Below are 49,473 nucleotides of genomic sequence, written 5' to 3'. Positions count from 1 at the left end.
CCCCCCCCCCCCCCCCCCCCCCCCCCACAGGGGGTTTATGCAAATCCGGTTACTTACGCATCCGCATCAATTCCGGCAGCCCGATCTTCAGCAACCGCGCCGTACGACTCTTCGCCAGTTCCTCAACCCCCTCATGCTCGGTCAGACGGGCCATTTGCGCTGCCATGTTCATCACCAGCGCCTCCCGGGAGTAAACCCCGCCACCGAGCTGATAGACCGACGCAATCAACTCCCGCAGCTCCAGCGGCAGGCGCCAGCGCGTGCGCAGCGCCGAACCGTAGGCCGCGCCGAATTCCGCCAGCGCGTCGCCGACTTCCTCCAGTTCATCCAGTGCGCCACCAGCCTGCTGCCACTCCTGCAAACAGCGCAGCAACGCCAGGTCGCCGAGACGATGCAACATACCGGCGCAGTAGCAGCGCTCCTGATCCAGATCGAGCAGGCGCGCCAGTGTGCGCGCGTATTCCGCAGTGTGCAGCGACAGCCCCCAGTAGCGCTCGGCGTAGTCCGCCAGGCACGGGTCACTGAGCTTGGCGCTGCGTTTGAGCGCCAGGCCGAGGATCAGGTTCATGCTCTGCCCGGTGCCGAGCCGATGCAGCGCCTGCCCGAGGGTCTGCACCGCGGCGCCATGATGCTGCGCCGCGCTGTTGGCGGCGGCGATCAGCACGGCGGTGATCTGCGGATCAGTGCGGATCTCTTCTTCCAGCAGCTTCAGGTCGAGGCCATTGGGATTGAGGCTGCGTTTGACCGCCACCTGCACATCGGTCATCAACGGCGCGCCATCGGCCTGCTCGCGGCGTCGCTCGAGGAACACCGACAAGGTCATGCCCGGCGCCAGCGTCGGCACTTCGCAGAACACCTCTTCACCCGCGTTCAGCAGCAAACCCTGCAGCCGCTCGGTCAGGCTTTCCATGTTCAACGGTTTGGTCAGGTAGGCCGTCGGGGCCAAGGGTATGGCTTCGCGCACGCTGGCGCTGTCGTTGCGACTGCTCATCAGAATGAACGGCAGCGGCGGATTGCGTTTGCGCTGGCGCACGCTGCGCAGCACGCTCAGACCGTCGATGCCCGGCAACTCCCAATCGACGATGGCCAGGTCATACGGCACTTCGCTAAGCAACGACAGCGCTTGCTGGCCGTCGGCACACAGATCCAGTCGCGCATCGCAGCGCACATTGAGCAGCACTTGTTTGAGCAGGTCACGAGACCATGGGTCAGCCTCGGCAATCAGCACCCGGGGTACGGCGGGTAAATCAACGGCAGTCATGCGCGCTCTCCCTTGCAATGCCTGAACCTTAGCCAATGCTGGCCTTTCGATACAGCGCAAAAGCGCCTGATGTGTTTCAAGGGGCGTAAAAAAACCCGCCGAAGCGGGTTTTTTGTCGAGCCGATCACACAGTGCCGGGCTTACAGCTCCGAGAAGCACTCTTCGATGATCGCCAGACCTTTGTCCAGTTGCTCATCCGGCGAGGTCAGCGGTACGAGTACGCGCAGCACGTTGCCGTAGGTGCCGCAGGACAGCAGGATCAGGCCCTTGTCACGCGCCTTGGCCACGACTGCCGCAACGGCGGTCGGGTTTGGCTTGTGGCTGTCGCCGTTTTCGAACAGCTCGACCGCAATCATCGCGCCCAGGGCACGCACTTCGCCGATCACCGGGTACTTCGCCTGAATGGCCTTCAGGCCAGTCACCAGACGCTCGCCGACAGCCTTGCAGCGGTCCAGCAGTTGTTCTTCTTCGAACACTTCCATCACGGCCAAGGCCGCAGCGCAAGCGATCGGGCTACCGGCGTAGGTGCCGCCGAGGCCGCCTGGAGCGATGGCGTCCATGTATTCGGCCTTGCCGCAGACACCGGCCAGCGGGAAGCCGCCAGCGATGGATTTGGCGAAGGTGGTCAGATCGGCAGCAACGCCCATCTGTTCCATGGCGAAGAAGGTGCCGGTACGGCCAGCGCCGGTCTGCACTTCGTCAGCGATCAACAAGATGCCGTGCTGGTCGCACAGGGCACGCAGACGCTTCATGAATTCTTTAGGCGCGACGTAGAAACCACCTTCACCCTGCACAGGCTCGATGATGATCGCGGCGATGTCTTTCGGCTCGGCGTCGTTCTTGAAGATGCGTTCGATGGACGCGATCGAATCGTCGATGCTCACACCGTGCAGTTCGTTCGGGTACAGCGCGCGGAAGATGCCGCCTGGCATCAGGCCCATGCCGGCCGAGTAAGGCACGACTTTACCGGTCAGGCCCAGGGTCATCATGGTGCGACCGTGGTAAGCGCCGGTGAAGGCGATCACACCGGCACGGCCAGTGGCGGCACGGGCGATTTTCACGGCGTTTTCCACGGCTTCGGAACCGGTGGTCACCAGCAGGGTTTTCTTGGCGAAATCACCTGGCACCTTGGCGTTGATCTTTTCGCACAGCTCAACGTACGGCTCGTAGGCCAGTACCTGGAAGCAGGTGTGGGTCAGTTTGTTCAGCTGTTCGGTCACGGCCGCGATGATTTTCGGGTGCACGTGGCCGGTGTTCAGCACAGCGATACCGCCGGCGAAGTCGATGAATTCACGACCTTCAACGTCAGTCACGGTAGCGTTCTTTGCCGATTCAGCGAAGATCGGGTGAATCTGGCCAACACCACGTGGAACAGCTGCGGTACGGCGGGCCATCAGTTCAGCGTTAGTCTTGCTCATTACAGTCCTCATTCACCGCTCATCGGGCGGCGTGGTTCAAGGATTAAGCGGGAGGAATCGGCGGTGGCAGCATGCGATGATCGACTGCCACGGCGTTCCCGGCCGCAGAGAAAATTCCGGTTTGAAACGACGCAAAGGGACAGCGCTCTCGTGCCCTTTGCGTTTGCAGCGATCCCTTTCCCGGCTTAGATGCCCAGGCAGAGGTATTTGATTTCCAGGTAATCCTCGATGCCGTACTTGGAGCCTTCACGGCCCAGGCCCGACGCCTTGATGCCGCCGAACGGCGCGACTTCGTTGGAGATCAACCCGGTGTTGACGCCGACCATGCCATATTCCAGGGCTTCAGCCACACGGAACACCCGGCCCAGGTCGCGAGCGTAGAAGTAGGAAGCCAGACCGAACTCGGTGTCGTTGGACATCGCGATCACTTCGGCCTCGTCTTTGAAGCGGAACAGCGGTGCCAGCGGGCCGAAGGTTTCTTCCTTGGCGACAGCGGCATCTTTCGGCACGTTGGTCAGGATGGTCGGCTCGAAGAAGTTGCCTTCCATCGGCTTGCCACCGGCCAGCACGGTGGCGCCTTTGGCCACGGCGTCAGCGATGTGCTCTTGCACCTTGGCCACGGCTTTCTCGTCGATCAGCGGGCCAGTGGTGGTGCCTTCTTCCAGACCGTTGCCGATCTTCAGCTTGGCCACCGCGACTTTCAGCTTCTCGGCGAACGCGTCGTAGACCGAATCCTGAATGTACAGACGGTTGGCGCAGACGCAGGTCTGGCCGTTGTTGCGGTACTTGGAGATGATCGCGCCTTCGACGGCCTTATCCAGGTCTGCGTCGTCGAACACGATGAACGGCGCGTTGCCGCCCAGTTCCAGCGAGACTTTCTTGATGTCCTTGGCGCATTCCGCCATCAGTTGACGACCGATTTCGGTCGAGCCGGTGAAGGACAGCTTGCGCACGATCGGGTTGCTGGTCAGCTCGCTGCCGATGTCGCCGGCGCTGCCGGAGACCACGCTGAACACGCCTTTAGGGATGCCGGCGCGCTGCGCCAGTTCGGCCAGGGCGAAAGCGGAGAATGGCGTTTGCGACGCCGGCTTGAGCACCATGGTGCAACCGGCGGCCAGCGCCGGACCGGCTTTACGGGTGATCATCGCCGCCGGGAAGTTCCACGGGGTGATCGCGGCGGTCACGCCGATCGGCTGCTTGATCACGATCAGGCGCTTGTCTGGCTGGTGGCCCGGGATCACGTCGCCGTAGATGCGCTTGGCTTCTTCGGCGAACCACTCGATGAACGAAGCGGCGTAAACGATTTCGCCCTTGGCTTCGGCCAGCGGCTTGCCCTGCTCGAGGGTCATCAGGCGCGCGAGGTCGTCCTGGTTCTCGATCATCAGTTCGAACCAGCGACGCAGCTTGCCTGCACGCTCCTTGGCGGTCAGTGCACGCCAGGCCGGCAGCGCTTTGTCAGCGGCTTCGATGGCACGGCGGGTTTCGGCGGCGCCCATTTTCGGCACGGTGCCGAGGATTTCGCCGGTGGCCGGGTTGTTGACCTTGATCGTCTGACCGTTGTCCGCATCGACCCAAGCGCCATCAATGAAGGCTTGCTGGCGGAACAACTGGGTATCTTTAAGCTGCATGTCGGCTTTCCTTAACAGCACCGCGGCCTGCGCGGAGCAAAATTATGATTGTAGAAAGGCGCCTCGCAAGGCTGCCGTCAGGGAAATCATGGACCGGGCTGAAACCTCTAAAAAGCGCACGGTTGCAAACACGTGCGGCTCAACACCCGATCAAAGAGCGTTTGAAATCTCAAACGGATCGTAGGAGCAAAGGGGTTAAAGGACAATAGGCCGTTCGAAAAAAAGAACAAAAACCCAGCGTTTGCTGGTTTTTTCAGATCAACGAGCAAAAACCCCCGGCCGCAGCCAAACCATAGATCAGCCGGGAAAAAGCGCCAAGCGAGGGTTTTGCAGGACGTTACAGCTTTAAGGAATGCAGCGCCCGCGCACCGACACGCGCACTGACAAAACCCGCCCAAACCCGGCATGGACGCCCCGAGCCGACCTAGGTATGATGTCGCCCGCTGCACCAGTAGCTCAGCTGGATAGAGTACTGCCCTCCGAAGGCAGGGGTCGTGGGTTCGAATCCCGCCTGGTGCGCCATGAATTGAAACGAGAAAGCCCCGGACTGTGATGGTCCGGGGCTTTTTTGTGGGCGCAACGCAGTCCTCTGGCGGCGGTCACTCCGTCGTCCAGTCAAACTCGTCGTAATCGTCGTCTTCCTGATCTTCCCCAACCTCCTCAAAAACCTCGTCCTCTTCCACGACGTCTTCTTCCGACTGGTTCAGCAGAAACTCCTTGCGAGCCTCGGTAATCGCTCGCCGCATCTCCTCGCCCTTCTGCGGGCAGTTGAGGAGTTGGGCGATGCGGTCGATTTTTGGTGCCACTTTGTTCTCCAGCGCTTCAGCCATGGCCCGATAGTGCGCGTTTTTGCCGGGCAATGCCAAATGGCTGGAGATTCATCCGCTCGCTAGCAGCGGATTTGTTCGCGGCACAGGCGTCGCGGTAAAGGCAGGCAACGAAACACGGGGCTGCCCGCCTCAGTGGATGAACGTGATCCTTCATCCACTGAGGCAGCCAGCCCTTTCAGATCGGGTTAAACGCCGCTGAAAATTTTTTCAGCGGTGATAACGCCGTACCACGCTGCTGTTACGCAGTACGTGGCCTTTGATTTTGTCCATCAGTTCGGCGCGGGTCAGGCCGGCGGGCAAGGCGTCCGGGGCCAGATCGAGGGCGTAGATCTGAATGATGTAGTGGTGGGCGCTGTCGCCGACCGGTGGGCACGGCCCGATGTAATGGGTGGTGCCTTTACTGTTGGTGCCGCCCACGCCTTCAAGACTGGATTTGGCGCCGACGCCGGCCGGGATCTGCCGGGTGGTGGCCTTGATGCCGTAGTGAATCCAGTGATCGACGCCCAGGCCTTTCTGGCCGTCCGGGTCGTGCATGACGATCGCGTAGCTCAGGGTACCGGCAGGGCCCGCATTCCAGGCCAGCGCTGGCGACTGGTTCTTGCCGCCACAGCCTGCCGCATCGCTCGCGGCAGCCGAGGTGAACAGGCGGTTGTCCGAGACACCGGGGATGTCGAGGGTAAAGCGCTCGGCCGCCTGCGCCGGAAACTGCACGCAAAGGGCGACGGCGACGGCCGCCAGCCAAGGGTTTAGAGAGGTCAATCGGGTCATTCCGGGAGCACCTTGTGCAGTTGGGCCTTCGTCGGCCTGCAAACTATAGCCGTACCGTTCGTGCCGTGGCAGTAGCAATTGGCTGAACCTCGCACTGCGCCGCAAACTCGTAAGAGAAATGCCTGCCAGGAGCACGAACATGAGCCTGCACCGTGTCGCCCGTTTCGCCGATGTCCCTGAAGACCGTGGCCTGCCGGTGCAGATCGGCGACTGCAAGCTGGTTTTGTTGCGTGTCGCCGGCCAATTACGTGCATTTCAGGGCGAATGCCCACACGCCGGCGCGCCATTGGCTGACGGAGCGCTGTGCCATGGTCGTCTGATCTGCCCGTGGCACAAAGCCGCGTTCCGCGCCGAGGACGGTGCACTGTGCGAACCGCCGGCGCTGGACAGCCTCAAGCGTTATCCGCTGGAAATGCGTGGTGATGAAGTCTGGGTGGATGATCAGCCGATATTCGATCCGCATGTTCCACCGGCCGATGATGCGCGCACCTTTGTGATCGTCGGTGCCGGAGCGGCAGGCACGGCGTGTGCGGCGGCGCTGCGGGAAAAGGGGTTTGGTGGCCGCGTCGTGATGATCGACCATGAACCCGAGGCCGGTTATGACCGTACGGTGCTGAGCAAATTCGTCCTCGCCGCAGAGATGCAAGTCAGCGAAACCCCGCCGCTGCGTGATGACGATTTTTACCGCGAACAACGCCTCGAACGGCTTCAGGACGAAGTCCGGTCAATCGATGTCGACGGCAAAATCCTGCACCTGCGCGAGGGCCAATCCCTGCGTTACGACGCGGCCGTGCTGGCCACCGGTGCTGTGCCCAATTCACTGGAGCTGCCCGGCGCCGATCTGCCGCAAGTCTTTGTCCTGCGCTCGAAGGCGCAAGCCGGGCAGATCATGAGCGCAGCCAAGGCGGAGCAACGCGCGGTAATCATCGGCGACAGCTTTATCGCCCTCGAATGTGCTTCGGCGTTGCGCCAGCACGGCCTCGAAGTGACCGTGCTGGCGCGGCACCAGGTACCGTTCGCCGCGCAGTTCGGCGAAGCCGTGGGCAAAGCGATCCGTGCACTTCACGAAAAAAACGGGGTGAAGTTCATCGCTGAGCATCAAGCGCGGGAAATCGTTGGCGAAGGCAAGGTGGAGGCAGTGCTGCTGGATAATGGCCTGCGGGTGAAGGCGGATCTGGTGCTGGCAGGGATCGGCGTGCATCCGGCCACCGAGGCCTTCGCCTCGTTGCCCAGGGAAAAGGATCAGTCATTGCGGGTCGATGCCGGCATGCGCGTCGCTGAAGGCCTGTGGGCGATTGGCGACATCGCGACCTTTCCCTTGAACGGCCAGCCACAACGCATCGAACACTGGCGCCTGGCCCAGCAACACGCGCGCATCGCCGCCGCCAACATGCTCGGCGCTGACGAACATTATCTGGACGTACCGTTTTTCTGGACCTGGCACTTCGGCAAGAACTACGACTACTTGGGCCACGCCGAACATTGGGATGAAGTGGAGTTCATCGGCGAGCCGGAACAGCCACCGTTCCTCGGCCTGTTCGGCAAAAACGGCGTCGTCGTGGCGGCCGTGGCGTGCGAGAAAGAGCGGGAGATGGCCATGCTCGCCGAACGCATGAAGCAACCGCTGGAAATGGAAGAAGCGTGGGAGCTGATTCGCGGGTGAATACAGCTCCTGCCGAGGTTGCGTGAGCCGTTCAGTGAGCCGTCGGCCCGCGATTGTCATCGTCTTCCGAGTGCAGGAAGATCACCCGTGGATGCTCCAGCGGCGCCAGCGGCGGTGGCAGTTCCGTGGCCTCGACTGGCCTGAAGTTCAGCACGACACGGCTGACATCGCCCTCCTGGTCGTTATGAATGGTGATCACCCCGGGGGTGCGCAGCTGCTGCAAGCGGTCATCGCAGATCTTGAAGCTCTTGCTCAGGCCTTCGTCATCGACAACCGGTGCCGGTAGTCGACGCTGCGCGAAGCTTCGGCTTTTGCGCTGCTGATAACGCGCCCAGCCAATCAGAATGACCGCATTGACCAGCGCCACCCACAGGTAAATCTCCAACGTACCCAGGGCCTCGAACGCCGAACTGTCGATCCGCGGTCCGCCGGCGTGCGTCTCGATCAATGGCCACAACCCGCGAATCAGCAGGTACAGCAGGCCAACCCAGGCCAGCACGGTGAGGATCACATCGACGACCACCAGAAATGGCCGCTGGCGGGTCCGGATGATTTTCATTTGATGACCTCCTCTTCGTCGTCTCCGGCCGGTTTGATACCCCGGTCAGGACTGACCCAACGCGCACGCTTCTGATGTTGGCCGAACAGCACTTTGGGAAAACTGACGAGCGTGGTCAGCAGGCTGATGAACCAGAACACCAGCGGATACCACACCACCCAGAACATGGTTCGGCCCAGCCCCGGTTCGTAGCGCCGGTCGATAATGATACTGACCGCGAACTGCACCAGACAGACGAACGCCAGCAACAGTCCGGTGAACGCCGGCGGCATCAGGTGGTGTACGGCGATGGCGTCGGGCATGACCACGAACTTGCCGATCGCCCAGAAAATCACCGACAGCAGGAAGGTGAACGCCCAACCGGTCGACAGGCAGTATTCGAACAGCAGTGGCCACAGATAACGATGGCGGTACTGCCAGATGCCGCGGATGTTCTTGAACAGCACTTCGGCACCACCCTGCGCCCAGCGCAGGCGCTGCTTCCACAGGCCGCGCAGGGTCTCCGGCATGAGGATCCAGCACAGCGCACGCGGTTCGTAGAAGATGCTCCAGTGATCGAGTTGCAGCTTCCAGCTGATGTCGATGTCTTCGGTGATCATGTCCGGGCTCCAGTAGCCGACCCGGTTCAACGCGGTACGGCGGAACGCGACGATCACGCCGGACACGGTGAAGATCCGCCCGAACACCCGTTGCGTGCGCTTGATCAGCCCGATGATCGATGAGAACTCGCCAACCTGCACTCGCCCGACCAGCGTCGACCGTGTGCGGATTCGCGGGTTGCCGGTCACCGCGCCCAACCGCGCGTTGTCGAGCATCGGCGCCACCAGATAAGCCGCGGTGTTCGGCGCCAGCAACGCGTCACCGTCGATGCACACCAGATATTCGCTGCGCGCAGCAATGGCGCCCATGCGCAAGGCCACAGCCTTGCCCTGGTTTTCCGCCAGATGCAGCACCCGCAGGCGTGGGTCTTCCTTGGCCAGCCGGTCGAGCACTTCGGCGGTGTTGTCCTTGGAGCCGTCGTTGATCGCAATGACTTCGATGTTCGGGTAATGCTGGGCCAGCGCCGCGTGAATGGTGTCGGCGGCGTTTTCACCTTCGTTGTAGCAAGGGATCAGGATCGAGATCAGCGGCTCGCCTTCCAGTGGCGGCGGCAGGGTGTCGTCCTTCCATGGCCAGTGGCGCTCCCAGTGCAGCCAGAAATACAGGCCGCCGGCAATCCACAGCCCGGACATGAACAACGGGTAGAAGAACACGAAGTCCATCAGGAACTGCCCGGTGACCAGGAAGATCAACCCCAGCGGCACGCCGAGGACGAGCGCCAGAACAAGCAGGGCTAACAGTCTATCCAGCATGTCATGGGTTCCATTTGTTGGAGAGCGCAGGCCTTACGGTTTTCAGGTCCGGCAGGTTGTCGAGGAAGTTGTCCGGGTAGTAACCGAAGCTGGTCGCACCCTGACGCTTGAGCCGGCCCATCCAGTCGGCCAGTTGCGCACCGTCGATGTCGGCCTGATCCTTTTTCGTCCAGTCGCGGGCCTGCAGTTCGAACACCGTGCGATCCAGTGCACCGGGGCGCTGCTTGATCTTTGCCACCAGTTCTTCGAGCCACGGGCCGGATTGCGCCTGGGTCTGTTTTTCCATCAACGGCATGGCCATCGGCGCCGTCCAGTCGTAGGTCACGAGGAAGTCGTCAAGGTTCTGCGCAAACCAGGCTTCGCTCTCAGGATTGAGCACTGGCTCGGCGAAGATGTTGCGTGCGGTCAGCACTTGCGGGCCACGGATAGCCCGGACTTTGGCGGTCAGCTCGTTGGTGAAGTCGATCAGGTATTGGCTCTTGAAGCGCGTCCAGCGCTGCATCGCCGCCGGATCGGCGCGCAGCGCGGCAATCGAACCCGGCAAACCGTGTGCTGCATAAGCTTTCAGCGCTTGCGGACTGGCATCTTCGAAGTCCGAGAGCACCGCGTCGTCGTGATAAAGAATGCCGTCGACCGAGGTCAGGCGCGCCACGTCTTCGTAGATTTCACCGATGATCCGCCGTACTTGCGGATCGAATGGCGACAGGCGTTGATACTGGCCCGGATCGACCGAAGTGGTGCCGGTCTTCGGATCCCAGCGCGTGACACGCGGCAGCTTCGCATCGAGGCCGAAACTCAGGACCGGCATCCACGCGAACACTTTCACGTGCGCCCGAGTGCGCAGTTGCCAGGCAACGCGGTCGAAGATGTCGGCACGTACCGGCAGGTGACGGTTGGGGAAGTACAGCGAGTGCACCAGCCCGTCGCCCTTCGGATCGGCGAAGGCCTGCAGGAACACGGTGTTCGCGCCCATGTCGGCCATGCGCTGGATCAGTTTGCCGAGGTTGATTTCCTGCTGCGCCGGATCCGGATCGTAGACGTTATCCAGATCGACATGCACCACGCGCATGGCGAAGTCCGATTGCACGCCGACGATGCTGTTGGCGAAATGCTCGCCGTCAGGATCGGAGGCCACCAGGAAGCGCGGGCTGCTCATCAGGTTGTCGAGGGCATCGAGACCGTCGTCCAGGGTCAGGGCCATCTCGTAGCCCTGCTCGCCGACCACGGTCAGCGAAGTGCCGTCCGCCGTGCCGTACGGCCAGACCCAGATGCGCGGCTTCTTGCCGGTGACTTTGCGGATCTTTTCCGAAATGGTCGCAACGTCATTGCGGATCCGGGCGCGGAAATCCTCTTCGGACTCATAGCGTTTGGTGACTGGATCGTAGCGGCGGGTTGCCGCCGCCGGCTGCATGTTGCCTTGCGGGTTGGCGAGGATGCCTTTGTGGCTGGCGTCGGTGTGCGCGGCGATTTCCACCAGCCCCGATTGCGAGATTTCCCGCACCTGATCCCAGGTCAGGAAGTCGGAGCGTGCGCGGGGTGCACCAGCAAAATCCACCGGTTGATTGAGCGGAGTGTCGATCCATACGCCGACCGGCGCCAGCAAGGCGTGCCAGTTGTAGGCGCGCAGCACCGGCAGCACGCGGGTATAGAAGCTTGAATAACCGTCGTCGAAACTGAGCAGAATCGCTTTGGCCGGCAGTTCCGGGCCGCCCTTGCGCGCCGCCATGATCTGATCGACGGTTACCGGCTTGTAGCCGTTCTCGCGCAGCCAGGCCAACTGTTCGATCATGCGCTCGGTGCGCACGGCTACCACTGCCTGATCGGGGTCGCGGTCTTCGATATCGTGATAGGCGATACCCAGCACGTGGTTTTTCGGCCACGGTTTTTCATTGGCCGCCACCGGACGTTGCGAGGGCGGCGCGAAAGCCGGGGCTTGCTGGGCACAGGCGCTGACCAGCAGCACTCCCAGCAGAAGGATGAAACGCGAAATCAAAGGCATCTTCAAACTCTTCTAGAAGCGGAAAGTGAGGTCGACGAGCAGACGCAGATCGGTTTCCCGATCGCCGTCGTAGGGCCGGTTGATCACACTGAACAAGCCGCCCACCTCGAAAACGTCGTTCCAGGCATAACGTTGGCCATAACCGAGCATCGCCATGCCGCCAGTACCGTAATCACGCTGGCTGTAGGTGCCCGCACCGGCCTGGAACTGCTGGCTCCAGGAGGTTTCGTAGCGGTGGTACAGCACGTGATTGACGTTGACCGTGGGCATCACACTGAAGTCCGCCTTCGGGTTGAAGTACGGCACGTCTTCGGAGTTGGAGTTGTGGCTGGTGCCGACCTCCAGACCGGCGTCGACCTGCACGTGCGGCGTGCTGTAGACGCCCTCGCGCCCGGTGAGCAAGGCTTCGACGCGGTTGTTGCCGTCGCTGAAGTGCGATGGGCTGACGGAGAGTTTCCACTCGCGGCTTTCGTTGGCGCGCCAGCGGATGAACGCGTTGCCGCCGTTGGCCTTGATATCGCTGTTCAACGCACGCAACGGCGTCTCGGCCGACAGATAGGAGAAGCTGCCGCCGTACTGCCAGTTGTCGTTGATGTCGCGGGCAATCGCCACGCGCGCGCCTTGCTTGTCGCCATAGCCGTAGTCGTGGTTGGAAACTTCGGCTTCCAGGGTCATGTCGCGGGTACGCCGCTCCAGACCCACGCGCTGGAAGCGGTCGGTGCCGGTGCCTTCGGCAAAATCACCAGTGGCATAACCGGCGCCGACGAATACCCGCCAGTCTTCATCGATCGGCGGGCTGTACAGCGTGCTCTGGATGCCGAAATCACGGCTGCCGCTGACCGCCCCGGCGCCGCTGCTGCCGCCGCCATTGGCCTTGCCGCCGTAGGCTTCGACGCGCAGTTCGGACATGTCATGCACTTCACGCTCACGCTCGGCGCGCTGCACCTGGCGATTGTCAGGGAAACGCTCGACGAGGTCGTCGGTCAGCGCATCCATTTGCCGCCATTCCTGCAGGGTCATCGCGGTGCGCGCCTGAGCGAGTTCCAGGCTCATGTCGCGCGGCACCATGCTCTCGACTTCCTTGAGCTGACTCTCGGCGCGGCGCGGCCAGTCACGGGCCAGATACAGATCCGCCTGGGCCACGCGCAAGCCGACGTTGCCCGGCGCCTGGTCGACCAGGGTCTGCAGGCCTTCCTCGCCGTGAGGCAGGTCGGCGCCGTACGTCCCGGCCTGCGCGGCCAGTTGCTGAGCATCCATCCACTCGTCGTTGGGGTTGCCGATCGGCAGGCCCTTGAGTTCGACCCGTGGCTTCTCTGACTTGGCCAGGTCATCCGAAACCTTGCGGGCCTCCTCGGGGTGATCACTTTCCAGCAGCGAGTAATACAGGGCGGTGGTGTCTTCCAGACGATCCCCCGGATCGGCGTCAGGTGCCGCCAGCACCTGACGGTACAGATCGGTGGAGATTTCCGGCTGGCGCTGATCCAGATACGACGCCGCGACCCAACGCAAGGCGTAGGTCGGGACCTTCACGCCTTCGGCTTGCAGCTTCTGGTATTCAGTGATGACTTCAGCGGTTCGCGTCCGTGCCTTGAGGGCGCCCATGCGGTCGATGCGCCAGCGAACCACGTCGTCGTGGGCACTGGCGTCGGGGGTCCAGGTGGCGAGCAGCTTGTCGTAGTCGGCCAGCGCGCGGTCGGCGATGACATAGCGCTCTTTTTCGCTGCGGGTGGCGAACTCGGCGAGGCGCACACGCTCGGCGGCCAGGTCGCCTTCGAGGCGGCGCAGGGTTACCGGGTCGATCAGGCCCGGACGCTGGTTGGCCAGACGCAGTGCCGGCTCCGGCAGACGCGCCTTTTGCAGGGCGACCACATACTCACGGGCAACGTCCGGTTTGCTGCCGGCGCGGATGAACGCCTGATCATATTCAAACAGGGCATCGTATTGCTTGCCGGCGCGGGTCAGGGCATAGCCCAGTGCGAGGCGACGAGTCGGATCATCGGGTTTGGCGGCGACCAGCGCTTTGGCGCGGGCGACGGCTTCGTCGGGTTTGCCCGAGTCGGCCTGGGTCAGCGCCAGCCCCAGTTGCAGATCAGCGTTGCTCGGCTCCAGCGCCAGGGCTTTGTTGTAGACCTGGATTGCCTGATCCCAACGCTTGAGGTTGCGATAGGCACGGGCCGTGGCGGTCAGTGCCTGCACCGGCAGCGCACGGTCGCGACCCTGGGTCTCATAGACCTGCACCACTTCGGCATCGAGACCGGCCCAACTGGCGATCTGCAAGTGATCGCTGATCTGGCCGGTGGTCGATTGCCCGGGCGGCACCTGACGCAGCACATTCAGCGCAGGCGTTGTCTGCCCGGCACGGGCATCACGCACCATCTGATCATAGGGCGTATCGGCAAACGCCAGTGCCGGCCAGAGCAACTGGCTGCACAGCGCGACACGAAACAACGGGCGTAAACCACGATGTAGAACAGGCACATCAATACGCGGCATTCGTCAGCATCCTTACATGGCCAGCCGGGTCGCAATGCCCCCCTTGCCCATTAGTAACGGCGGCCAAGTCGAAAGCACTCGGCCAAGCTTAGTCAGGCAGTCTTGCATGCAAGCGTAGACCAATATTCAGAACACAATAATTGTTCAGATTCGTGACGCAGCGTCTGCCCCCAACCTGAGCAAAGCCTGATGCCAGACAGCAAAACGCCCGGCGTCTGCATTGCGCAGAGGCCGGGCGTCGCTTTTGGAACGCGCGGGTGTTACTGGATCTGAACCCCGGCGAATTTGCTCATCAGGAAGCCGACGAACTGCTCGACGGTCATCTTCTGGCCGTTGAATTCCACCTGATTGGCGGCGTAGTGCAGTTTGGAAACCACATTGGTGCCGTCGAGAGTCGCCAACTGCGAACCGACTGCCATGCCGGCAAACATGTCGGCGCCGGCGCTGGCCTGATCGACGATGGCTTTGGCATCGGTCTGGCCATCGACTTGCGCCTGCACGCTGAGCAGATCGACCAGCATCGGCTTGGACACCTGCACATTGAGGTCGAGCAGTGCGATCAACTGTTTGACCAGTTGGTCCGGCGGCATATCCATCGAGGCCGGTTTGGTCAGGTCGATCACCAGATTGGCGCGGCTTTCACCATTGGCGGTTTTCAGCGACAGGTTTTCCAGCGCCAGTTGCGGGCCGGCGGCCAGCAGTTTTTGCAGATCGGATTTGACTTGCGCGTTTTCCGCCTCGGTCAGATTCAGCTCCGGAGCTGGCAGGCCAGCGGCAGCGGCATCAGCAGCAGCCTTCTCGTACGGCTGCAGTTTGGTCTGATAGATCTGCATCAACGACAGGGTCGACGGGATGTCGAGGTTCTTCAGGCTCATGGCCAGTTGCGCCGAACCGATCTTTTTGTCGTTCAGCGACACTTCACCGATCTGGTAATCCGCACGGCCAGAGGCATTGCTGCCGTTCTCTTCGGTGAGGTTCTTCATTTCGAAGTTCTTCACGCCCAGCACCGACTGTTTGGCACCGAAAGTGGTTTTGCTGCTGGTCAGCTCCAGGGTGTTTTCCCCGGTGTAGTAGCCGTAGCTGCTCTTGGTCAGGTTGCTGGCCAGGGTCAGGCCGTTGAGCTCGATCTGCACCGGCGCCTGATCTTGCGAGACAGTGACCAGTTTCAGGTTGTCCATGTAACCGTCAGCCTTGACCTTCTGCGCCTTGGCACTGGCGGAGATGTTCATGGTCAGGCCGGAGAATTTCAGGCTCGATTGCTCGTCCAGCGCGGTTTCCAGTGGCAGCAACTCGAGGCTGCTGGTAGTGGATTCGTCATAGCCGATGTTGGTCACGCCCTTGAGCGGCGCGGCGCCTTTGGTAGCGGCAAACCATTTTTCGGTGGCCGGGCTCTTTTCCAGCTCGTAATTGCTGGTGGCCATGACCGGCAGCCACTTCAGCGATACCAGACGCGAGAACGGCAGCGGGCCGTGTTCGATATGGTCGACGAACAGCAGCTCGACCGGCTTGTCACCGAACATCTCGCCCTCGCCCTTGAGGCGGTAGTGCGCGGTGCTGGTGAAGGTGTGACGCTCCAGCGACACCAGCTCCAGCGATGCGGTGCCATTGGAGCCGGCCATCGCGGTCTGCAGCTCTTTGTTGGCGTTGGTGACGGCGTTGTTCAGCACGCCTTCGATCTTGGTTCCGGTGTACCAGGCCCCGCCGGCGCTGATGGCACCGATGGCTACAACAATCCCGAGAAGCACGCCTGCTGATTTATTCATGAATGACCTGATCAATGTCCGTGGCTGAAAGTGTGGTCGTCTTCCCTGAACCCGTGACCGGGTCGCGGCTCGACTCCGCTGAAATTAGCGGTGGAGATTAGCACTGGCAGCGCGAGGCGGCCCAATGTTTAAAGGTTAAAGAGTGTCTATGGGGAGTGTGGACAGCTGACAGGCGGGGAGAGTTGCAGTGTTTTTGAGGACGCTATCGCGAGCAGGCTCACTCCTACAATTGAAATGCGTTCCCCTGTAGGAGTGAGCCTGCTCGCGATAGGGCCACCGGATTCGCAAAAAATCAGGAATACTGGACCTCGATCTCATCGAGTTGATGATCAAAGCTCTTCAATCGCGCCGTCCACGTATACACCAGCACTTCGAAATCCCGATCGATCACCGCCCCGCCCGGTCCCTCGGCGCGCGGGTCGCAGAAATCCAGTTGATAACGCTCCCGGGCCATGGCCGTGGCGACATCCGACAGTTCGCGGGCATTGTTGAGCCAGTGCCAGCCTTCATCGGCAATCTGCTTGTCGAGTTCCAGGCACTGTTTTTTCAAGGCTTCGAGGCTTTTTTCCAGCGGCGTACCGGTGAGTTCGCCCATGACTTCGGCGAAGGTGCGTCCGGGTTGCCAGTAACTGCCCCAGAAGTAGCGGTCGAACACGGTTTCGACCCGGCGCAGAGCGACTTTGGTGTCCCAGATCAGCACCAGGGTCTTGCCTTGTTCAAGTTGGCGTTTCTTGACCCGCTGCACCTGGATCGACGCCCAGGCCACCACCACGATTGCCATCACCGCGATCAACGCCGTGGCGCTGTCGAGGAAGACCATGGCCTTGTCGATCTGATGGGCCAGCATGATGCCGTAGAAATAGGTGGCCGACAGCAGCACCAGCGCTACCAGGGCGCACCAGAAGCCGAGAGCGTAAGGGTTTTTCATTATTGGTTTCCCCTAGACCAGCGCTAGCAATGTGCGCTGAAAGGGCGCCGTGCTCAGGGCACCCTTCCAACACTTCAAAGCATAGCAACGGCTTCAGGGTTTGCTGGTGCTTGAGGCTTGCGTTCGTCCGCTTTCCCAACCGCCGCCCAGCGCGAGGAACAAATCGATCTGGCTCATGGCAACCTGGGTGTTGGCGGCGGCCAGTTGCGCGGTGACGTCGGTGTAGGTGCGGGTCGCCTGCAGGTCGGCGAGGAACGACTCACGCCCGGCCTGGAAGAAGCGGTGCGTCTGATCGGCGGCGAGTTTCGCCGACTGTTCCGCATCGGCCAGCGCATCGCGGCGTTGCAGCAGCGCGGTGTACTGCGCCAGGCCGGTCTGGGTTTCGCGGATGGCGTTGAGCACCACGCCATCGAAGTGCGCCAGCGCACCCTGGGTATTGGCTTCCGCCTCGCGAATACGGGCGCGGGCGCCGTTGGTCGGGACCTTCCAGCTCAACGACGGGCCGAAGCCCCAGCGGTTGGTCGACGGATCGCCAAGATCGGAAATAATACCGACAGTGCCGATGGTCGCACCGATGCTGATGTCCGGGTACAGCTCGCCAGTGGCGATGCCGATCCCGGCGGTCGCGGCGGCGAGGCGACGTTCGGCCTGACGCACATCAGGCCGACGCTTGAGCAGCGCCGCACCGTCGCCGACCGGCACCAGTTGGGCGATTTTCGGCAGTTCGGCGCAGGTGGCGGTGCCGGCCGGCAACTGATCGACCGGTTTCGCCAGCAACATCGACAGGCGGAACAGCCCGGCCTGACGCGCCGCTTCATAGCGCGGCATGTCGGCGCGCAACGACTTGAATTGGGTTTGCGAACGGGTGACCTGGGTTTCATCGCCACGCCCGGCATCGCGCAGGCGCTGGATCAGGGTCGTGCCTTGCGATTGCAGGTCGAGGGAATGCTGGGCGATTTCCCGCTCTTCATTGGCGGCACACACCTGGGTGTAGGCGCGAACCACGTCCGCTACCAGAGTGATGCGCGCGGTGTCGGCGGCGGCCTGGGTCGCATCGGCGTTGGCCTTGGCGGCTTCGATCCCGCGTTGCAGCGTGCCCCACAGATCGAACTGGTAAGAGGCGCTGATGCCGATATCGCCGACGTTGGCCACCGGCACCTTTTCCGTCAGCAGGTAGGCCTGACCGGACTCCTGCAAGCGCTGCGCGCCCATCTTCACCCCGGCACTCCAGCCGCCCGCCGCTTCAGCCTCATCGACCTGGGCCCGCGCCCGCGACAGGTTCGCCGCCGCCACGCGCAAGTCGGTATTCGACGCCATGGCCTGCTGCACCAGTTGGTCCAGACGCGGATCGCGATACAGCCGCCACCAGTCGGCGGGCACCGGCGCTGACACCACCGGTTTGCCCTCCACCGCCAGTTCGCCCTGAAAATCCTTGCGCTGCACCGCCGCGTCAGCGGGCAGGTGATAGTCCGGCCCGACCATCTGACAGGCCGAGAGCATCACGCCCAACCCGGCGATCATCAGGGCCCTGTTCATTGCGCGGGCTCCTGTTTGTGGTCGTCGCGTGGCTGATCGTCGATGATCGACACGGTAGCGGTCCGCCCGGCGATCATGCGGAAATCTTCCGGCACTTCGTCAAAGGCGATGCGCACCGGAATCCGCTGCGCCAGCCGCACCCAACTGAACGCCGGGTTGACGTTGGGCAGCAGGTTGTTGCCGCTGGTACGGTCGCGGTCTTCGATACCGGCGACGATGCTTTCGACATGCCCGCGCAGCCTGGCCTTGTCACCGATCACACGGATGTCCACCGACTGCCCGACATGAATGCCGTCGAGTTTGGTTTCCTCGAAATAGCCGTCGATATGGAACGAGTTACTGTCGACCACCGACAACACCGGACGCCCGGCGGTGACGAACTCCTGCACACGCGGCGCGCGGTCGTTGACGTAGCCGTCCACCGGACTGCGGATCACCGAACGGTCGAGGTTGAGCTGCGCGCTGTCCACCGTCACTAGCGCTTCGGCCAGCGCCGATTGCGCACGGGCAACTTTCGACAGGCTTTCTTCCAGCTGTTCGGCCGGCACCAGATTACCCAGCCCACGGTTACGCTTGGCTTCACGCTGCGCCTGGGCCAGGGTTTCTTCGCGATCGGCGACCGCCGCCTTGGCCTGACGCAGGGCCAGTTTGAAACGGTCCTGATCGATGCTGAACAGCACCTGGCCGCGTTTGATCAACTGGTTGTCCTTGACCTCGACCTGCTGGATCAGCCCGGATACATCCGGGGCGATCTGGATGATGTCGGCGCGGATGTGGCCGTCGCGGGTCCACGGCGCAAACATGTAATACATCACCATGCGCCAGACGAGGACGACGGCAAAAGTCACGATCAGCAGGGTCAGGACCACGCGACCGATAGTCAGAAACGGTTTTTTCATGTCATCAGGTATCGACTGAGTGAGTCCACGCCGTACAGCATCACGGCGTAGAGGGCCACGTTGAACAATGCCCGGTGCCAGACCAGACGGTAAAAGTGCAGGCGCGTGAGCACGCCATGCACCAGCAGAAACAACACATAGGTGATGCCCATCAACACCAGCAGGGTCGGCAGGAAAATCCCGCTGATATCCAGATCACCGATCATAGGGGCGCTCCATCGGGCAGCGGTTCTTCGGCATCGCTCGTGCTGACGAATTCCACGCCGGGCAGCAGCGCCAGGCGCAAACCGCTCAGGGCATGCAACAGGTTTAGTCGGGTTTCTTCGTCGCCGTGGCCTTTGAGGGCGCGACGCGCACGGTCCATGGTCATCAGTAGCGGGCTCGGTGCCGGCAGGCGTTCGCCGGCCTTCAGACACGCGCGGAAATAATCGCCGACCTCGGCCACCACTTGCCGCAGCAATGCCTGCGGTGCACCTTCCACACGCGGCGTGTAGGCCAGCAGGTCGAGCAGGTTCAGCCCAACGCGCACTTCACGCATGGCGATCCCGGTGTCCTGACCGGTCATGGCCAGACGCGGCAGGTGCTGCATCAAACGGTCGAGCAACTGCACGCCCAGTTGCCGGTGCTCGGCGAGGTTCGCCGGCTCGGTCATGCGCACGATGTCCTTCCAGCTGAAACGGGTCAGACGTTTGGCCGCCAGTTCGACACCGAACGGGCGGGTGACCAACGTCCAGATGAACGCGAACAACAGGCCCATCGGCCCGGCCAGATTGGAATTCACGAAGGCAAAAAAGTCCGCGTCGTACGCGCCCTGAATGCTGATGAAAGAAGAGGTGTTGACCAGTGTCAGGAGCATGCCGAGATAGAACCGTGGCTGCACCGTCAGGGTGCCGACACAGATGAACGGAATCGCAAAGGCCAGCACCAGCATCGGGAAATCGTGCAGGTTCGGCAGAATCAGAAACAGATAGAGACTGGCAAACAGCACCGACATCCCGGTCCAGAAAAAGAACCGGTAGATCTGCGGCGCCGGGTCGTCCATCGAGGCAAAGAAACTGCACGCTACCGCCGCCAGAATCACCGCGCTGCCACCGTCCGGCCAGCCGAGCAGAATCCACAGCACCGAAGCGACGATGATCGCCAGAATGGTCGAGGCCACCGAATACAGCATCATCCCGCGGTCAAGAAACGGCGTCAGCCGCCCGAGGCGCCAGTGCCGGTACACCGCACGCCAGCTGTCCTGGCGCTCGCAGAGAATCGCGTCCTGCAGACTGCGGCAGTCCTGCCACAGATCGATGAATTCGCCGAGGCGATAAATCGCGTTGGAGAACAGCAATTGCTTGCGATCTTCCAGCGCCTCGCAGCTCGGCTGCAGCGCCTGAAGCTGATCCTTGAGCGCCTGCCAGCGGTCCAGATCGGCGTCTTTGTGACCGAGCCACTCCTGGGTCGCGGTCAGCAGCGGGGCAAACTTTTCCACCAGTTCCGGCGTGCGTCGCTCAAGGGCATACAGCGAGTCTTCCAGAGCGTCGATCACCGGCAACAGGTGGATCATCCGCCCGCGCAGTTCCTTGGTGTTGCGCACGGTTTGCGGCCGGGCGCCTTCGTGGGGTAACTGGCCGATCATTAATTCGAGGCTGTTGAAATTGGCGACCATGGCCATGCGCAGCGCGGTGATCTGTTCAGGCTGCACGTCGCGGCTGAGAAACTTCAGGCTGTAGGTGGTGGCGTCGGCGAACCACTTGCCCACCGCGTCGTTGAATACCGGCGCCAGACGGCGCGGCCAGAACATCGCGCCGACCACCGCCGCCACGGCGATGCCGAGAAAAATCTCTTCGGTCCGCGCCTCGGCCACATCCCACACCGCCAACGGGTTATCCACGGTCGGCAAGGCAATCAGCGGCAGGGTGTAACCGGCGAGCATCAATGCGTAGTTATTGGCCGTGCGCAGGTGCAGCGACAGGAACAACAGGATCCCCGTCCACAGCGCGATGACCACCACCAACACGTACGGACTCTGCACGAACATCGGCACGAACAGCACCGCCGCCGCCGCCCCGAGAAAGGTGCCGATGGCGCGGTACAGCGCCTTGGAACTGGTCGGGCCGAGAAACGGGCTGGAGACGATATACACCGTGGCCATCGCCCAATACGGACGCGGCATTTGCATGAGCAAGGCGATGTACAGCGCAATCATCGACGCTGCAAAGGTGCGGACCCCGTAGAACCAGTCCCGGGCCGGAGGAATGCCGGAGAAAAAACCGTTCAAGAATTGATCACCACAGGCGGATGGGCCGCCTCAAAAGCTCGCAGTACCCGAAGCGTAGCCTCCAGATCACTCTGGTCGATGCCTTCGAGCACCTCATGACGCAGACGTACCAGTTCACTTTCCACCGCTTGCACCAGTTCACGGCCGGTGTCGGTCAGGCTCAGGCACTTGGCCCGACGATCCTGCGCATCTTCGGTGCGGCAGACATAGCCGGCGTGGCACAACTGATCGAGCAGGCGCACCAGCGACGGACTCTCCATCCCGGCCGCCTGCGCCACCTGCACCTGACGCACGCCCTCGCCCAACCGCCCGATCATCAGCAACGGCACGGCGCAGGCTTCGGAGATGCCATAGTTGACCAGCGTGGTCTGGCAGATCTTCCGCCAATGCCTGGCGGCCACCACCATGGCACTGCTGATGTTCATCTGGAGAGCGTCGAGGGAATTCGGCACGGGAAAATGCACACTGTTAGTTTGCTAACTATCAATATCGCATTGGCGGGGAATTTCAGTCAAGTTTTGAAACAAATCTTCTCGGCAGAGAATTTCTATAGTTCATCCAGCTCGATGGCTACCCCTACTTCGTTCCTGCGCGAATGTGTGATTGACACCAAATCGAAATCATCCAGCTTATTCAGGATCGCTTCATAAGTTTCTGGCGAAATCAGCACAGCCACTGTTGTGTCGTGCTCCCGAAACTCGACAGGCCCGTTGGAGATGCTTTCGATCACTGCCTCAATACAGTCCCCAAGCGCGTCAACATCAATTGTTCTGACTGGCAAAAATGATTGCATCGACGGCTCCGGATTGTTGAATTGGCAAGCTACTCCAACATCGATAGGGATCCTGCGGACATTCTGTAATAAGGTTTTACTTCAGTCCTACAAAACCCGCCCCTTGCGCAACAACACATTCAACTGATCCACCACCTCCGCCCAATCCGCATCATCAAGAATCTCATCCCGCAAAAAATCCGCCTGGCTCTTGCTCCAGAAAAACGCGTCTGCGAGGTGCAACTCGGGTTTGAGTGGTGAATGGGTGGCGATGAATTGCTCGATGCTGGTCGGGTCGCTGCTCAGGCCGAGTTGGTCGAACAGGGATGGGAGGCTGTGGGTGGGCTGTTCCATGGAGGACTCCTTCAAGAATGCGGTGGATGGGCGATTACTCGCGAGCAAGCCCGCTCCCACAGGGGATTGCGTTCAACCTGTGGGAGCGGGCTTGCTCGCGAAGGCGTCAGTGGCCGCACCACAAAACCTAATGACTCAACTCCCGCACCTGCGCATGCGGCACCATTTTCAGGAACTCGGGCATGCTCATGTGCAGCAGGTAGTTGTGGTTGCCGGCTTCCAGGTAGATGTCTTTCTGCCGAGTCAGCAGCGGGTCGATGACCATGTCCAGGCCATAGGAATCACCCAATGGCGGCACCGCGCCGCGTTCGCAGTCATCGAAGATATGCGCCAGATTGCTCTCGCGGGTGATCTGCCATTCACCGCTGCTGCGCACTTTGCTCAAATCCAGGTGCCGGCTGGCGGGCAGCACGGCCATCAGGTAATGCCCGTGGTGGTCGTCGAGGATCACCGATTTGGCCACGCGTTCGGCGGGCACCCCGGAGACCCGCGCGGTTTCCAGGCTGCTGGCCGAGTGTCGATGGGCCACGACGTCATATTCGCAATGCGCCCGATTCAGGCTGCTCTGCACTTTTTTTGCCATACGCATGATGCACCTCGGTGTCACGCTGAACGTTGTACCTGTTCTGCTGAGTCTAGTTCGGCAAGCCACTGGCGAAGGGAAATCCGCTCACTGGACACATCTGTTCATTGATCAGAATTCATCCAGCGCCAGGCTCATCTAGACTCAAGGAACCAACCCATGACTCTCCCGGAGGGTCACGTGACCAGTCGATGTTGTACGTTTTTCCTGATGCTGCTGCTCAGCGGCTCGGCCCTCGCGGCCGACGTCCCGCTGACGGCGGTCAATCCGGTCGGCCTGTGGCTGATCACCCTCGGGGTTGCCTTTCTGATTGCCGAAGCCGCGCTGCCCAACTACGGGGTAATCGGCCTGGGCGGGATCATCATGTTCGTCATCGGCGCGCTGATTCTGAGCAATGCCGATTTGCCGGTACCGATGATTATCGGCCTCGGCCTGCTCAGCGCTCTGCTGCTGATCGCACTGATCATCCGCGCCTTGAAAACCCGCCCGCGTCACGCCGTCAGCGGCGATGCCGGGCTGGTCGGCAGCGTGACGGCGGTGACCACCGTGCAAGCGGAAAACACGCACAACGGCTGGGTGCAATTGCAGGGTGAGCATTGGCAAGTGCAAAGCACAACACCGCTGCACACCGGGCAATCGGTGCGTGTGGTCGGGCGTAAGGGCTTATTGCTGAAAGTCGCCGCGACTGACGCGGCAGGACACGGAGAGTGATCATGGGTCTGCAAATCGGTTTCGTTGCACTGTTGCTGCTGGTCATTGCCCTCGCCGGGTCGACCTTTCGCATCCTGCGTGAGTACGAGCGCGGCGTGGTGTTCCAGCTCGGACGCTTCTGGCAGGTCAAGGGTCCGGGGCTGATCCTGCTGATTCCAGTGGTGCAGCAAATGGTCCGGGTCGACCTGCGCACCGTGGTGCTCGACGTGCCACCACAGGATGTGATCACCCGCGACAACGTCTCGGTGAAGGTTAACGCGGTGCTGTACTTCCGCGTGCTCGACCCGCAGAAGGCGATCATTCAGGTCGAAGACTTTCTTTCGGCCACCAGCCAACTGGCGCAGACCACCCTGCGCGCGGTGCTCGGCAAACATGAGCTGGATGAACTGCTGGCCGAACGCGAGCAGTTGAACATCGACATCCAGCAGGTGCTCGACGCCCAGACTGACGCATGGGGCATCAAGGTTGCCAACGTCGAGATCAAACACGTTGATCTGAATGAGTCGATGGTGCGTGCGATTGCCAAACAAGCCGAAGCCGAACGCGAACGCCGGGCCAAGGTGATTCACGCCGAAGGCGAACTGCAAGCCTCGGAAAAACTCATGCAGGCCGCCGAAATGCTTGGTCGTCAGCCCGGCGCCATGCAGCTGCGTTACATGCAGACCTTGAGTTCGATTGCCGGCGACAAGAGTTCGACCATTGTTTTTCCGCTGCCGATCGAGCTGCTCAAAGGGATGGCGGATCTGTCAGGCAAGTCCTGAGCATGCGCACACCAGCGATTATCCCCCCGGTTTATCGGCGCTTGGCGCCATCACGTACAAGCGTGCAAAAGCGCCGCCCGCATGCACATCGCTTTGCCGCTGCCAGCCTTCGGGCAACGCCGCAAAGTCAGTGGGTTCGTCCAGGGTGCCGATCAACCATACCCGAGCGCCAACCTTGGACAAATCGCCGAGTTGGTCGAGATAAACATCCTCGCTGACCAGCGTGCCGAACCCGTAGGCATTGGGCCGCGTGGAGCGTCCGTCCGCCGCCGGTGGCGTGTACAGGCGAACCTGCGCATAGGTGCGGTTGTAATAGATGTAACTGAGGTACCACATCATGTCGCTGGTAACGATCCGGTCACCCTCAACGAAGTGCCGGTTGACGTAGTCGACCACCACGCTGAACTGATCGTTGCTGTCGACCGTGGCGTTGTTCTTCACACCCACCAGTTCGACCCCAACGAACAACACCAGAATCGCCAGCGCCAGCACGCGAGAACCTGTGTACAGCCGATCGACCGCCAGCGCCACCAGCATCGGCAGCCCCAGCGCATAGGCCGTCACATAACGTTCGATGAACACCGGTGAGATGAACGACACGCCAAACACCAGCAGAATCGGCAACACGCTGTAGAACAGCAGCAGCAAGCTGCCGCGAAATACGCTGCGATCACGTAGCAGGGCAACCCCGATCACTGCCACCAGCGCCGATGGCAAGAGCAAAAACAGCCAACCCGGCAGGGTCATGCCATCGTCTTGAATCAGCAGCGACCAGACCATCGACGGCAGTGAGCTGAGGGTAACCGGATCTTCCCAGCCAATGTCATTACTGGCCTTGAGTTCCGGGATGTGTTGCAGCAGATCCAGCAGATTGGGCACCCACGGCAGGTACAGCAACGCAATGACCAGATTCGCCAGCCACCACGCCGGTCGCTGGATATGCCGCAGCCGATACCCCGGCTGCACGCGCACTGCCGCCAGGTACAGCCAGTGGCTGATCACGCAGAGCACGGTGAAGTAATGGGTATAAAACGCCGCCGTCATCAGCAGCGCGTACGCCACCAGGTAGCGATGCCGCCGAGGCTGCCGAACCCAATAGACCAACGCAATGGTCGCCGCGATCAGCCACATGCCGAGCAGCGAATACATGCGCACTTCCTGGCTGTAGCGCACGGCCGTGGGCAACAGCGCCAGCAGCAGTCCGGCCAGCAGCGCGGCGCGGCGGGTGGCGAGCAGATCCACCAGCCACACACCGAGACCGACAGTAATGATCCCCGGCAGCGCACTCATCATGCGAATCGACAGGATGCCGTCGCCGAACAGCCCGATCCAGCCGTGCAGCAACAGGAAATACAACGGCGGGTGCACGTCGTGAGCTGCACGCCCCCAGATTTCAGTCAGCGAAAACTGGCTCAGCAGGACGCTGGAGCCCTCATCGAACCAGATCGCTGCCGCCGTCAGGTCGTAAAAACGCACCACCGCCGCCAGCAGCATGATCGGTAACAGCCAGTGTTCTCTGGCCCAACGAATCAAGCGCAAGGCAACCAGCCATGCCCCCGGGACCGCACGCGGATCCTGCGTGTCGCCAACCGGCGTTTCTCTGTGTGCCGCCATTGCATCCTCTTGCTGTGCCGGAATATCGCGAACGGAAGGCTCCGAACCTGACCGTCACTTTAGGTCAGCCACGGGAGGGCCGTCGATGGCGGTGTGCGGTTTCACGACATCCGGCACCCCGGCCGATCCCAAACAGCCCTCGGCATTTTCAGTTCACGCCATCAGCGTTGCGCCATCTCCCCCGGCGGATACACCGACTCCCAGCCCCCACCCAACGCCCGGTACAACCCGACCATCGCCAGCGAAACGCCGGTCGAACTCTCCACCCACTGCTCCTGCGTCGCCAGCAACGCACTTTGCACGGTGAGGACGTTGACGAAATCCACCGCGCCCTCGACGTATTGCTGCTGCGCGGTGCGCAGGGCGATCTGGTTCTGGCGTACAGCTTCGGCGAGGCTGTCGCGGCGACGCTGGCTGGCGTTGTAGGCGGTCAATTGATCGTCGATTTCATGCCAGGCGCGCAGCACGGTCTGCTGATAGGCGATGCCCGCTTCCTGTTGCTGGGCTTCGCGCAGTTGCAGCATGCCGCGCAGGCGTCCGCCGTCGAACAACGGCAGGCTGAATTGCGGGCCGATGCCGAATGCACGTGAACCCCAGGAGCCGAAGTCGCTCAGTTGCATCGCTTGCGATCCGAGGTTGCCGGACAGGGTGATGCGCGGATAGAAGTCGCCCTTGGCCACGCCGATGTTGGCGGTGGCGGCGTGCAGGCGCGCTTCGGCCTGACGGATATCCGGACGGCGTTCGGCCAGTTGCGATGGCAGGCCGATGGCGACTTGCAACGGTGACTGCGGCACCGCGCCGTCTGTGGATAACTCCTTGGCCAGGGCTTGCGGCGGCTCGCCCATCAGCAAGCTGATCGCGTTGATCAGTTGCGACTGTCGCTGTTCGAGCGCCGGCAGGCGCGATTCGATGGCGGAGACCTGCGCGGCGGCTTCGGCGACGTCGAGATCGGTCGCCACACCGTCGTTGAGGCGCAGCTGCGACAGTTTGAGGCTGTGCCGGGCGACGTCGAGGTTCTGCTCGGTGACCGCGCGAGTGTTCTGCACGCCACGCAGCTGGATGTAGTTCTGCGCGGTGTCGGCGAGCACTGCCAGAAGCACGCCGCGCCGATCGTTTTCAGCGACTTCGAGGTTGGCATCGGCGGCCTCGGTTTCGCGGCGCACACGGCCCCAGAAATCCAGTTCCCAGGAAGCGGAGAAACCGGCGTCCCACAGGTTGAAGGCGGAATCGCCGTTGTGCCCGGACGGGTCGCTCAAGCCTTTGCCGCTGTTGCGTTCGCGTGCGTAGCTGCCGGTGGCTGCCGTCGACGGATAACGATCAGCGGTGATCACCTGGCGCGCGGCACGGCTTTGTTGCAGACGGCTGCTGGCGAGTTGCAGGTCGAGGTTGCTCTTGATCGCCCGCTGGGTGAGTGCCGAGAGCTGCGGGTCGTGGAAAACCTCCCACCAGCGTTCGTTCAGGGGTTCGCTGACGGCTTGGCTGGGGGCGGACTTGGCGGGTTTGGCCCAGTCGGTGATCTGTGCGGCTTCGGGCTTGTGGAAGTCGGGGCCGACGGTGCAGGCGCTGAGGCCAATAGCGAGCAATGCACCGAGGGTGAGTTGCTGCCACTGGCCTCTTCGCGAGCAAGCCCGCTCCCACATTGGGTAATGCGTTCCCCCGGTGGGAGCGGGCTTGCTCGCGAAGGCGTCAGTTCTATCAAAACTGTTCATCGCTGAGTCACCTCACGTTCCGCCGACGCCGAACGGCGAGTATCGATACTCGCCTCCACCGACATGCCCACACGCAAACGCTCGGCCAACGGCTGACCCGGTTCAAGCACGATCTTCACCGGAATCCGCTGCACGACCTTGGTGAAGTTACCTGTGGCGTTGTCCGGTTTCACCGCGGCGAATGTCACGCCAGTCGCCGGGGCGATGCTTTCGACGCGACCGCTCAAGGCCTCGCCACCAAGGCTGTCGACGCGCACCTGCACGTGCTGGCCCGGCTGCACGTCCGTGAGTTGGGTTTCTTGAAAATTGGCGACCACATACGCCTGCTTCAACGGCACCACCGCCAGCAGCTTGCTGCCCGGCGTGACATAAGCGCCGACGCGCACAGCACGCTCGCCGATCATGCCGTCCTGCGGCGCGGTGATGCGCGTATACGACAGCTCGAAACTGGCGATTTCCAGCGCCGCTTGCGCGTGCTTCAGATTGCCTTCGGCGGCATCGCGCTGCGCCGTGAGAATCTCGACCTGCTTGCGTTCAGCCGCGAGCTTCGCGCTGGCGGTATCGAGCCGAGCGCTCGCCTGATCTATACGCGTGCGGGCCTGTTGCGCGTTCTGCACCGTGCCGGCACCCACGCCAGCGAGGTGGTTGTAACGATTGAGCTCCTGCTGGGCGAACGCCATTTCTGCCTTGGCCGAGACCACCGAGGCCTGCGCCTGAGCAATCACCGACGTCTGCCGCTCCAGCGTGGCCTTGGCGTTTTGCAGCTGAGCGCGGGCGACCAGGGTTTGCGCATCGGCCGCTTCAGCGGCGGCGCGCAAATCGCGATCATCGATCAGCGCCAGCAGTTGCCCGGCCTTGACCTGCTGGTTGTCTTCCACCAGCACTTCCTTGATGAATCCGGCCACACGCGGCACCACCAGGGTGAAGTCGGCGGAAACGAACGCATCGTTAGTGTTTTGCTGGGTGCGCTTGCCGAACAGTCCCGGCACCGCCAGGTACAGCAACACGCCGACAGCCAGTGCGGCCGCCACGGCCACCGCGAGTTTTTGCTTTGCTTGAGTCGTCATAAAAACCTTCGGTATCAGTGAAGCAATCAGGTCGGCGCACGGGGCGGAAAGATCCGCGTCGGCAGCCAGAAAATCAGCAGGATCAGCGCCACCGCGACGCCGGCCATGCACACATAGAGATCAGAGGAAGTCAGCACCACGGCCTGTTCGTGCAGGCGATGGGCGAGGCCCGGATCGCTGCGATCGGCCAACGGTGAATTGCCGAGGCTGTCGATCAACATGGTCGAGTGGAAATGCAGGCGCGCGGTGGTCAGCGCCTCAATGACTCCGGTGGCGATCACCGCCGCCAGGCCTTTCACCGTGTTGAACCACGCCGAGGCAAACGGCCCGTCCTGCGGCTGGATGCTGCCGGTCGACAACATCAACAGCGGCAGTACCGACATCGGCTGACCGAAGATCTGCAGCCATTGCAGGACGTAGAAATTGTCGCGGATCCACTCCGAGGTCAGCAGCGAGCCGCCCAGGCAGGACAGGGTCAACATGCTCAAACCAATGCCAAGCACCCAACGGCAATCGACCCAGCGCAGGTTGCACAGCGCCGCCACCAGCGGCAGCGCGATCAGTTGCGGCAACGCGGCGATCAGCATGATCGGCGCGGTCTGCACCGGGCGATAACCCTGGACCTGCGCCAGATAGCTCGACGGAATCAGCACCACCGCCTGCAACACCACCAGCACCCCGGCCAGGGTCATCAGGGCGAACGCCAGGTTGCGGATGCCGAGCATCTGCAACTTGAAGAACGGAATCGGCTGCGACCACTCATTGATCAGAAACGCCACCAGCAACAGCGAGCCGGCGCCGAGCAAACCGCAGATCAGGCTCGACTCGAACCAGTCCAGCCGATTGCCTTGCAGCAAGCCGATCACCAGCATGCAGATCGCCGGAAAGCCCAGCAGCAGGCCTTTCCAGTTGAATGTCTTGAGACGTTCCAGGCGCAGCGGATCCTGCGGAATCCCCCAAGCGACCATCGCCATGGCGATCAGGCACGGCACAATGATTTGCCAGAACGTCCACTGCCAGCCGACGTACTCGCTCCACAGCCCGGCCAGCGGCGTGCCGAGGCCCGGGCCGAACGTCGCCGTCAACGCATAACCGGCCAAACCATAGAGCTTGAAGTTGGCCGGCAGAAAACGCAGGGCGACGGTCATCAGCATCGGCGGCAACGCGCCGCCAGCCAGACCTTGAAGGGTGCGCATCAGCAGCAGGCTTTCGTAATTCGGGGCGAATGGGCACAGCACGCCGAGCAGGGTAAAGACGCTGATCATGCATAGGGTGAAACGGCGCAGCGAAAAGGTCACCGAGCACCAAGGGGCGAATGCCATCGCGGCGACCGAGGTCGCGGTGTAGCAGGCAACCAGCCACGTGCCTTCGTCGTAACCGATATGCAGCGCGCCACGGATGTCGGCCAGCGCGACCTTGGTCACCATCTCGTTGAGGCCCGAGACCAGCACCGCCAGCAGCACGCCGACCAGGCCCGTGATGATCCGCGCCCCGAATACCGGTGGCGCGGCCGCCGTCGCCGGACTGGCCGCAGCGAGGGGCGCCGGGACCGACAGGGATGTCATGGATTCAAACTCCGGAGGAAAAATACCGGAGCATTTTAGTAAGGCTTACTGCTGACGAAAATTGACTTATTGGCAGGTTATAAGTGCGCTCAGTGCAGCAATGAATATCCAATGTGGGAGCGGGCTTGCTCGCGAAAGCGGTGGGTCATTCAACCTATGCATTGCCTGACACGACGCCTTCGGGAGCAAGCCCCCTCCTACATTGATTCGGTGTCAGGGCTGTGCGGCCAGCCAGGTTTCGTCACAACACGCCTTGAGCGTTTCACGCAGCCAGCGGTGCGCCGGGTCCTTGTCGAAGCGCGGATGCCAGGCCTGGGTCAGCATCAGCGTCGGCAACGGAATCGGCAGATTGAACGAGCGCAGCTTCAGGCCCAATCGGCGCACGCTGAGCAATGCTTCCTTGGGCACCGGCAAGATCAGGTCGGAATCCGGCAAGGCAAACATCGCCGCGTGGAAACTCGGCGCGATCACCGCCACCCGCCGCTCCAGGCCCAGTGCATTCAGCGCGGTGTCGATGGGGCCGCGAGCAATGCCACGGCGCGACATGCTGATATGCGAGTAACCGGCATAACGCTCGGCGGTGATCTCGCCGTCGAGCAACGGATGATCTTCCCGCACCAGACCGACGAAATGCGTGGAAAACAGGTTCTGCACTTTGACCTCCGGGGACACCGGACGGGTGTTGCTGACACTCAGATCAATCCGTCCTTCGCGCAGCGCTTCGTCGTCACCATCGCCCTCGGGGACGAAGCGCAACTCGCAGTGCGGCGCCTGCTGGTCGAGGGTATCGAACAGCTTGCCGCCATACACGCCGATGAAAAAGTCGTTGGCGCGGATGCTGAAGCGCCGGCGCAACGTGCCCAGATCCACGCTGTCGGCGGAGCGAAACAGCAGCGCCGCCTGCTCGACCACATCGCGCACTTGCTCACGCAGCTCCAGCGCCTTGGGAGTTGGCACCAGGCCGCGACCGGCGCGCACCAGGATCGGATCGCCGATCGCCTCGCGGATTCGCGTCAGGGTGCGGCTCATGGCAGCGGGACTGAGGTTCATCCGCCGCGCGGCGCCAACCACACTGCCCTCGTCGAGCAAGGCGTCGAGGGCGACCAGAAGGTTCATGTCCGGGAGTTGCATGCAGAGCACTCGTGGCTGATCTGGATTGATCTGGGTGCAATGCTAGCAAACATCCTTGAAACCGGTGGCGCATGAACCGACGCCTTCGCGAGCAAGCCCGCTCCAACAGGAGAAACGCATTCCAAAATGTGGGAGCGGGCTTGCTCGCGAAGGGGCCAGGGGGAACACCACAAATTACCGCTGCATACCCCAGCGCTTGACTGTCACCCGCTCCAGCGTATCGAACACCAGATTCTCCACCAGCAACCCGATCAGGATCACCACCGCCAACCCGGCGAACACCTTGTCGGTGTACAGCTCGTTGCGGTTCTGGAAGATGTACCAGCCCAACCCGCCCTTGCCGCTGGTGGCGCCGAACACCAGTTCGGCGGCGATCAGCGTGCGCCAGGCAAACGCCCAGCCGATTTTCAGCCCGGCGAGGATCGACGGCAGCGCTGCCGGAATCAGAATGAACAGCACAAAACGCATGCCCTTCAGCCCGTAATTGCGCCCGGCCATGCGCAAGGTTTCCGAAACGCCGAGAAAGCCTGCGTAAGTGTTCAGCGCCAGCGCCCACAACACCGAATGCACCAGCACGAAAATCAGGCTGTTCTGCCCCAGCCCGAACCAGAGCAAGGCCAGCGGCAGCAAGGCAATCGCCGGCAGCGGGTTGAACATCGAGGTCAGGGTGCTCAGCAGGTCGCGACCAAACTGCGTCGACACCGCCAGCGTGGTCAGGGCGAATGCCAGCACGATGCCGATCAGGTAACCCTTGATCAGCACCACCAACGATATCCACACCTTGCCCAGCAACTCGCCGCTGAGCAGGCCGTCATACAGCGCATGACTGGTCTGCAGAAAGCTCGGCAGCAGCAGGTCGTTGTTCTGCACCCGGGCGATGACTTCCCAGAGAACCGCCAGCAGAATCAGGATCACACTCTTACGCAACCAGCCCTGTTGCCACAGGCGTTGGCCTACAGGCAATTCGCGCTCGAGCGGTACGCTGGTCAATGGTTCAAGGACGGTTTCAAACTCTTGTCGTACAGACGATGGTTGGCTCATCGGGCAATCCTCCAGAACGCTCAATAAGCGATACGAATGTCGTTGAAGTCATGGTCGCGCTCGGTTTCCGGCGACTGGCCTTCATCGAACAGCAAACGGTGAATGCGCCGCGCCGACTCCTGAAACGCCACGCCGCCGAGGCTTTGCAGATCGTATTGATGGCTGTGCACTTCAGCGCGCACCCGCCCCGGATGTGGCGACAGCAGCAGGATGCGATTGCCGACCACCAGCGCCTCTTCGATCGAGTGGGTGACGAACAGCAAAGTGAAGCGCACCTCCTCCCAGAGCAGCAGCAATTCTTCCTGCATCTTGCGCCGGGTCAACGCGTCCAGCGCGGCGAACGGCTCGTCCATCAAGAGGATTTTCGGCTGCATCGCCAGCGCCCGGGCAATCGCCACCCGCGCCTTCATGCCGCCGGACAGGGTGTGCGGATAGGCATCGGCAAACGCCGCCAGACCGACTTTTTCCAGATAGTGCAGCGCGCGTTCTTCGGCCTCCTTTTTCTTCAGCGTGCGCGAGGCCAGCAGCGGAAACATTACGTTCTGTTTCACGGTTTTCCACGGCGGCAATTGATCGAATTCCTGAAACACCACGATCCGGTCCGGCCCCGGCGCATCGACGCGCTGGCCTTGCAGGCGGATCTCGCCTTCGCACGGCGCAATGAATCCGGCGACCGCTTTGAGCAAGGTGGATTTGCCGCAGCCGGACGGGCCGAGCAGGACGAAGCGGTCCGCCGGATCGATTTCGAAACTGACCTGATGGGTGGCGCGTACCACCCGTTGCGGGGTGCGGTATTCAAGGCTGACTTGGTCAACCGCCAACAGCGCCTGGCTGCTGGCGATCGGGTTGCTGGCCGCGTGGCCTTGCAAGGGGGCGTTCATCTCGATCAGCTCCCTTGCAGCGGTTTGGCGTCCTGGAAGAAGTAGTCCTTCCACGATTCCGGTTTGTTCTTGATCGCACCGACGCGGTAGAGGAATTCGGCCAGTGGATAAGTATTTTTCGGCGTGACGCTGAATTCGAATTGCGGGTTGTCGATGATTTTCAGCAACTCGGCGCGGTCGATCTTGGCCTTGGTCACGCGGATGTAAGTGTCCGCCGCCGCGCCCTTATCGTTCTGCGCAAATTGTGCGGCTTCGGTCAGCGCCTCGACGAAGGCTTTGTAGGTTTTCGGATTGTCGTTGCGGAATTTCTCGGTGGCGAACAGCACCGTCGGCGAGTTCGGGCCGAGGATGTCGTAGGAGTTGAGCACCACGTGCACATTCGGGTTCTGCAGCGCCTGATCCTGGAACGGTGGGTTGGAGAAGTGCCCGGTCAGTTCGGTGCCGCCGGCGATCAACGCAGCGGTCGCATCCGGGTGCGGGACGGCGATGGTGTACTTGTCGAGGCGATTGAATTCCTTGTCCCCCCACTGCTTGGCCGCCGCGTATTGGAGGAAGCGCGACTGCACCGAAACACCCACCGCCGGCACCGCAATGCGGTCTTTCTCGGTGAAATCGGCAATGGTTTTGACCTTGGGATTGTTGCTGACCAAGTAGTACGGGAAGTTGCCGAGCGAGGCCACGGCCTTGACGTTCTGCTTGCCGTGGGTGCGATCCCAGATGGTCAGCAGCGGGCCGACGCCGGCACCGGCAATGTCGATGGAACCGGACAACAGCGCATCGTTGACCGCGGCGCCGCCCGAGAGCTGCGTCCAGTCGACCTTGATGTCGAGGCCTTCCTGCTTGCCGTACTTCTCGATCAGGCCCTGATCGCGCACCACGTTGAGCAATAAATAGACAATCCCGAACTGTTCGGCGATGCGGATTTCACCTTCGGCGTGGGCCACGGTCGGCGCCACCAGGCTGCCGGCGATGAGGCTGAAACCGAGGCCAATGGCCGCCGCCAGCGGTGCAAATGGAAGACGTTTGGACATGATCGAATCTCCGGCAAATCAGAAAGGTGCGTCGCCCTGAATGGTCGTGCGATACAGCTTGCGGCGCAGGTGCGCGGGGCAGCCGGCGGCGAGGTGGATCAGCGAACGGTTGTCCCAGAACACCATGTCGTGGGGCTGCCACTGATGGCGGTAGATGTTTTGCGGCAGCACGCTGTGGGCGTAGAGCTCGGCCAGCAATTGCTGGCTCTCGTCCTCGGGCAGACCGACGATGCGAGTGGTGAAGCCTTCGCTGACGAACAACGCCTTGCGGCCGTTTTCCGGATGGGTGCGAACGATCGGGTGCACCACTTCGGCGACCTGCGCCAGTTGCTCCGGGGTCAGGGTCGGGCGCCAGTTGCCTTCGAATTTGGTCTCGCTGTAGCGCGCCGTATAGGAGTGCGCTGCCGAGCGCCCTTCCACGGCTTTGCGCAGCGCTTGCGGCAGGTTGTCCCAGGCTTTGTGCATGTCGGCGAACAGCGTGTCGCCGCCCTCGGAGGGCAGCTCCTGCGCGTGCAGCATCGAGCCGAGGCTCGGCAGTTCTTTATAGGACAGGTCGGAGTGCCAGAACTTGCCGGCGTCGCCCAGACCGATGTTCTGGCCGTTCTCGACGATGTTGGAAACGATGAGAATTTCCGGGTGATTGGCCAGCAGGAACTGCTTGAGCACGTGAATCTGCAACACGCCGAAACGACGGCTGAAATCGATCTGTTGTTGCGGGGTGATGCGCTGGTCGCGGAACACCACAACGTGGTGATCCAGGTGCGCACGGTGAATGCGCGCGAAGTCCTGATCGTTGACCGGCCGGGTCAGGTCCAGGCCGATGATCTCGGCACCGACGGCACCGCTGAACGGACGAATTTCAAAGCTTTGCGGCGCGGCAGTCGCGGCGCTTGGGGTGGCAGTAGCTGCGGACATCTTTCAATCTCCCACGCACGGCGCGCTCACAGGCGCGCACGTCGATCAGAAACTCACGCTGGATTGCGTGTTGGTTCAGGTCGTGCGGCGCGCCGATTGGTCGGCAGGTACGCAGGTGGCTGACTTTAAAGCTATAAGAACGGGAAATTAAATACCGTTAATGAATAACGATATGGCGGATGGTGAGGAATGGACTGGATGGTGAATGACGATTTGTGTCACTTACTGACAGGGATGTGGTGATTTTGCTGGCCCCTTCGCGAGCAAGCCCGCTCCCACAGTGGATCTCGGTCGAACACAGAACTGGTGTCCACTGAAGATCAAATGTGGGAGCGGGCTTGCTCGCGAAGGGGCCATGTGCCGCGCTGAAGACCTACCGCTCGTGCAACGCCTCGGCCCGCGCACGGATGATCGGCTTGAGCAAATAACTCAGCACCGACTTCTTGCCGGTGATGATATCCACCGACGCCACCATCCCCGGAATGATCAGCAACGGCTTTTCATCAGTGCCCAGGTGGCTGCGCTCGGTGCGGACCTTGATGATGTAGTAGGTGGTTTTCTTGTCTTCGTCGGTGATGGTGTCGGCACCGATCTGCTCCAGTTTGGCTTTCAGCCCGCCATAAATGGTGTAGTCGTACGCGGTGAATTTGACGATCGCTTCCTGCCCCGGATGCAGGAATGCAATGTCCTGCGGACGGATCTTGGCTTCGACCAGCAAGGTGTCATCCAGCGGCACGATTTCCACCATGTCGCTGCCCGGCTGGATCACGCCGCCGATGGTGTTGACCAGCAACTTGTTGACGATCCCGCGTACCGGCGAGGTGACCAGCGTCCGGCTGACCCGGTCTTCCAGGGCCTTGCCGGTGGCCTGGGCCTTGTTCAGATCGGTGCGGGCTTCGTTGAGCTGGGTCAGCGCATCGCTGCGGAATTTGCCGCGCGTCTCGTCGATCTTGCGTTGTACTTCCTTGATGGCCGATTCGGCGCGCGGAATCGCCAGCGTGGTGGCGTCGAGCTGACCGCGGGTCTCGACTTCGGCACGCTTGAGTCGCAGCACTTCTACCGGCGACACCGCGCCCTGCGCCACCAGCGGCTCGGACATGTTGATTTCCTGGCGTTGCAGGCCCAGTTGCTGGCGATATTGCGCCTGCTTGGAGGTAAATTCGCGCAGCTCTTGCTGACGCTGAATCAGCTGTTCCTGCAAACCGCCAATCTCGTCGTGCAATTGCTGGCGACGGCTGATGTACAACGATTCTTCGCTTTTCGCCTGACCCGGTACGGCTTTGAGCACGTCGTCCGGGAAATTCAGCGGACGGTCATCGACCTCGGCGCTCAGGCGTTCGACGCGCAGCAGCATCGACAGGCGATCAGCCTCGGTTTCGCCGACGTTGGAAGCAAACCGCGTGTCGTCGAGGCGAATCAGTGGCGCACCGGCCTCGACGATCTGACCTTCCTTGACGAACATTTCCGAGACAATCCCGCCCTCAAGGTTCTGGATTTTCTGGATCTTCGACGATGGAATCGCTTTGCCGTCGCCCTTGGTCACTTCGTCGATCACGGCGAAGTTGGCCCACAGCAGCAGGAACAGGAAGAAGCCGATGATTGCCCAGATAGTCAGGCGCACGACGCGCGGGGCGTCCTCGATCAGCGCCTTGTTGACCTCGGGCAGCGGCTGGCCCTGCAGCGAGGCAGAACCCTTGAAGTAGCGACGGATCGACTCTTTGACACCCGACTTAAGCAACACTGATCTGCCCCTTCTTCAACGCTTCCATCACGGCGGCTTTCGGGCCATCGGCGAGAATCTGTCCACGGTCGACCACCAGCAGGCGGTCGACCAGCGACAGCAGCGAGGCCCGGTGCGTCACCAGCACCACGGTCTTGTTTTCAACCACGGCAGCCAGACGTTGCTTGAGGCGTTCTTCGCCGGTGTTGTCCATGGCGCTGGTCGGTTCGTCGAGCAGCAGGATCGGCGGGTTGAGCAGCAGCGCCCGGGCCAGTGCAACGTTCTGCCTCTGGCCGCCGGACAGGTTCTGCCCGCGCTCGCCGACTTGCAGCTCGTAGCCTTGCGGATGCAGACGGGCGAATTCGTGGACGCCGGCCAGTTCAGCGGCTTGCAGCACCAGTTCGTCCTCTACATAGCGCGCGCCGGAGACCAGGTTGTCACGCAGGGTGCCGGCCAGCAGCTGGATGTCCTGCGGCACGTAGCCGATGTTGTAGCGCAACTCGCTGACGTCGATCTGGCGGATGTCGACGCCGTCCACCAGCAACGCGCCGTCGTCCGGCTGATACAGTCCCACCAGCAGTTTCGCCAGCGAACTCTTGCCTGAACCGCTGCGGCCGATGATGCCGATCTTCTCGCCGGGACGAATCACCAGGTTGATGTTCTTCAGCGCCGGGTTCTGTTGTTCCGGATAGGTGAAGTTCAGCTGACGGCACTCGATCGCGCCCTGCAGCACCTTGCGGCTCAGCGGACGTTCTTCGAAATTGCGCTCCTGCGGCAGCTCCATCATCTGGTCGACGGAAGTCATGGTCACCCGCGCCTGCTGGTAGCGGGTCAACAGACCGGACAGCGACGCCAGCGGGCTGAGCGCGCGGCCGCTGAGCATGTAGCAGGCAATCAGACCGCCCATGCTCAGGTTGCCGGCAATGATCTGGTACACGCCGAAGACGATCATGATCACCCCGGCCAGTTGCTGGATCAGCAGGGTGATATTCATCGCCAGACCGGAGAGCATTTTCACCCGCAGTTCGAGGCGGCTGAGGGTGCCGATGGTCTGTTCCCACTGGTACTGACGTTCGCTTTCGGCGTTGTTGACCTTGACCGCATCGAGGCCGGCGAGGGTTTCGATCAGACTCGACTGACGCTCGGCGCCGAGGGCCATGGTGCGTTCCATGGTCGCGACCAGCGGCTTCTGCAACGCGTAGCCGATCAACAGGGCAATCGGGAACGCCAGCACCGGAATCCACACCAGATGCCCGCCGAGAATGGCGATGACGATGAAGATCAGAATGGTGAACGGCAGATCGATCAGACTGGTCAGCGTCAGCGAGGCGAGGAAGTCGCGCAGGCTCTGAAATTCATGGATGTTCTGGGCGAAGCTGCCGACCCGTGCCGGGCGGTACTTCATGGCCATGCCGACGATACGCTCGAACAGCGTCGCGGAGATGATCAGGTCGGTTTTCTTGCCGGCCAGATCCAGGCACAGGCTGCGCAGGCTTTTGAGGATCAGGTCGAAAATGTAGGCACCAGTGATGCCCAGCGCCAGCACCCAGAGGGTCGCTTCGGCCTGGTTCGGCACCACTCGGTCGTAGACGTTCATCACGAACAGCGGCGCGGCCATGGCGATGATGTTGATCAGGAAACTCGCGGCGATCGCATCCGCATACAACCAGCGCGAACGCTTGAGGGTGTCGCGAAACCACGAGCGCGCACGCGGGATCAGCGTGCCGTGGTTGACGTCGAATTTGTGCTGCGGCTGGGCGAAAAACACTTTGCCGGTGTAGTCGTCGGCCAGCAGTTCGCGGCTGACCACTGATTCGCCGCCATCACTTTCGCTGAGCAGCACCCGTGCTTCATTTTCACCTTGCCAGCCGAGCAGGACAGCACTGCGGCCATCCTTGAGCAGCAACAACGCCGGCATGGCAATCGCCGGAATCTCTTCCAGCTTGCGTTGCAGCACCCGGCCCTGCAGCCCGGCGCGAGCCGCCGCACGCGGCAGCAGCTCGACACTCAGGCGTTGTTTGGGCAACGGCAGGCCGGTGGTCAGCATCGCCGCGCTGGCGGGCTTCTGGTGCAGCATGCAAAGGGCGAGCAGACCATCCAGCAACGGATCGTCGTGCAACGCGCGTGGATCATGACTGAGATGAACTCGACTGACTTCTGATTCCACGCTCGACACTCTTTAACAGTTGAAAAGGGATAACTCAGTTCATCCCGGGCAGCTGAACCTTGGGCTTCACGTCGTTCTGCACAACGGATGCCAATGGTGCGACCACTCCCTGGCTTTTGAGCAATTCGCCCATGGTCGCCTTGATTCGGTATTGAGTAAATAACTGAATGTTTTTGATTTCAGCCAGACGCCGCGAAGCGGTGAACAACTCGTTTTCGCTGTCGAGCAAATCGAGCAGGGTCCGCTCACCGAGGCTGAACTGACGCTGGTAGGCGGTGCGCACGGCGGTGCTGTGATCAACGTACTGCTGAGCAATCGGCACCTGGGCATTGGCGTTGTTCAGGGCGTTCCAGGCCAGGCCCAGTTCTTCGTTCAACTGACGCAGGGCGTTGTTGCGGATGTCCAGCGCCTGGTTCGACAGGTACGACTTGGATTCCAGATCGGCCTTGTTGCTGCCACCGGAGTACAGGTTGAAGCGCATGCGCAGCATGGCCTGCCACTCGTTGTTGTGGCCGTTCTGACCGTCGAGATCGTTGTCGGCAGTGCGACCCAGCTCGGCGTCGAAACGAGGGTAGAAGGTCGACTTGGCGGTTTCGTACTGCTTCTCGGCAGCGGCGATATCGGACTCGGCCGAACGCAGGATCGGGCTGTTTTCCAGCATTTGCTGGCGCGCTTCATTGAGGTTGACCGGCATCATCGCCATGAACGGCGCCGGACGCTCCAGCTGGTCAGGCATCTGGCCGACAGCGCTGAGGAAGTTGGTCTCGGAGTCGGCGAGGTTGGTCTGTTCGGTGATCAGGTTGTTGCGCGCCTGGGCCATCCGCGCTTCGGCTTGATCAAGGTCGGCGCCGCTGCCAACGCCGCGCTGGGTACGCAACTGGATCTGGTCGTAGATACGCTGGTGGCTCTTGAGGTTTTCCTCGGCCAGACGCACGAATTCGCGGCGGGTCAGCACGTCCAGGTACACCTGGGCGACGGTCAGCGCGGTGCGCTCGGAAGTGCCCAGCAGGGAGTAGGCGCGGGAGTTGACGGTGGCTTGTTGACGCCCGACTTCGCTGGACGTTGCAAAACCGTCAAAAACCATTTGCGAGAGACGTAAACTTGACTCGCCGCGGTTCAGGGTTTCCCAGTGATTGCCACCACCGTTGGCCCGCGTGGTCACGCTGTCGGTGCCCTCACGGCCATACCCGCCCAGCAGATCAACTTTGGGCAGGTATCCACCTTTTGCAGCCTTTAATTGATAATCCGCGGCCAAACGACTGTTGACCCCTGCCTGGATTTCCGGATGGACATCCAGTGCCTGTTGCATGGCTTCCGGTAAGGATTGTGCCTGGACGAAAGAGGCGGCGAGAGCGAACGGTAGAGCCTTGAACAAGTGCAAACGCATGGTAAAGATTTCCCAGGACTTCTTGTCTTGAATCACAGCAAAACGTACTGCTGCGTCGAATAATTGGCAACCGGAATGACCGTATGTCGGAAAGTTCAAAATAGGAACTGGATCACACGCTGAGGGACAGGTCGCCGCGGAAATATCAATGTGACATTAGTGGGGCGATTGTTTAGGATGGCACCCAGAAGGTCAATAGTTTGGCATAAAGTTAATAGCGAAAGAATCTAGCCAAATTTTTGACACAGAACAGCGTCAAACTTGATTAGCAAATTTTAAAAGTACGTCCAGACTGATTCGGCGCCGAAGCCATCAGGCTATGGAAGTCAACTGAACGTGACACCCCGGAGAGTCTTCAATGAGCAGTGTTGTTGCCATCGTCAAAAGCATTGTCGGTCAGGTATTCGTGGTCTCCCCCGAGGGTGTACGCCGCGTGCTCGTTGAAGGCGATCGCCTGTTCGTCGGCGACCAGATCGATACCGGCCTCTCCGGCGCCGTGTCACTGGAACTGGCCGATGGCCGCACCCTGGACCTGGGCCGCGAGACTCAGTGGAGCGCCAACGCGCCCGACTCCAGCACTGACCTGGCCGAGGCCACCGCGCAGGCCGCGCCGTCTGTAGCCGAGCTGCAGCAAGCCATCGCTGCCGGTGCCGACCCGACCACCGCCCTAGAAGCCACCGCTGCCGGCGCCACCGCCGCAGGCACTGGCGGCGCGGCAGGCGGCGGCCACAGCTTCGTGATGCTCGATGCCACCGCTGGCCGCGTCGACCCGACCATCGGCTTCCCGACTGCGGGCATCAACTCCGGCGCGCAAGCCGCGCAGAACATCACCGGTGGCCAGACCACCGACAGCACCGCCAACGCTCTGCGTGAGTCGACCCTGAGCCTCAGCGCCACGCCGACCATCACCGAAGCCGGCGGCGTGCTGGTGTACACCGCGACCCTGACCCAGGCGCCGCTGACCGACCTGACCATCACCCTGTCCAACGGCTCGGTGATCGTGATTCCGGCAGGTTCCACCAGCGGTACCGTCAACGTGCCGCTGGCACCGAACGACACCGTCTACAACGACCCGACCCAGATCAACGTGACCGTCACCGGCACCACCGGTGGCAACGGCATTACCGTCACCGTGCCGACTACTCCGGCCGTGACCCAGGTCACCGACACCATCGACACCACCACCGTTACTCTGACGGCGGGCAACAGCGTCACCGAAGGTGGCCAGATCACCTACACCGCGACCCTGACCAATCCGGCGCAGACGCCGGTTACCGTGACGCTGTCCAACGGTTCGACCATCACCATCGAAGCCGGCAAGACCACGGGCACCGTCAACGTGCCGACACCGCCGAACGACGTCTATAACAATGGCAGCACCGTCACCACCACCATCACCGGTGCTACCGGCGGCAACTTCGAAAACCTGGTGCCGAACACGACGCCGGCGGTGACCACCATCACCGACTCGATCGACACCACCAACCTGACCCTGACAGCCACCGGCAGCGTGGTTGAAGGCGGCCAGATCACCTACACCGCGACCCTGACCAACCCGGCGCAGACACCGGTTACCGTGACGCTGTCCAACGGTTCGACCATCACCATCGAAGCCGGCAAGACCACGGGCACCGTCAACGTGCCGACACCGCCGAACGACGTCTACAACAACGGCGGCACCATCAGCACCACCATCACCGGTGCTACCGGCGGCAACTTCGAAAACCTGGTGCCGAGCACGACGCCAGCGACCACAACCGTTACCGATTCCATCGACACCACCAATCTGTCGCTGAGTGCCACTGGCACCGTCGCTGAAGGCGGCTCGATCGTTTACACCGCAACCCTGACCAACCCGGCCGGCACCCCGGTGACCGTGACGTTGAGCAACGGCTCTGTCATCACCATCGAGGCCGGCAAAACCACCGGCACCGTGACCGTTCCGGCGCCAGCCGATGACGTCTATAAAGACGCCGGCAAGGTTGAAGTCAGCATCACTGGCACCACAGGTGGCAACTTTGAGAACCTGGTGCCGAGCACCGTTCCGGCCGTGACCGAAGTCACCGATACCATCGACACCTCGACCGTGAAACTGACTGCCGATACCTCGGTCGCTGAGGGCGGCACCGTCACTTACACCGCCACCGTAGGCGCGCCTGTTACCGGTTCGCCAGTGACCGTGACCCTGACCAACGGTCAGACCATCACCATCGAAGTGGGCAAAACCACCGGCACCGTGACCACCACTGCGCCGAACGATGCGCTGACTGGCAACCCACCGTTGACCAACGCCATCACCAATGTCAGTGGCGGTAACTACGAGAACCTCGTCGCCGACAAAACTCCGGTTTCGACCACCGTTACCGATACCGTCGACACCACCAACCTGTCGCTGAGCGCGACCGGTACCGTGGCTGAGGGCGGTTCGATCGTTTACACCGCGACGTTGACCAATGCTGCCGGCTCCCCGGTCACCGTGACTTTGAGCAACGGCGCCGTGATCACCATCGAAGCCGGCAAAACGACCGGTACCGTGACGGTCCCAGCGCCTGCCGATGACGTCTACAAAGATGCCGGCAAAGTCGAAGTCACCATCAACGGTGCAACCGGCGGCAACTTCGAAAATCTGGTACCAAGCACTGTCCCTGCAGTCACCGAAGTGACCGACACCATCGACACCTCGACGGTCAAACTGTCCGCTGACACCTCGGTCGCCGAGGGCGGCACCGTCACTTACACCGCCACCGTCGGTGCGCCCGTGACCGGTTCGCCAGTTGTCGTGACCCTGGCCAACGGCCAGTCCATCACCATCGAAGTGGGCAAAACCACCGGCACCGTGACCACCACCGCGCCGAACGATGCTCTGAATGGTCAGGCACCGCTGAGCAACTCGATCACCGGCGTGAGCGGTGGCAACTACGAAAACCTCGTAGCGGACAAAACCCCGGTCAGCACCACCGTAACCGACACTGTTGACACCACCAACCTGACGTTGAGCGCCACTGGCTCCGTCGCTGAAGGCGGTTCGATCGTTTACACCGCCACCCTGACCAACCCTGCCGGCACCCCGGTAACCGTGACGTTGAGCAATGGCTCCGTCATCACCATCGAGGCTGGCAAAACCACCGGCACTGTGACCGTTCCGGCGCCTGCCGATGACGTCTATAAAGACGCCGGCAAAGTCGAAGTCAGCATTACCGGTACAACCGGCGGTAACTTCGAGAATCTCGTTCCGAGCACTGTTCCGGCTGTCACCGAAGTGACCGATACCATCGACACTTCGACCGTCAAACTGACCGCTGATAACTCGGTGGCCGAAGGCGGCACCGTCACTTACACCGCTACGGTTGGTGCGCCTGTGACTGGTTCGCCGGTTGTTGTGACCCTGGCGAACGGTCAGACCATCACCATCGAAGTCGGCAAAACCACCGGCACTGTGACCACCACCGCGCCGAACGATGCGTTGAATGGTCACGAGCCGCTGACCAACGCGATCACGGATGTGAGCGGCGGCAATTACGAAAATCTGGTTGCGGACAAAACACCGGTTTCGACCAACGTCACCGACACCGTCGACACCACTAACCTGTCGCTGACTGCGACCGGCACCGTGGCTGAAGGCGGTTCGATCGTTTACACCGCGACCTTGACCAACCCGGCGGGTACGCCGGTGACCGTGACCTTGAGCAACGGCTCGGTGATCACCATTGAAGCCGGCAAAACTACTGGCACCGTAACGGTTCCAGCACCTGCCGATGACGTCTATAAAGACGCCGGCAAAGTCGAAGTCAGCATCACCGGTACCACCGGCGGTAACTTCGAAAACCTCGTTCCGAGCACTGTTCCGGCTGTCACCGAAGTAACTGACACCATCGATACTTCGACCGTCAAATTGACCGCCGATACCTCGGTGGCCGAAGGCGGCACCGTCACTTACACCGCTACGGTTGGTGCGCCTGTGACTGGTTCGCCGGTTGTTGTGACCCTGGCCAACGGCCAGACCATCACTATCGAAGTGGGCAAAACCACTGGCACCGTGACCACCACCGCGCCGAACGATGCCTTGAACGGTCATGAACCACTGACCAACGCGATCACCGACGTGAGCGGCGGCAACTACGAAAACCTCGTCGCCGACAAAACCCCGGTCAGCACCACCGTGACCGACACCGTCGACACCACCAACCTGTCGCTGACTGCGACCGGCACCGTGGCCGAAGGCGGTTCGATCGTCTACACCGCGACCCTGACCAATCCGGCTGGCACTCCGGTGACCGTGACCTTGAGCAACGGCTCGGTGATCACCATTGAAGCCGGCAAAACCACTGGCACCGTGACCGTTCCAGCTCCGGCCGATGACGTCTACAAAGATGCCGGCAAGGTTGAAGTGACCATCAAGGATGCGTCCGGCGGCAACTTCGAGAACCTCGTTCCGAGCACCGTTCCGGCGGTGACTGAAGTTACTGACACCATCGATACGTCAACCGTGAAGCTGAGCGCCGATACCTCGGTCGCTGAAGGCGGCACTGTCACTTACACCGCTACAGTTGGCGCGCCGGTCACCGGCTCGCCTGTGGTCGTGACTCTGGCGAACGGCCAGACCATCACCATCGAAGTCGGCAAAACCACCGGCACCGTCACCACCACCGCGCCGAACGATGCGTTGAACGGTCATGAACCGCTCACCAACGCGATCACCGACGTGAGCGGTGGCAACTACGAAAACCTCGTCGCCGACAAGACCCCGGTTTCGACCACCGTCACCGACACCATCGACACCACTAACCTGACGTTGAGCGCAACAGGTTCCGTCGCTGAAGGCGGTTCGATCGTTTATACCGCAACCCTGACCAATCCGGCGGGCACTCCGGTAACCGTGACCCTGAGCAACGGCTCCGTCATCACCATCGAAGCCGGCAAAACCATCGGCACCGTGACCGTTCCAGCGCCAGCCGATGACGTCTACAAGGACGCCGGCAAGGTTGAAGTGACCATCAAGGATGCTGCGGGCGGCAATTTCGAGAATCTGGTGCCAAGCACCGTTCCGGCCGTAACCGAAGTCACCGACACTATCGATACCACCTCGGTCAAACTGACCGCGACCGAGTCCGCTGCTGAAGGTGACACCGTCACCTACACCGCTACCGTTGGCGCTCCAGTGACCGGTTCGCCAGTCGTGGTGACCCTGGCCAATGGTCAGAACATCACCATCGAAGTGGGTAAAACCACTGGCACCGTGACCACCACCGCGCCGAACGACGCGCTGACCGGTCACGAACCGCTGACCAACTCGATCACCGGCGTAACCGGCGGCAACTACGAAAACCTGGTGGCCGACAAAACGCCGGTCAGCACCACCGTCACCGACACCGTCGACACGACCAATCTGTCCCTGAGCGCCACCAACTCGGTCGCCGAGGGCGGTTCGATCACCTACACCGCGACCCTGACCAATGCGGCCGGCACCCCGGTGACCGTGACCCTGTCCAACGGTTCGGTGATCACCATCGAAGCGGGCAAGACCACTGGCACCGTAACCGTTCCAGCGCCTGCCGATGACGTCTACAAAGACGCCGGCAAAGTCGAAGTCACAATCAAGGATGCTGCGGGCGGCAATTTCGAGAATCTGGTGCCAAGCACCGTACCGGCCGTAACCGAAGTCACCGACACAATCGACACCACGTCGGTGAAACTGACCGCGACCGAGTCCGCTGCTGAAGGCGGCACGGTCACCTACACCGCTACCGTTGGTGCACCAGTGACCGGTTCGCCAGTCGTGGTGACCCTGGCCAATGGTCAGAACATCACCATCGAAGTCGGCAAGACCACCGGCACCGTGACCACCACCGCGCCGAACGACGCGCTGACCGGTCACGAACCGCTGACCAACTCGATCACCGGCGTAACCGGCGGCAACTACGAAAACCTCGTGGCCGACAAAACCCCGGTCAGCACCACCGTCACCGACACCGTCGACACGACCAATCTGTCCCTGAGCGCCACCAACTCGGTCGCCGAGGGTGGTTCGATCACCTACACCGCGACCCTGACCAATGCGGCCGGCTCGCCAGTGACCGTGACCCTGTCCAACGGCTCCGTCATTACCATCGAAGCCGGTAAAACCACCGGCACTGTGACCGTTCCAGCGCCTGCCGATGACGTCTACAAGGACGCGGGCAAAGTTGAAGTGACCATCAAGGATGCGTCCGGTGGCAACTTCGAAAACCTCGTCCCGAGCACTGTTCCGGCGGTGACTGAAGTCACTGACACCATCGATACGTCGACCGTCAAACTGACCGCGACCGAGTCGGCCGCTGAAGGTGGCACCGTCACCTACACCGCTACCGTTGGCGCGCCGGTCACCGGTTCGCCAGTCGTGGTGACCCTGGCCAATGGTCAGAACATCACCATCGAAGTCGGCAAGACCACCGGCACCGTGACCACCACCGCACCGAACGACGCGCTGAACGGTCATGCACCGCTGACCAACTCGATCACCGGCGTAACCGGCGGCAATTACGAGAATCTGGTCGCCGATAAAACCCCGGTTTCGACCACCGTCACCGACACCATCGACACCACCAACCTGTCGCTGACTGCGACCGGCACCGTGGCTGAGGGCGGTTCGATCGTCTACACCGCAACCCTGACCAACCCGGCCGGTACTCCGGTGACCGTGACCCTGAGCAACGGCTCCGTCATCACCATCGAAGCCGGCAAAACCATCGGCACCGTGACCGTTCCAGCCCCTGCCGATGACGTCTACAAAGACGCCGGCAAAGTCGAAGTCACGATCAAGGATGCTGCGGGCGGCAACTTCGAGAACCTGGTGCCAAGCACCGTTCCGGCCGTGACCGAGGTCACCGACACCATCGATACTTCTACCGTCAAACTGACGGCCGATACGTCGGTCGCAGAGGGCGGCACGGTTACCTACACCGCCACGGTCGGTGCGCCAGTGACCGGCTCACCTGTGGTCGTGACCCTGGCGAACGGCCAGAGCATCACCATCGAAGTCGGCAAAACCACCGGCACCGTCACCACCACCGCGCCGAACGATGCGTTGAACGGTCACGAGCCGCTAAACAACTCGATCACCAACGTCAGCGGCGGCAACTACGAAAACCTCGTAGCGGACAAAACGCCGGTCAGCACCACCGTCACCGACACCGTCGACACCACCAACCTGTCGCTGAGCGCGACCCCGGCGGTGAACGAAGGCGGCCAGATCACCTACACCGCCACCCTGACCAACGCCGCCGGCACCCCGGTGACCGTGACGTTGAGCAATGGCGCGGTCATCACCATCGAGGCCGGCAAAACTTCCGGCACCGTGACCGTCGATGCACCAAAGGATGACGTCTACAAGGACGCCGGTACCGTTGAAGCGACCATCAAGGGCGCGACCGGTGGCGACTTCGAAAATCTGGTGACCAGCAACACTCCGGCGGTGACCACCGTCAACGACACCATCGACACCTCCACCGTGTCGCTGACTGCCACCGCCAACGTCGCCGAAGGCGAAACCGTGGTTTACACCGCGAGCGTGACCGCACCAGTAACCGGCTCGCCAGTCGTGGTCACCCTGTCCAACGGCCAGACCATCACCATCGCCGTCGGTGAGACCACCGGCAGCGTGAATTTCGTTGCGCCGAACAGCCCATTGGCGGGCGGCAGCTCGCTGAGCGTCGCCATCGACAAGGTTGCCGGCGGCAACTATGAAAACCTGGTGGCCGACAAGACACCGGCTAACACCGCAGTTTCTGACACTGTCGACACCACCAACCTGAACCTGACCGCCAGCGACTCGGTGGCTGAAGGTGGTTCAATTGTTTACACCGCGACACTGACCAACCCGGCTGGAACCCCGGTGACCGTGACGCTGAGCAACGGCGCTGTCATCACCATCGAGGCCGGCAAAACCACCGGCACCGTGACTGTTCCGGCTCCGGCTGACGACGTGTACAAAGACGCGGGTAAAGTCGAAGCGACCATTTCCACCGCTACCGGTGGCAACTTCGAAAACCTGGTGCCGAGCACTGTTCCTGCAGTCACCAACGTTACCGATACCATCGACACCACTACGGTCAAACTGACCGCGACCGAATCGGCTGCGGAAGGTGGCACCGTCACTTACACCGCGACTGTCGGCGCGCCAGTGACTGGCTCGCCGGTCGTGGTGACCTTGGCCAATGGTCAGAACATCACCATTGAGGTGGGTAAAACCACTGGCACCGTGACTACCACTGCGCCGAACGATGCGTTGACCGGCCACGCGCCGCTGACCAACGCCATCACCGACGTCAGCGGCGGTAACTACGAAAACCTCGTGGCGGATAAAACGCCGGTGTCGACCAATGTCACCGACACCGTCGACACCACCAATCTGTCGCTCAGTGCCACTGGCACCGTGGCTGAAGGTGGTTCGATCGTTTACACCGCAACCCTGACCAACGCGGCTGGCTCGCCAGTCACCGTGACCTTGTCAAACGGCGCTGTGATCACTATCGAGGCTGGTAAAACTTCTGGCACCGTGACCGTTCCTGCTCCGGCGGATGACGTTTACAAAGACGCGGGCAAAGTCGAAGCGACCATTTCCAACGCTACCGGTGGCAACTTCGAGAACCTGGTGCCAAGCACCGTTCCTGCGGTCACCAACGTTACCGATACCATCGACACCACCACGGTCAAACTCACCGCA

35 protein-coding genes and 1 tRNA gene are annotated in these 49,473 nt (G+C 61.8%); 5 read left to right on the top strand and 31 right to left on the bottom strand.

Features of this window, described 5'->3' with window-relative positions; genetic code table 11:
* Positions 1-49: 49 nt before the first annotated feature.
* The 3 genes from NTD85_RS10475 to gabD form a co-directional block, all read right to left on the bottom strand.
* The gene (locus tag NTD85_RS10475; RefSeq protein ID WP_262142090.1) at positions 50-1,261 is read right to left on the bottom strand and encodes a response regulator; all 1,212 of its coding nucleotides are present in this window, start codon (positions 1,259-1,261) and stop codon (positions 50-52) included.
* A 140-nt stretch (positions 1,262-1,401) separates the two neighbouring features.
* Positions 1,402-2,679: a 4-aminobutyrate--2-oxoglutarate transaminase gene (gene gabT, locus NTD85_RS10470; protein WP_003220503.1), complete on the bottom strand. Its 1,278-nt coding sequence runs from the start codon at positions 2,677-2,679 to the stop codon at positions 1,402-1,404.
* A gap of 185 nt (positions 2,680-2,864) precedes the next feature.
* Positions 2,865-4,307, bottom strand: coding sequence for an NADP-dependent succinate-semialdehyde dehydrogenase (gabD, locus tag NTD85_RS10465; RefSeq protein WP_003220501.1), 1,443 nt, complete (start codon positions 4,305-4,307; stop codon positions 2,865-2,867).
* Between the two features lie 445 nt (positions 4,308-4,752).
* Here gabD and NTD85_RS10460 point away from each other — a divergent pair.
* A tRNA-Arg gene (locus NTD85_RS10460) sits at positions 4,753-4,829 on the top strand.
* A gap of 77 nt (positions 4,830-4,906) precedes the next feature.
* Here the strand turns inward: NTD85_RS10460 and NTD85_RS10455 are convergent.
* Both NTD85_RS10455 and NTD85_RS10450 read right to left on the bottom strand, forming a co-directional pair.
* Positions 4,907-5,137, bottom strand: a complete 231-nt coding sequence (locus NTD85_RS10455; protein ID WP_262142089.1) for a hypothetical protein — start codon at positions 5,135-5,137, stop codon at positions 4,907-4,909.
* Between the two features lie 207 nt (positions 5,138-5,344).
* A complete protein-coding gene (locus NTD85_RS10450; protein ID WP_262142088.1) occupies positions 5,345-5,905 on the bottom strand; it encodes a YbhB/YbcL family Raf kinase inhibitor-like protein in 561 nt (186 codons plus the stop codon).
* A 139-nt stretch (positions 5,906-6,044) separates the two neighbouring features.
* Between NTD85_RS10450 and NTD85_RS10445 the strand changes: the two genes are divergently transcribed.
* Positions 6,045-7,568 (top strand): FAD-dependent oxidoreductase, encoded by a 1,524-nt coding sequence (locus tag NTD85_RS10445; protein WP_262142087.1) that lies wholly within the window; start codon positions 6,045-6,047, stop codon positions 7,566-7,568.
* A gap of 31 nt (positions 7,569-7,599) precedes the next feature.
* Here the strand turns inward: NTD85_RS10445 and pgaD are convergent, their stop codons facing one another.
* From pgaD to NTD85_RS10375, 14 genes are all read right to left on the bottom strand, one after another.
* Positions 7,600-8,127, bottom strand: a complete 528-nt coding sequence (pgaD, locus tag NTD85_RS10440) for a poly-beta-1,6-N-acetyl-D-glucosamine biosynthesis protein PgaD (protein WP_003220491.1) — start codon at positions 8,125-8,127, stop codon at positions 7,600-7,602.
* On the bottom strand, positions 8,124-9,479 hold the full coding sequence (gene pgaC, locus NTD85_RS10435) for a poly-beta-1,6-N-acetyl-D-glucosamine synthase (RefSeq protein ID WP_262142086.1): 1,356 nt from the start codon (positions 9,477-9,479) through the stop codon (positions 8,124-8,126). The genes pgaD and pgaC overlap by 4 nt, the downstream gene beginning before the upstream one ends.
* Position 9,480: 1 nt before the next feature.
* Positions 9,481-11,478, bottom strand: a complete 1,998-nt coding sequence (gene pgaB / locus NTD85_RS10430; protein ID WP_262142085.1) for a poly-beta-1,6-N-acetyl-D-glucosamine N-deacetylase PgaB — start codon at positions 11,476-11,478, stop codon at positions 9,481-9,483.
* 12 nt (positions 11,479-11,490) lie between these two features.
* Positions 11,491-13,971, bottom strand: a complete 2,481-nt coding sequence (pgaA, locus tag NTD85_RS10425; protein ID WP_262142084.1) for a poly-beta-1,6 N-acetyl-D-glucosamine export porin PgaA — start codon at positions 13,969-13,971, stop codon at positions 11,491-11,493.
* Between the two features lie 260 nt (positions 13,972-14,231).
* The gene (locus NTD85_RS10420; protein ID WP_262142083.1) at positions 14,232-15,734 is read right to left on the bottom strand and encodes a YdgA family protein; all 1,503 of its coding nucleotides are present in this window, start codon (positions 15,732-15,734) and stop codon (positions 14,232-14,234) included.
* Positions 15,735-16,026: 292 nt separating this feature from the next.
* Positions 16,027-16,662, bottom strand: a complete 636-nt coding sequence (locus tag NTD85_RS10415) for an NADH:ubiquinone oxidoreductase subunit N (protein WP_262142082.1) — start codon at positions 16,660-16,662, stop codon at positions 16,027-16,029.
* A gap of 93 nt (positions 16,663-16,755) precedes the next feature.
* On the bottom strand, positions 16,756-18,198 hold the full coding sequence (locus tag NTD85_RS10410; protein WP_262142081.1) for an efflux transporter outer membrane subunit: 1,443 nt from the start codon (positions 18,196-18,198) through the stop codon (positions 16,756-16,758).
* Entirely contained in the window at positions 18,195-19,097 is a 903-nt protein-coding gene (locus NTD85_RS10405; RefSeq protein ID WP_262142080.1) for an HlyD family secretion protein, read from the bottom strand. The genes NTD85_RS10410 and NTD85_RS10405 overlap by 4 nt, the downstream gene beginning before the upstream one ends.
* Entirely contained in the window at positions 19,094-19,303 is a 210-nt protein-coding gene (locus NTD85_RS10400) for a DUF1656 domain-containing protein (protein WP_098966584.1), read from the bottom strand. Before NTD85_RS10400 ends, NTD85_RS10405 begins: the two co-directional genes overlap by 4 nt.
* On the bottom strand, positions 19,300-21,363 hold the full coding sequence (locus NTD85_RS10395) for an FUSC family protein (RefSeq protein WP_262142079.1): 2,064 nt from the start codon (positions 21,361-21,363) through the stop codon (positions 19,300-19,302). Before NTD85_RS10395 ends, NTD85_RS10400 begins: the two co-directional genes overlap by 4 nt.
* Positions 21,360-21,788 carry a MarR family winged helix-turn-helix transcriptional regulator gene (locus tag NTD85_RS10390; protein ID WP_045122246.1) on the bottom strand — a complete coding sequence of 143 codons (429 nt, stop codon included), beginning with the start codon at positions 21,786-21,788 and terminating at the stop codon, positions 21,360-21,362. The genes NTD85_RS10395 and NTD85_RS10390 overlap by 4 nt, the downstream gene beginning before the upstream one ends.
* A 122-nt stretch (positions 21,789-21,910) precedes the next feature.
* On the bottom strand, positions 21,911-22,156 hold the full coding sequence (locus NTD85_RS10385; protein WP_103486194.1) for a hypothetical protein: 246 nt from the start codon (positions 22,154-22,156) through the stop codon (positions 21,911-21,913).
* Positions 22,157-22,243: 87 nt separating this feature from the next.
* Positions 22,244-22,489 carry a DUF2789 domain-containing protein gene (locus NTD85_RS10380; RefSeq protein WP_262142078.1) on the bottom strand — a complete coding sequence of 82 codons (246 nt, stop codon included), beginning with the start codon at positions 22,487-22,489 and terminating at the stop codon, positions 22,244-22,246.
* Positions 22,490-22,616: 127 nt separating this feature from the next.
* Complete coding sequence (locus tag NTD85_RS10375) at positions 22,617-23,078, bottom strand: aminoacyl-tRNA deacylase (RefSeq protein WP_262142077.1); 462 nt, start codon at positions 23,076-23,078, stop codon at positions 22,617-22,619.
* Between the two features lie 153 nt (positions 23,079-23,231).
* On the opposite strand from NTD85_RS10375, the gene NTD85_RS10370 reads away from it, so the two are divergent.
* The gene (locus tag NTD85_RS10370; RefSeq protein ID WP_262142076.1) at positions 23,232-23,783 is read left to right on the top strand and encodes an NfeD family protein; all 552 of its coding nucleotides are present in this window, start codon (positions 23,232-23,234) and stop codon (positions 23,781-23,783) included.
* Between the two features lie 2 nt (positions 23,784-23,785).
* Complete coding sequence (locus NTD85_RS10365) at positions 23,786-24,544, top strand: slipin family protein (protein WP_003220464.1); 759 nt, start codon at positions 23,786-23,788, stop codon at positions 24,542-24,544.
* 18 nt (positions 24,545-24,562) lie between these two features.
* On the opposite strand, the gene NTD85_RS10360 is transcribed toward NTD85_RS10365, so the two are convergent.
* From NTD85_RS10360 to NTD85_RS10305, 12 genes are all read right to left on the bottom strand, one after another.
* Complete coding sequence (locus tag NTD85_RS10360; protein WP_262142075.1) at positions 24,563-26,158, bottom strand: glycosyltransferase family 39 protein; 1,596 nt, start codon at positions 26,156-26,158, stop codon at positions 24,563-24,565.
* A gap of 161 nt (positions 26,159-26,319) precedes the next feature.
* The gene (locus tag NTD85_RS10355; protein WP_400506166.1) at positions 26,320-27,798 is read right to left on the bottom strand and encodes an efflux transporter outer membrane subunit; all 1,479 of its coding nucleotides are present in this window, start codon (positions 27,796-27,798) and stop codon (positions 26,320-26,322) included.
* A gap of 65 nt (positions 27,799-27,863) precedes the next feature.
* Positions 27,864-28,934, bottom strand: coding sequence for an HlyD family secretion protein (locus NTD85_RS10350; protein WP_103521716.1), 1,071 nt, complete (start codon positions 28,932-28,934; stop codon positions 27,864-27,866).
* A 26-nt stretch (positions 28,935-28,960) separates the two neighbouring features.
* Complete coding sequence (locus tag NTD85_RS10345) at positions 28,961-30,499, bottom strand: MFS transporter (RefSeq protein ID WP_003220460.1); 1,539 nt, start codon at positions 30,497-30,499, stop codon at positions 28,961-28,963.
* Between the two features lie 213 nt (positions 30,500-30,712).
* Positions 30,713-31,630, bottom strand: a complete 918-nt coding sequence (locus NTD85_RS10340) for a LysR family transcriptional regulator (RefSeq protein ID WP_103486188.1) — start codon at positions 31,628-31,630, stop codon at positions 30,713-30,715.
* A 174-nt stretch (positions 31,631-31,804) separates the two neighbouring features.
* Entirely contained in the window at positions 31,805-32,671 is an 867-nt protein-coding gene (locus tag NTD85_RS10335; protein WP_226499739.1) for an ABC transporter permease, read from the bottom strand.
* A 20-nt stretch (positions 32,672-32,691) separates the two neighbouring features.
* Positions 32,692-33,552 (bottom strand): ABC transporter ATP-binding protein, encoded by an 861-nt coding sequence (locus NTD85_RS10330; RefSeq protein WP_262142074.1) that lies wholly within the window; start codon positions 33,550-33,552, stop codon positions 32,692-32,694.
* A 5-nt stretch (positions 33,553-33,557) separates the two neighbouring features.
* Positions 33,558-34,583, bottom strand: coding sequence for an ABC transporter substrate-binding protein (locus NTD85_RS10325; protein WP_098966545.1), 1,026 nt, complete (start codon positions 34,581-34,583; stop codon positions 33,558-33,560).
* A gap of 18 nt (positions 34,584-34,601) precedes the next feature.
* On the bottom strand, positions 34,602-35,498 hold the full coding sequence (locus tag NTD85_RS10320) for a TauD/TfdA dioxygenase family protein (RefSeq protein ID WP_003220456.1): 897 nt from the start codon (positions 35,496-35,498) through the stop codon (positions 34,602-34,604).
* Positions 35,499-35,871: 373 nt separating this feature from the next.
* Positions 35,872-37,239: an HlyD family type I secretion periplasmic adaptor subunit gene (locus NTD85_RS10315; protein WP_003220455.1), complete on the bottom strand. Its 1,368-nt coding sequence runs from the start codon at positions 37,237-37,239 to the stop codon at positions 35,872-35,874.
* Positions 37,229-39,385, bottom strand: coding sequence for a type I secretion system permease/ATPase (locus NTD85_RS10310; RefSeq protein WP_003220454.1), 2,157 nt, complete (start codon positions 39,383-39,385; stop codon positions 37,229-37,231). Before NTD85_RS10310 ends, NTD85_RS10315 begins: the two co-directional genes overlap by 11 nt.
* A gap of 34 nt (positions 39,386-39,419) precedes the next feature.
* Entirely contained in the window at positions 39,420-40,772 is a 1,353-nt protein-coding gene (locus NTD85_RS10305; RefSeq protein ID WP_003220452.1) for a TolC family outer membrane protein, read from the bottom strand.
* A gap of 358 nt (positions 40,773-41,130) precedes the next feature.
* Here NTD85_RS10305 and NTD85_RS10300 point away from each other — a divergent pair.
* Positions 41,131-49,473, top strand: an 8,343-nt coding sequence (locus tag NTD85_RS10300) for a retention module-containing protein (RefSeq protein ID WP_262142073.1), incomplete at its 3' end; no start/stop codon positions are given.

The organism is Pseudomonas sp. 13B_3.2_Bac1, assembly GCF_025466205.1.
Taxonomy (GTDB): Bacteria; Pseudomonadota; Gammaproteobacteria; order Pseudomonadales; family Pseudomonadaceae; genus Aquipseudomonas; species Aquipseudomonas fluorescens_H.
This window is presented reverse-complemented; position numbering and strand designations above follow the sequence as displayed.

Coding starts and splice junctions, on each gene's coding strand:
- NTD85_RS10475 (WP_262142090.1), bottom strand. CDS start 1,261: ATGACTGCCGTTGATTTACCCGCCGTACCCCGGGTGCTGATTGCCGAG.
- gabT (WP_003220503.1), bottom strand. CDS start 2,679: ATGAGCAAGACTAACGCTGAACTGATGGCCCGCCGTACCGCAGCTGTT.
- gabD (WP_003220501.1), bottom strand. CDS start 4,307: ATGCAGCTTAAAGATACCCAGTTGTTCCGCCAGCAAGCCTTCATTGAT.
- NTD85_RS10455 (WP_262142089.1), bottom strand. CDS start 5,137: ATGGCTGAAGCGCTGGAGAACAAAGTGGCACCAAAAATCGACCGCATC.
- NTD85_RS10450 (WP_262142088.1), bottom strand. CDS start 5,905: ATGACCCGATTGACCTCTCTAAACCCTTGGCTGGCGGCCGTCGCCGTC.
- NTD85_RS10445 (WP_262142087.1), top strand. CDS start 6,045: ATGAGCCTGCACCGTGTCGCCCGTTTCGCCGATGTCCCTGAAGACCGT.
- pgaD (WP_003220491.1), bottom strand. CDS start 8,127: ATGAAAATCATCCGGACCCGCCAGCGGCCATTTCTGGTGGTCGTCGAT.
- pgaC (WP_262142086.1), bottom strand. CDS start 9,479: ATGCTGGATAGACTGTTAGCCCTGCTTGTTCTGGCGCTCGTCCTCGGC.
- pgaB (WP_262142085.1), bottom strand. CDS start 11,478: ATGCCTTTGATTTCGCGTTTCATCCTTCTGCTGGGAGTGCTGCTGGTC.
- pgaA (WP_262142084.1), bottom strand. CDS start 13,971: ATGCCGCGTATTGATGTGCCTGTTCTACATCGTGGTTTACGCCCGTTG.
- NTD85_RS10420 (WP_262142083.1), bottom strand. CDS start 15,734: ATGAATAAATCAGCAGGCGTGCTTCTCGGGATTGTTGTAGCCATCGGT.
- NTD85_RS10415 (WP_262142082.1), bottom strand. CDS start 16,662: ATGAAAAACCCTTACGCTCTCGGCTTCTGGTGCGCCCTGGTAGCGCTG.
- NTD85_RS10410 (WP_262142081.1), bottom strand. CDS start 18,198: ATGAACAGGGCCCTGATGATCGCCGGGTTGGGCGTGATGCTCTCGGCC.
- NTD85_RS10405 (WP_262142080.1), bottom strand. CDS start 19,097: ATGAAAAAACCGTTTCTGACTATCGGTCGCGTGGTCCTGACCCTGCTG.
- NTD85_RS10400 (WP_098966584.1), bottom strand. CDS start 19,303: ATGATCGGTGATCTGGATATCAGCGGGATTTTCCTGCCGACCCTGCTG.
- NTD85_RS10390 (WP_045122246.1), bottom strand. CDS start 21,788: ATGAACATCAGCAGTGCCATGGTGGTGGCCGCCAGGCATTGGCGGAAG.
- NTD85_RS10385 (WP_103486194.1), bottom strand. CDS start 22,156: ATGCAATCATTTTTGCCAGTCAGAACAATTGATGTTGACGCGCTTGGG.
- NTD85_RS10380 (WP_262142078.1), bottom strand. CDS start 22,489: ATGGAACAGCCCACCCACAGCCTCCCATCCCTGTTCGACCAACTCGGC.
- NTD85_RS10375 (WP_262142077.1), bottom strand. CDS start 23,078: ATGCGTATGGCAAAAAAAGTGCAGAGCAGCCTGAATCGGGCGCATTGC.
- NTD85_RS10370 (WP_262142076.1), top strand. CDS start 23,232: ATGACTCTCCCGGAGGGTCACGTGACCAGTCGATGTTGTACGTTTTTC.
- NTD85_RS10365 (WP_003220464.1), top strand. CDS start 23,786: ATGGGTCTGCAAATCGGTTTCGTTGCACTGTTGCTGCTGGTCATTGCC.
- NTD85_RS10360 (WP_262142075.1), bottom strand. CDS start 26,158: ATGGCGGCACACAGAGAAACGCCGGTTGGCGACACGCAGGATCCGCGT.
- NTD85_RS10355 (WP_400506166.1), bottom strand. CDS start 27,798: ATGTGGGAGCGGGCTTGCTCGCGAAGAGGCCAGTGGCAGCAACTCACC.
- NTD85_RS10350 (WP_103521716.1), bottom strand. CDS start 28,934: ATGACGACTCAAGCAAAGCAAAAACTCGCGGTGGCCGTGGCGGCCGCA.
- NTD85_RS10345 (WP_003220460.1), bottom strand. CDS start 30,499: ATGACATCCCTGTCGGTCCCGGCGCCCCTCGCTGCGGCCAGTCCGGCG.
- NTD85_RS10340 (WP_103486188.1), bottom strand. CDS start 31,630: ATGCAACTCCCGGACATGAACCTTCTGGTCGCCCTCGACGCCTTGCTC.
- NTD85_RS10335 (WP_226499739.1), bottom strand. CDS start 32,671: ATGAGCCAACCATCGTCTGTACGACAAGAGTTTGAAACCGTCCTTGAA.
- NTD85_RS10330 (WP_262142074.1), bottom strand. CDS start 33,552: ATGAACGCCCCCTTGCAAGGCCACGCGGCCAGCAACCCGATCGCCAGC.
- NTD85_RS10325 (WP_098966545.1), bottom strand. CDS start 34,583: ATGTCCAAACGTCTTCCATTTGCACCGCTGGCGGCGGCCATTGGCCTC.
- NTD85_RS10320 (WP_003220456.1), bottom strand. CDS start 35,498: ATGTCCGCAGCTACTGCCACCCCAAGCGCCGCGACTGCCGCGCCGCAA.
- NTD85_RS10305 (WP_003220452.1), bottom strand. CDS start 40,772: ATGCGTTTGCACTTGTTCAAGGCTCTACCGTTCGCTCTCGCCGCCTCT.